At 50.4% G+C, this 57,671-nt stretch carries 49 protein-coding genes (2 of these 49 cut by a window edge); 39 read left to right on the top strand and 10 right to left on the bottom strand.

Annotated features, from left to right (window positions below):
- Positions 1 to 1,308 carry the 5' portion of a bifunctional aspartate kinase/homoserine dehydrogenase II gene (gene metL / locus LAT77_RS02040; protein WP_290562880.1) on the bottom strand. 1,140 nt of this gene lie to the left of the window's left edge, so only the first 1,308 of its 2,448 coding nucleotides appear in the window; its start codon is at positions 1,306 to 1,308; its stop codon lies beyond the left edge, outside the window.
- Between the two features lie 174 nt (positions 1,309 to 1,482).
- On the opposite strand from metL, the gene metJ reads away from it, so the two are divergent.
- Positions 1,483 to 1,830: a met regulon transcriptional regulator MetJ gene (gene metJ, locus LAT77_RS02045; RefSeq protein WP_290562881.1), complete on the top strand. Its 348-nt coding sequence runs from the start codon at positions 1,483 to 1,485 to the stop codon at positions 1,828 to 1,830.
- A gap of 52 nt (positions 1,831 to 1,882) precedes the next feature.
- Here the strand turns inward: metJ and LAT77_RS02050 are convergent, their stop codons facing one another.
- Together LAT77_RS02050 and LAT77_RS02055 are read right to left on the bottom strand one after the other, a co-directional pair.
- On the bottom strand, positions 1,883 to 2,320 hold the full coding sequence (locus LAT77_RS02050) for a hypothetical protein (protein ID WP_290562882.1): 438 nt from the start codon (positions 2,318 to 2,320) through the stop codon (positions 1,883 to 1,885).
- A 27-nt stretch (positions 2,321 to 2,347) separates the two neighbouring features.
- The gene (locus LAT77_RS02055) at positions 2,348 to 3,598 is read right to left on the bottom strand and encodes a malic enzyme-like NAD(P)-binding protein (RefSeq protein WP_290562883.1); all 1,251 of its coding nucleotides are present in this window, start codon (positions 3,596 to 3,598) and stop codon (positions 2,348 to 2,350) included.
- 236 nt (positions 3,599 to 3,834) lie between these two features.
- Between LAT77_RS02055 and LAT77_RS02060 the strand changes: the two genes are divergently transcribed.
- From LAT77_RS02060 to LAT77_RS02085, 6 genes are all read left to right on the top strand, one after another.
- Positions 3,835 to 4,824 (top strand): class I SAM-dependent methyltransferase, encoded by a 990-nt coding sequence (locus tag LAT77_RS02060; RefSeq protein WP_290562884.1) that lies wholly within the window; start codon positions 3,835 to 3,837, stop codon positions 4,822 to 4,824.
- Between the two features lie 196 nt (positions 4,825 to 5,020).
- On the top strand, positions 5,021 to 5,839 hold the full coding sequence (locus LAT77_RS02065; protein ID WP_290562885.1) for a DUF6689 family protein: 819 nt from the start codon (positions 5,021 to 5,023) through the stop codon (positions 5,837 to 5,839).
- Positions 5,840 to 5,843: 4 nt separating this feature from the next.
- A complete protein-coding gene (locus LAT77_RS02070; protein WP_290562886.1) occupies positions 5,844 to 6,677 on the top strand; it encodes an FHA domain-containing protein in 834 nt (277 codons plus the stop codon).
- A 109-nt stretch (positions 6,678 to 6,786) separates the two neighbouring features.
- Positions 6,787 to 10,065, top strand: coding sequence for a serine/threonine-protein kinase (locus tag LAT77_RS02075; RefSeq protein ID WP_290562887.1), 3,279 nt, complete (start codon positions 6,787 to 6,789; stop codon positions 10,063 to 10,065).
- Positions 10,001 to 10,627 carry a sensor histidine kinase gene (locus tag LAT77_RS02080; RefSeq protein WP_290562888.1) on the top strand — a complete coding sequence of 209 codons (627 nt, stop codon included), beginning with the start codon at positions 10,001 to 10,003 and terminating at the stop codon, positions 10,625 to 10,627. The genes LAT77_RS02075 and LAT77_RS02080 overlap by 65 nt, the downstream gene beginning before the upstream one ends.
- Positions 10,624 to 11,277: a response regulator transcription factor gene (locus tag LAT77_RS02085; RefSeq protein ID WP_290562889.1), complete on the top strand. Its 654-nt coding sequence runs from the start codon at positions 10,624 to 10,626 to the stop codon at positions 11,275 to 11,277. The genes LAT77_RS02080 and LAT77_RS02085 overlap by 4 nt, the downstream gene beginning before the upstream one ends.
- A 75-nt stretch (positions 11,278 to 11,352) precedes the next feature.
- On the opposite strand, the gene rpmE is transcribed toward LAT77_RS02085, so the two are convergent.
- Complete coding sequence (gene rpmE / locus LAT77_RS02090; RefSeq protein WP_126793585.1) at positions 11,353 to 11,565, bottom strand: 50S ribosomal protein L31; 213 nt, start codon at positions 11,563 to 11,565, stop codon at positions 11,353 to 11,355.
- A 235-nt stretch (positions 11,566 to 11,800) separates the two neighbouring features.
- On the opposite strand from rpmE, the gene priA reads away from it, so the two are divergent.
- From priA to hslU, 5 genes are all read left to right on the top strand, one after another.
- Positions 11,801 to 14,038 (top strand): primosomal protein N', encoded by a 2,238-nt coding sequence (gene priA, locus LAT77_RS02095; protein ID WP_290562890.1) that lies wholly within the window; start codon positions 11,801 to 11,803, stop codon positions 14,036 to 14,038.
- A gap of 163 nt (positions 14,039 to 14,201) precedes the next feature.
- On the top strand, positions 14,202 to 15,950 hold the full coding sequence (argS, locus tag LAT77_RS02100) for an arginine--tRNA ligase (protein WP_290562891.1): 1,749 nt from the start codon (positions 14,202 to 14,204) through the stop codon (positions 15,948 to 15,950).
- Positions 15,951 to 15,959: 9 nt separating this feature from the next.
- Entirely contained in the window at positions 15,960 to 16,574 is a 615-nt protein-coding gene (locus LAT77_RS02105; RefSeq protein ID WP_290562892.1) for an SPOR domain-containing protein, read from the top strand.
- A gap of 93 nt (positions 16,575 to 16,667) precedes the next feature.
- Positions 16,668 to 17,213 (top strand): ATP-dependent protease subunit HslV, encoded by a 546-nt coding sequence (gene hslV / locus LAT77_RS02110; RefSeq protein WP_290562893.1) that lies wholly within the window; start codon positions 16,668 to 16,670, stop codon positions 17,211 to 17,213.
- A gap of 2 nt (positions 17,214 to 17,215) precedes the next feature.
- Positions 17,216 to 18,550 carry an HslU--HslV peptidase ATPase subunit gene (gene hslU, locus LAT77_RS02115; protein WP_290562894.1) on the top strand — a complete coding sequence of 445 codons (1,335 nt, stop codon included), beginning with the start codon at positions 17,216 to 17,218 and terminating at the stop codon, positions 18,548 to 18,550.
- A gap of 59 nt (positions 18,551 to 18,609) precedes the next feature.
- On the opposite strand, the gene LAT77_RS02120 is transcribed toward hslU, so the two are convergent.
- Positions 18,610 to 20,595, bottom strand: a complete 1,986-nt coding sequence (locus tag LAT77_RS02120) for a GGDEF domain-containing protein (protein ID WP_290562895.1) — start codon at positions 20,593 to 20,595, stop codon at positions 18,610 to 18,612.
- A gap of 115 nt (positions 20,596 to 20,710) precedes the next feature.
- Between LAT77_RS02120 and rraA the strand changes: the two genes are divergently transcribed.
- The gene (rraA, locus tag LAT77_RS02125; protein ID WP_290562896.1) at positions 20,711 to 21,196 is read left to right on the top strand and encodes a ribonuclease E activity regulator RraA; all 486 of its coding nucleotides are present in this window, start codon (positions 20,711 to 20,713) and stop codon (positions 21,194 to 21,196) included.
- 13 nt (positions 21,197 to 21,209) lie between these two features.
- Positions 21,210 to 22,271, top strand: a complete 1,062-nt coding sequence (locus tag LAT77_RS02130; RefSeq protein ID WP_290562897.1) for a formimidoylglutamase — start codon at positions 21,210 to 21,212, stop codon at positions 22,269 to 22,271.
- On the opposite strand, the gene hutI is transcribed toward LAT77_RS02130, so the two are convergent.
- A complete protein-coding gene (gene hutI / locus LAT77_RS02135) occupies positions 22,233 to 23,444 on the bottom strand; it encodes an imidazolonepropionase (RefSeq protein WP_290562898.1) in 1,212 nt (403 codons plus the stop codon). The two genes, LAT77_RS02130 and hutI, sit on opposite strands and share 39 nt — an antisense overlap.
- A 161-nt stretch (positions 23,445 to 23,605) precedes the next feature.
- On the opposite strand from hutI, the gene hutC reads away from it, so the two are divergent.
- The 3 genes from hutC (at position 23,606) to hutH (ending at position 27,615) form a co-directional block, all read left to right on the top strand.
- Positions 23,606 to 24,328 (top strand): histidine utilization repressor, encoded by a 723-nt coding sequence (hutC, locus tag LAT77_RS02140; RefSeq protein ID WP_290562899.1) that lies wholly within the window; start codon positions 23,606 to 23,608, stop codon positions 24,326 to 24,328.
- A gap of 23 nt (positions 24,329 to 24,351) precedes the next feature.
- Positions 24,352 to 26,025 (top strand): urocanate hydratase, encoded by a 1,674-nt coding sequence (gene hutU / locus LAT77_RS02145; protein ID WP_290562900.1) that lies wholly within the window; start codon positions 24,352 to 24,354, stop codon positions 26,023 to 26,025.
- A 63-nt stretch (positions 26,026 to 26,088) separates the two neighbouring features.
- Positions 26,089 to 27,615, top strand: a complete 1,527-nt coding sequence (gene hutH, locus LAT77_RS02150) for a histidine ammonia-lyase (protein ID WP_290562901.1) — start codon at positions 26,089 to 26,091, stop codon at positions 27,613 to 27,615.
- Positions 27,616 to 27,665: 50 nt separating this feature from the next.
- Here the strand turns inward: hutH and LAT77_RS02155 are convergent, their stop codons facing one another.
- Positions 27,666 to 28,577 carry a bifunctional GNAT family N-acetyltransferase/hotdog fold thioesterase gene (locus tag LAT77_RS02155; RefSeq protein ID WP_290562902.1) on the bottom strand — a complete coding sequence of 304 codons (912 nt, stop codon included), beginning with the start codon at positions 28,575 to 28,577 and terminating at the stop codon, positions 27,666 to 27,668.
- Between the two features lie 149 nt (positions 28,578 to 28,726).
- Between LAT77_RS02155 and LAT77_RS02160 the strand changes: the two genes are divergently transcribed.
- The 10 genes from LAT77_RS02160 (at position 28,727) to LAT77_RS02205 (ending at position 39,072) form a co-directional block, all read left to right on the top strand.
- On the top strand, positions 28,727 to 29,653 hold the full coding sequence (locus LAT77_RS02160; protein WP_290562903.1) for a virulence factor BrkB family protein: 927 nt from the start codon (positions 28,727 to 28,729) through the stop codon (positions 29,651 to 29,653).
- Positions 29,654 to 29,665: 12 nt separating this feature from the next.
- Positions 29,666 to 30,103 (top strand): D-aminoacyl-tRNA deacylase, encoded by a 438-nt coding sequence (gene dtd / locus LAT77_RS02165; RefSeq protein WP_290562904.1) that lies wholly within the window; start codon positions 29,666 to 29,668, stop codon positions 30,101 to 30,103.
- 135 nt (positions 30,104 to 30,238) lie between these two features.
- Positions 30,239 to 30,454, top strand: coding sequence for a DUF2061 domain-containing protein (locus LAT77_RS02170; RefSeq protein WP_290562905.1), 216 nt, complete (start codon positions 30,239 to 30,241; stop codon positions 30,452 to 30,454).
- A gap of 24 nt (positions 30,455 to 30,478) precedes the next feature.
- Positions 30,479 to 31,282, top strand: a complete 804-nt coding sequence (locus tag LAT77_RS02175) for an SDR family NAD(P)-dependent oxidoreductase (protein ID WP_290562906.1) — start codon at positions 30,479 to 30,481, stop codon at positions 31,280 to 31,282.
- Between the two features lie 145 nt (positions 31,283 to 31,427).
- Positions 31,428 to 31,736, top strand: coding sequence for a YqaE/Pmp3 family membrane protein (locus tag LAT77_RS02180; RefSeq protein WP_290562907.1), 309 nt, complete (start codon positions 31,428 to 31,430; stop codon positions 31,734 to 31,736).
- Between the two features lie 120 nt (positions 31,737 to 31,856).
- Complete coding sequence (locus LAT77_RS02185; RefSeq protein WP_290562908.1) at positions 31,857 to 33,029, top strand: efflux RND transporter periplasmic adaptor subunit; 1,173 nt, start codon at positions 31,857 to 31,859, stop codon at positions 33,027 to 33,029.
- Entirely contained in the window at positions 33,026 to 36,163 is a 3,138-nt protein-coding gene (locus tag LAT77_RS02190; RefSeq protein ID WP_290562909.1) for an efflux RND transporter permease subunit, read from the top strand. The genes LAT77_RS02185 and LAT77_RS02190 overlap by 4 nt, the downstream gene beginning before the upstream one ends.
- Positions 36,164 to 36,270: 107 nt before the next feature.
- The gene (locus LAT77_RS02195; RefSeq protein WP_290562910.1) at positions 36,271 to 36,531 is read left to right on the top strand and encodes a DUF3081 family protein; all 261 of its coding nucleotides are present in this window, start codon (positions 36,271 to 36,273) and stop codon (positions 36,529 to 36,531) included.
- Between the two features lie 175 nt (positions 36,532 to 36,706).
- A complete protein-coding gene (locus tag LAT77_RS02200; protein ID WP_290562911.1) occupies positions 36,707 to 37,360 on the top strand; it encodes a hemolysin III family protein in 654 nt (217 codons plus the stop codon).
- A gap of 215 nt (positions 37,361 to 37,575) precedes the next feature.
- The gene (locus LAT77_RS02205) at positions 37,576 to 39,072 is read left to right on the top strand and encodes a diguanylate cyclase (RefSeq protein WP_290563123.1); all 1,497 of its coding nucleotides are present in this window, start codon (positions 37,576 to 37,578) and stop codon (positions 39,070 to 39,072) included.
- Positions 39,073 to 39,166: 94 nt separating this feature from the next.
- Here LAT77_RS02205 and typA read toward each other — a convergent pair whose 3' ends face one another.
- Together typA and LAT77_RS02215 are read right to left on the bottom strand one after the other, a co-directional pair.
- Complete coding sequence (gene typA, locus LAT77_RS02210; RefSeq protein ID WP_290562912.1) at positions 39,167 to 41,002, bottom strand: translational GTPase TypA; 1,836 nt, start codon at positions 41,000 to 41,002, stop codon at positions 39,167 to 39,169.
- A gap of 143 nt (positions 41,003 to 41,145) precedes the next feature.
- The gene (locus LAT77_RS02215; RefSeq protein ID WP_290562913.1) at positions 41,146 to 42,198 is read right to left on the bottom strand and encodes a sensor domain-containing diguanylate cyclase; all 1,053 of its coding nucleotides are present in this window, start codon (positions 42,196 to 42,198) and stop codon (positions 41,146 to 41,148) included.
- A gap of 147 nt (positions 42,199 to 42,345) precedes the next feature.
- Between LAT77_RS02215 and LAT77_RS02220 the strand changes: the two genes are divergently transcribed.
- The 7 genes from LAT77_RS02220 (at position 42,346) to LAT77_RS02250 (ending at position 50,611) form a co-directional block, all read left to right on the top strand.
- Complete coding sequence (locus LAT77_RS02220) at positions 42,346 to 43,014, top strand: DsbA family protein (RefSeq protein WP_290562914.1); 669 nt, start codon at positions 42,346 to 42,348, stop codon at positions 43,012 to 43,014.
- A gap of 249 nt (positions 43,015 to 43,263) precedes the next feature.
- Complete coding sequence (gene glnA / locus LAT77_RS02225) at positions 43,264 to 44,673, top strand: glutamate--ammonia ligase (protein ID WP_290562915.1); 1,410 nt, start codon at positions 43,264 to 43,266, stop codon at positions 44,671 to 44,673.
- A 158-nt stretch (positions 44,674 to 44,831) separates the two neighbouring features.
- Positions 44,832 to 45,914, top strand: coding sequence for a nitrogen regulation protein NR(II) (gene glnL / locus LAT77_RS02230; protein WP_290562916.1), 1,083 nt, complete (start codon positions 44,832 to 44,834; stop codon positions 45,912 to 45,914).
- Positions 45,911 to 47,311 (top strand): nitrogen regulation protein NR(I), encoded by a 1,401-nt coding sequence (ntrC, locus tag LAT77_RS02235; RefSeq protein WP_290562917.1) that lies wholly within the window; start codon positions 45,911 to 45,913, stop codon positions 47,309 to 47,311. The genes glnL and ntrC overlap by 4 nt, the downstream gene beginning before the upstream one ends.
- A gap of 91 nt (positions 47,312 to 47,402) precedes the next feature.
- Positions 47,403 to 48,098, top strand: a complete 696-nt coding sequence (locus LAT77_RS02240; RefSeq protein ID WP_290562918.1) for a response regulator transcription factor — start codon at positions 47,403 to 47,405, stop codon at positions 48,096 to 48,098.
- A 3-nt stretch (positions 48,099 to 48,101) separates the two neighbouring features.
- Positions 48,102 to 49,466: a HAMP domain-containing sensor histidine kinase gene (locus tag LAT77_RS02245; RefSeq protein WP_290562919.1), complete on the top strand. Its 1,365-nt coding sequence runs from the start codon at positions 48,102 to 48,104 to the stop codon at positions 49,464 to 49,466.
- Positions 49,467 to 49,576: 110 nt separating this feature from the next.
- On the top strand, positions 49,577 to 50,611 hold the full coding sequence (locus LAT77_RS02250) for an alpha/beta fold hydrolase (protein ID WP_290562920.1): 1,035 nt from the start codon (positions 49,577 to 49,579) through the stop codon (positions 50,609 to 50,611).
- Here LAT77_RS02250 and LAT77_RS02255 read toward each other — a convergent pair.
- On the bottom strand, positions 50,608 to 51,072 hold the full coding sequence (locus LAT77_RS02255; RefSeq protein ID WP_290562921.1) for a tRNA (cytidine(34)-2'-O)-methyltransferase: 465 nt from the start codon (positions 51,070 to 51,072) through the stop codon (positions 50,608 to 50,610). The genes LAT77_RS02250 and LAT77_RS02255 overlap by 4 nt on opposite strands.
- A gap of 269 nt (positions 51,073 to 51,341) precedes the next feature.
- Here LAT77_RS02255 and LAT77_RS02260 point away from each other — a divergent pair, with 269 nt between their 5' ends.
- From LAT77_RS02260 to LAT77_RS02280, 5 genes are all read left to right on the top strand, one after another.
- A complete protein-coding gene (locus tag LAT77_RS02260; protein WP_290562922.1) occupies positions 51,342 to 54,038 on the top strand; it encodes an EAL domain-containing protein in 2,697 nt (898 codons plus the stop codon).
- Between the two features lie 4 nt (positions 54,039 to 54,042).
- Entirely contained in the window at positions 54,043 to 55,731 is a 1,689-nt protein-coding gene (locus LAT77_RS02265; RefSeq protein ID WP_290562923.1) for a hypothetical protein, read from the top strand.
- A 201-nt stretch (positions 55,732 to 55,932) separates the two neighbouring features.
- Positions 55,933 to 56,844 (top strand): MipA/OmpV family protein, encoded by a 912-nt coding sequence (locus tag LAT77_RS02270; protein WP_290562924.1) that lies wholly within the window; start codon positions 55,933 to 55,935, stop codon positions 56,842 to 56,844.
- Positions 56,834 to 57,343: a DUF3019 domain-containing protein gene (locus LAT77_RS02275; RefSeq protein ID WP_290562925.1), complete on the top strand. Its 510-nt coding sequence runs from the start codon at positions 56,834 to 56,836 to the stop codon at positions 57,341 to 57,343. Before LAT77_RS02270 ends, LAT77_RS02275 begins: the two co-directional genes overlap by 11 nt.
- On the top strand, positions 57,343 to 57,671 hold the 5' end (the start) of the coding sequence (locus tag LAT77_RS02280) for a response regulator transcription factor (RefSeq protein ID WP_290562926.1). It continues 370 nt past the right edge of the window; only the first 329 of its 699 coding nucleotides appear in the window; its start codon is at positions 57,343 to 57,345; the stop codon falls past the right edge of the window. The genes LAT77_RS02275 and LAT77_RS02280 overlap by 1 nt, the downstream gene beginning before the upstream one ends.

Here is a 57,671-nt window from a genome sequence, read left to right on the forward strand (position 1 = left end):
TTGCCCCAAAATGGCGACAGCCGAAGTTTTATTGCCAGAGACAAGAAAACGGCGTAGTTGCTGCTCACCGACTTCACGACGTAATACCGCAAATTGTTTACTTTCTTGAATCCGAGCGCCCACGAGAGCGACCATACTATAGCCGCTAACTTCATGCACAGCATGCTCTGCGTCCTGCTTCGCCAACCAACCACGAACGAAGTCGAGGTGGTTTTGATGGAACGCATAGTATTTCTCACCGGTATCTTCTTCGATCCAGCTGACTAACGGTTCCAGTTGCGTGCCTTCAAAGCGCTCAATCACATCCGTGTGTTTCACAGCAATACTAAATAAGGCCACATCTGACAGCGAGGTCAGGACTTTGCCTTGGGCCTCCGTGTAGTCATATTGCCCAATTCTGGTTTGCTGATTCTCGACTTTTAAACTGGAGCGGACACTGATGATCATCCGTTCCCGATTGACGGGCTGGAATGTCCGTGGGTGCAAGACCGGGCTACCTAAACGCGCCAGTTCCTCGGCTTCGCTCCAGTCTAAAGTGGGTAAACTGACCACACGCTCAACTTTACGCGGATCCGCTGAATAGACACCGGCAACATCTTTCCAAATCGTAACTTGGCGGCTATCGATTAAGCTACCGATCAAAGTCGCTGAGTAATCGGAACCATTGCGACCGAGTAATAAGGTGCGGCCGGTTTTATTCTCTGCACAAATGAAGCCTGTCACGATAAATCGTGTGCCTGGATAAGGGCCAAGGCGAGTGAGTAAACGTTCACGTGATGGGCTCACGGCAATGACTGGCTCAGCGGCATCATCGGCGGAGAGAAAAGTACGTGCATCAATGTAGTCTGCCCGCGTGCCTTGTTTTTGCAACAAGGCTGCGAGTAGACGCGCCGACCATAACTCGCCGTAGGCGCAAAGCTCTGCACGTTCAATGACTTCGTCGCCGATAAGCCAGCGCTGCCAGCGTTCAAAATCCTGCTCCGATTGGCTGAGAACTTGCTCAAGTAAGCGCCCTGACAAGAGTTCTTCGATTAAACCTTGCTGATACCGTTTTAGCGAGGCGAATAAAGTGCCCGCATACTCTGGTTGCGACTCGCGAGCTTCGGCAATGGCGATAATCCGGTTGGTGGTGTCACCCGCGGCAGAAACGACGACTAAATCACTCACGCCCGCGTGTTCAGTGACAATCCGCGCAACCCGCCGGTAACAATAGGCGTCGGCGAGGCTACTGCCACCAAATTTGTGCAGATGAATTTCATCGGCAATTGCTTGAATGCGTTCTGGAGACGGGAGTGTGTTTTTGCTCATGCTGACTGCCTGCTAGCCTCGAATTGATAGGTGAATTGATCGCATCATAGCGAAACTTTAAGGCAAATAGAAGTTTAGATGGCTAAATAGATTAAAAAAGGGCATAATCAATAATACAAATTTATAATAACTGAAAATTCGCAAGCCCGCGTCAGATTTACCGGAGGTTTTCAAATGGATTGGGATGGCAAATACATTTATCCATATGCTGAGCACGGCAAGAAGAGCACACAGGTAAAAAAAATCACCGTATCGATTCCGGTGAATGTGCTGAAGGTGTTAACCGATGAACGGACACGCCGGCAGGTATTAAACCTCCGTCACGCGACCAATAGTGAATTGCTTTGCGAGGCGTTTCTGCATGCGTTCACCGGCCAGCCGTTGCCGAATGACGATGACTTGCGCAAAGAAAACCCGCATAAAATTCCTGCTGCTGTGCGTGACTATCTTGATGCCAACGGGATTGAATATAACGAAGAAGACTTAATCGAAGATCCGGAAGCGTTTCATTCAGCAAAATAGAAAAGGAGGCACAGCCTCCTTTTTATTATCAATAAAAAAATAGCACTATCGCTTAATGGTAAAGTAAGTGTCCCGCTTGAACTTGGGTGAACATACCGCTTCCTGCCAACGCCCGCGCGACTAAACGATGATCGACATCAGCGCCACGCGGTTCAATCCATAAACGATTACCCGATGTGCCAAAGCGCAGTGGATAATTGACTGCCCGGCGCAGTTGCCGCTCGGCTTCGACAAGTAGCTCTGGTAATTCAGCGCCGCGACCTGCGGCTGCGTATTCGCGGTGAGCTTTGGCCACTGCTTCGTCGTACCAAACGACATCGATGGGCCCGGAATGACGAAACTGGGCAATCCCAGGATCATCGCGAAACGCTTGCAAGAGCACAGGATTCAGCGTGATTTCCGGTCGCGGTTCTGCATCGGGCGAGCTGGCGCACCCACTTATTGTCAAACTTGCAGCGAGTACTAATGTATAAACGAATGTTTTCAGCATACGTTAATCCTCCTCAAAGGCCTGCGGTTATTGCCGGTCGGCCATATAGTTGGCCGGCGGCTCAATACGTGCAACTCCGGATGCAACTGCAGCATCAGCGACGGCACGAGCAACGCGGCCACATAAACGTGGATCCATGGGTTTCGGAATGATGTACTCCGTTCCAAATGCCAATGCATCGACCCCTGCAGCTTGGAGCACGGATTCAGGCACAGGTTCCTTCGCGAGCTGGCGAATTGCTTGCACAGCAGCTAACTTCATGTCGTCGTTAATGGCACTTGCGCGGACATCGAGTGCGCCCCGGAAAATAAACGGGAAACAGAGCACGTTATTCACTTGATTCGGATAGTCTGAACGGCCCGTCGCCATAATCAGGTCGTTACGAGTGGCTAGGGCAATGTCCGGGCGAATTTCAGGATCTGGATTCGAACAAGCGAACACAATAGGTTTCGCTGCCATCAATGCAAGGTCTTCGGCAGCTAATAAATTAGGTCCAGAGACCCCGACAAATACATCCGCTTCGGTAATGACGTCTTGGAGCGAACGCTTGTCGGTATTGTTGGCAAACAACTGTTTGTATTCATTCAGGTCGCTCCGGCGAGTGTGAATGACACCTTTCGAGTCGAGCATGTAAATGTGCTCACGCAAGGCGCCACATTTAATGAGCAGCTCCATACAAGCAATCGCGGCCGCCCCTGCGCCCATACAAACAATTTGCACCTTACTGATGTCTTTGCCTTGAATTTCCAGAGCATTCAGTAAACCGGCCGCGGTGACAATGGCGGTACCATGTTGGTCATCATGAAAAACTGGAATATCACAACGCTCGATTAAGGCTTGTTCAATTTCGAAACATTCCGGCGCTTTAATATCCTCAAGATTAATTCCGCCAAAGGTGCCCGCGATGTTGGCGACGGTATTGATAAAATCTTGTGTGGTGCGATGGGTCACTTCAATATCAATCGCGTCGAGTCCAGCGAAGCGCTTAAATAGCAACGCTTTGCCTTCCATGACCGGCTTTGATGCTGCCGGGCCTAAATTACCCAAACCTAGAATCGCGGTGCCATTACTGATGACAGCAACAAGATTACCCTTTGCCGTATAACGATAAACATCGTCAGGATTTTCTGCAATTTCGCGCACCGGCTCAGCAACACCCGGACTGTAGGCGAGCGCGAGATCTTTGGCACTGTTGGCGGGCTTTGTTAACTCAACACTAATTTTTCCCGGTGTTGGCAACGCATGGTAATCAAGTGCTTGCTGGCGAAAATCGGTCATATTGCTGTGGTATCCATTTGGCAAGATGCAGAAAATTGCAAAATTATCAATTCGACTTGAGTGTAACGCCTTTAATAGAATAAACAAATCTTACCTTTGAACCGCCTTTGACGCTTGCGAGCTAGGCACTTCAGCGGTAAGGTGAAGCATGTGTAAAGTGAGCGGCAAGCGTGTGACTACGGCAGCGAATACGCTCATTCATTGAACTATAACGACAAGAAGAGAAGAAGTAATTTATGAACCATTGGAGTCAGTACTGGAAAATATCGAAAGCGGTAAATAGTTTTGCAGAAGGAACATCGGCATCGGGATACCACGGTGACGTTGAAAAATTCTGGCAAACAGAACTCGCGGACTTAGCTGATGACGCGGTAATTGTTGATGTCGGTACTGGTAATGGTGCGTTAGCGATGTTGGCCAGTGAGTATGGCAAAGCGAACAATAAAAAGTGGCAAGTACATGGTGTCGATGCCGCGGAAATCGATCCGGTTAAAGCCCTTGAGTCGAAACCTGACGTCGCAGCAAAGTTGCAGGCGATTGAATTTCACGGTGGTGTCGACATGGCGATCTTGCCGTTTGCGGATCAGTCTGTGGACTGTGTGATCAGTCAGTTTGCTTTGGAATATGCGGATGGTCCAGCAGCGGTCAAAGAAGCATTACGTGTGCTCAAGCCAGGTGGCAAGCTTGTCGCCATGGTTCACCATAAAAAATCGGATTTGATTAAAGACTCAGGACGTGGTGTCGAAATCTTCAATCATATTTTGAATAAAACCCCGTTATTTATGCAAGCGGACCTATTATTGCGACTCGGTGCAATGCAAATGCAGAACATGGATTTCGCAACCTGGCAGAAAACACAGCCTTTCCTTGCCGCCACAAAAACCGTTGAGTGGATTATGCATGTGGTTGGTGAGGAGTTTAAAAGCGACGAAGACCGAGTGTGGTTAAATGACGCATTTGGTCGTGTGATTGATGTGATTAATACCGGTCGAGACGAAGAAACAGCGGCCCGTGCAGCAGAATGGCTCAATATGACCTATGATATGTTGCAAGGCCATCGCTTACGACTTGAAGACCAGCTGGCTGCAGCGCAAACTGAGGCGGGCGTGAAGAAGCTCATCAAAGCCGCAGGTAAGGCAGCAACTGAACAATCTTACAGTGACTTTAGTACCGAAAATGAACTGTTTGCATGGACGTTCAAGCTTGTAAAGGCAACTGATTCATAACGATTTTTCATAATCTACATGAATAATTAATGCGTCAGCCGATTTTTTGCGAAAAATCGGCTGTTTTATATAAATTAGGGGTAAACCCCTATATCCAGTTTCGTGTTCTGTTGCCATGATTGTCGGAATACCGTTTTAACCGGTTGATTTGAACTATGGTTCAAAGGAACTGAAATTACTGAATGAGGAACAAAAGATGCTTAAGTATCTCGCTCCAGCTTTAGTTGCGCTCACCTTAGCGGTAGCTGCTCCGGCGTGGGCAGCTGATGAAATTCGTTTTAGTGATAATCGCATTTCGGCGGACCTAACTGTTGAAGGTTATCACTTGCAATTTGCTGTTTCATTTGCCCAAGCAATAGGTCTAAATAAAAGCAACGTTGATGTTACGGTTCAGACAATTAGTGCGAACGACTATTCCGTCCTGAGCCGCTTACCTAACCGATACCAGACCAGCGTTCTCGAAAGCTTTCCTGTTATGCTTTCAATTAAGCCGAAACAAGACCGAGGTTTCGCTTTTTCAGGTGAAGCAGAAATAGAGTTTTACACGACAAGTATTGATTTCGATGAAAACATCCGCCTTTTCCGCTCTCATGATGGTGGTACCTTCGAGGACATCACCCATTTGATAGCGCCAGGTAGCATGCGTGCTCGCGGTTCGTCCGGCACCTTCTCAGACTTTATATTGTTGGTTGATAATCGTGATAGTCGCCAGGTTTCTCGAGAGAAGGCAGTCGAGTTAGCTTCATTCTTAAATGCTCACATCCATGAGTTTGAGTCTAGTTTTGCAGGTAACGTTGTCGCTTTGGCACGTAACGTCGAAAAACATGTCGTAAACGGGCGTCACCAAGCAGCATTGTCCAATTTGAATACGATGCTACGTAGTGTAGAAAACGCAAATGCCGACCAAGTACCGAACATTTGGCGTTCAAGTGACGACATAGCAAATATTCAAGGCGAGGCGCTCAGTAAAGGTCGTAGCTTGCGCTTTACACTCAATGAATTAATGCGGAAATAAGACTATGCCACTGCGCTTGCAGCTGCGGTACGCAGACAAACCAGCCGAAAGTCATGTTCTCTTCGAAGGTAAGGAATACTTGCTCGGTCGCGCGGATGATTGTGATATCGTGTTGGATCACCCTTCGGTATCTCGTTACCACGCTCGTCTTAGTGCAAGAAATGGTGTTTGGCAGCTGCAAGATCACAAAAGCCAAAATGGTTGTTATCAAGCGGGAGAGCGCGTAGAAACAGTCGCCCTCGCTCCTTACGCTGATGTGGTTTTGGGGCCGGTACAATGTCGGATGGAACGAGTGGAACATCGACAAATTACAGCAGAAAGTAGTTTCCATCAGTGGCGACAGCGATATCTGACCGCAGCGACAGGTCAGTTTTTGCAAGAAACTTCGTTAACTAATTTACTTCGTTCTGCAAGTGATACCTTGTCGACAATCTTGTCCAGTGATCGTGCCGCGGTGATATTTTTGGACGATCAAGGTGAGATATCAAATTGTACAGGTTACCCAGCTTGGCTCAATGAAGCTACGTTTAGTGGCAGTCGAACGGCAATCCGACAAGCAGTAGTAACCAGTCAACCGTTGGTTTTAGCAGCTGTTCAACAGAGTCCGGGTATTGCTCAGGCGCCTAGTATCATTAGGAATCACATCCAAGCACTTTTAGTTTTTCCGATTGTAGTCGACGAAACAGTCGTAGCTGTGCTTTATGCTGATAGCCAAGCAGAGCATCGAGCGTTTCTGGATACAGATCTAGTCATTGTTCGAGCGTTTGCGCGACAGCTCAGTATGGCATTACAAATACAAGACATTGAATCGCGAATTGAGAAACTACGAGTAAGTTAGTCCCTGCGGCAATTGTCACAAGAAATATTTCTAGATATTTTTGCATAAACCCGCGTTAGGGCTGTATCCTAGTTAAAGAATAATAACAGCCTTTAGCGGAGAATTTTTAGTGGCCACAAACGTGGAAGATCCGCAGTTATCACTCAGTCAGAATACAGCGGCTTTAACTTCTAAGCGGTTATCTGAAGGCACCGTTTTGGCTGGGCGTTTTCGGATTTTGACCCCTCTTGGGGCAGGTGGACAAGCTCATGTCTATCGCGCCCGTGATGAAGTATTGGGAACTGAAATAGCCGTTAAGCTCATTGCTCCTCAACATGCATTAGACCTCGAACAGGTTCAGCGTTTACGTCAAGAAGTCTTGGTCTCCCGTGAATTAAATCACCCTAATATCGTCCGTGTGTTTGAATTTTATCAAGATGGTAATTGGGCCTTTTATACTATGGGACTTATAGAAGGCCGATGCTTAGCAGAATATATCCATGAAGGTTTAAGTCGAATCCAAGTAGATTTGTGGAGTTGCCAACTATTACAAGCGCTTGAAGCATGTCATGAAATTGACATTACACATGCTGATGTTAAACCAGAGAATATTCTCATTGATGAGCGTGGAAATTTAATTTTACTAGATTTTGGTATTGGTCAAATTGGTCAGCCAGCGGAGCAAGATTTTGCCGGGAGTCAAGGATACAAAGCGCCAGAAGTGACTCAGCTAGGAAAGCGGAATGCTCTTACCGATAGCTATAGCAGTGGTTGTTTGATTTCAGAGTTGATTGCTGCGACTAAACTTAAACCTTGGAGTCTAGCCGATAAAATTTGGCATTTCCGCCGTATGCGATTGGCGCGAAAATTGAGTAAACCTTTCGCTCACCAACGGATTACGGTGAAACATGCCAAAATTGAACTAATGGCGAAACCAGCCATGAGTCTTGGGATTATAATATCGGCTGTCATTTTCCTCGTAGCATTGGTTTCTATCTTCACATTACCACCCAAAGTCTATGACCACCCAGAGGGTATTCCACAGCAGTCGATCACAAGAATAGCTGTGGTTTATGAGCCCGACAACTCACTTCTTGTTGGGGTTAGCGAGCTCTTACAGCTGAGTCTAATTACCCAAAACGGAATTGACCTTATCGAACAGGAGCGAGTTGACACTCTTGTTCGTAACCTGGGTTTACGACCTTTTCGTCAGCAAGAACACCGACTCCGCATTGCTCAATTGCTGAATGCAGATGTTCTTGTTTTACTGCAGAGCAGCGATGTTGGTGAAAGTGATAATGCCAGACTGCAAATGCTCCTTGCGGAAATGCCGGGCAACCGGCTCTTTGGTGCTTTTCAAGGGGCAGTTGGGTCAGCTGATATCGGTCAAACGGTAGAGCAATTATTTACTCACTTAAATACTCAGTTAGCGTTGCCCACACGAACAACTACTGTTCGAGCAGAAGAGTTACAGCGGGTCGAGCCCGTTCTTCAGGCTTTGCGACAGGGACGAGCTGCTGAAGCAAAGTCAGTTGTTATCTCTCTGCAAGAAGAGTGGCCCGATTTTGCAGGTGGGTGGCTGGCTGGGGCTCGGCTAGCCGCCAATACAGGTCAGTATGAACAAGCAAGAGTGCAACTTGAGCGTGTTTTTACTCTGTCTCAAGACGATGATTATTGGTACCTAGAGGGACGAGCTCTACAAGCGGAATTGAGTGGCGATATTCAGAACGCAATATTAGTCACCGAGCGGCTTCAAGAACTATTTCCGGGACGTCCTACATTAATGGATCGTCGTGCTGAACTTGCGCTTTGGCAAGATGATTTCGAAACTGCTATTGAGCAGTATCAACGTGCATTAACAATAGATCCAAGCTCAGGCCAGCGTTGGTTTGAACTTGCCCGATTGAGAATCATTCAAGGTGAAATTCAGCAAGCTTTAGAGAATGAATTAACTCAGGCCCTAATTCGGTATCGTCAACAAGAGGATTTGATTGGCCAAGGAACGGTGCTGAATGCTTTTGGAGTGGCCTATATTCGGCTTGCAGATTCAGAAAATGCCATACGATATTTACAGGATGCACTTCGTATTAGAACTCACCAGCAGGACCCTTCTGGTCGAGCGGTTTCATTGGCTAATTTGGCTAGCGTATTTGGTGTCCTCGGTCGCCATGAAGAGGCCGAGTCCGCTCTTGCAGAGGCTCGTGATATTTTTCAACTAGAGGAAAACCTTGCAGGAATCGCACAAGTAGAAAATGAGTGGGGCGTTTTATTGGAGGAGCAAGGTCGGTATCGGGAGGCTCTTGTGCACTATCGTAATGCACTCGACTTGCATTTGCAGACTGGGTCGACGATGCAACAGGCAGAGACAATAAGTAATGTGGCTTATATGCATTTTCTGATGGCGGACTTTAGTCAATCAGATGTATTTTGGAATCAAGCGCTTAATCTATTTAATCGTACAGGTGATGAGACTGGTATTTTGAGAACCAAGCTAAACCTTGCGCATTTAGCGTTAAGCCGAGGTGATCTCCCACAAGCGACTGCAAACTTGAGTGAAGTATTGCAACGTTCTGAGCAGAAGCGTCCGGCCGAAAACCTCATGGCGCAATATCTATTAAGTCGCAGAAACTTTTTGTTAGGTAGTTTTCCAACAGCAATGGAGAATAATGCTGAGGCAGCAAGGCTATCTAATGATATAGGTGATATGCGTGGCCAAATTGAAACGCGGATCTGGCAGGCAGAAATGTGTTTGTACACTGCACGGTTTAGCTGTATTCATGAGAAGCTTAATGAACTCGAACAGTTTCGAGATGTTCTTTCTTCAGAACATACAACCTTAATTGAGTGGCTAGTAATGGCTGCTGGTATTGCGGAACAAAATACTAGCTCGTCTGAGACTGCCGCTTTCTGGTCTCGGTTCCGCAAGCAACTACTGCCGGTACAAACGGAACTTAAGGTTTTATTGTCACTACTCGAACTGCAATTCCTGCCCGCTGATAGTTGGCAATGGCAGCGGGTAGATGAGCTTGTGAGGCCTGTCATGTACAAGGAGTTTATGCAGTCTCAGTATTTGAAAGCGCTACATTTTGGTTCGCTATCAGCGCGTGAGCAATTAGGTCGTCTCGTTCAGAATTATCCAGAACACTGGCGCAATCATCTTTATTATGCGATTTTAGAGGGCGAATCAGCGCAACAGCGAGCGCAAGAGTTGAAGGAGCAACTGTACGAGCATATGACCCCAGATCAACGTGAGGCTTATCGGCGAATTTATGAACGACACGAAACTCTCCATCGAGGAGGAGATTCGAGCACTCCGACGCAGTCAACTCGAGCTTCGGGAGCTCTTGCTCCAGGAGCAGGACACCCTGCGCGATCTCGCGCAACGATTATGGAGTCAGCAGGAGGCTGAGCGCGCCCGCCTTTCGCAAGATTTACATGATGGCTTAGGCCAACTGTTAACGGCTTTAACGCGGCGGATACAGGCTGCAACAGACGCTGGCGCAGTCGACTCTGATATCTTAAACATAGCGACACAAGCACTCGCTGACGTGCGTCAATTGTCGCGTTTAATGCGCCCAAGAATTTTAGATGACCTCGGACTTGCTGCTGCATTGAAGTGGTTGGTTCGGACCTTGTGTGAAAGTTCACCGATTCAAACCGCGGTGGAAATCGATTTAGAGCAGCAACCAGACTCAGCGACCGCAATTCTCGTCTTTCGAATTGCTCAAGAGGCGTTAACCAATGCAGTCCGTCACGGCAATCCATCCCTGATTAGTGTGTATGTTAGCCGAGTTGGAAAGGCACTGCGTCTCGATGTCATTGATGACGGCTGTGGTTTTAATTACGCCACTACTGAACAGGGCATGGGTTTAGCAAGTATGCGTGATCGTGCTGCGGCGTTCGCTGCAGAATTTGAAATTATAAGCCGACCTGGTGGCGGATGCCACGTCAGTGTCTTGGTACCCGTATGAATTTTTCAGAACAAAAAATACGTTTAGTTGTTGCCGATGACCACACGCTTGTGCGCCAAGGCATTGTGCAAATGCTCAAGCAACAAGATGATTTTGAAGTGGTGTCAGAATGTGAGGACGGTGTTGCACTGGTGCAAGCCGTGGTTCGCCAGAACCCCGATGTGGTGTTGATGGATATCTCCATGCCGAAAATGAATGGCCTCGTTGCTATCGATCGCGTCCTGCAACAACGGAAAGAGACCAATGTTTTGGTGCTCACCATGCATGACGAAATCGAGTATATGCATGCGTTGTATCGCGCTGGCGCAAAGGGCTACTTGTTGAAAGAATCGTCGACCGATCAGTTAGCGAAAGCGATACGGGCCATTCATCGCGGCAAAACGTATTTTCCTGACGCCCTGCTTGATTCACTGGAACAAAACGTCAGTGAGCCAGGCGACAATTCGAATGTCTTGGCAACACTCACCCGCCGTGAGCGGGAAGTCTTTTTTCTGGTGATTGCCGGCCATACGACCAAAGATATCGCTAACTTACTCGATATGTCGCATAAAACCGCCGAAAATCATCGCGGCAAGATCTTAAAGAAACTTGAGGTCGAAAATACCGCGGAGTTGATCCGGTTAGCGGCTCGAAAAGGTATTTTGGAGTAAGTGTTTACTTATGCTAAAGGCATTAAAAAAGCGCCGTTAGGCGCTTTTTTAATAATCATCAAAATTAAGCAGCGCTTATTTTGACTTGAGCGAACCGAAACGCTGTTTGAAGCGATCAACGCGTCCACCGGTGTCGAGTACTTTCTGCTTACCAGTGTAGAACGGGTGACACTCTGAACAAACGTCAATGTGAAAGTCTTCACACTTGGTTGAACGAGTTTCAAACACGTTACCGCAAGAGCAGCTAACTTTTACGGCTTTGTAATCTGGATGAATACCTTGTTTCATTAGGGGTTACCTCAGTTGAAGGCCGCATCGCCATCCGTGCTCTCCACGAACACCATGCGCTGTTTAAAAAATCTGCGCTTAATACAAAATTAAGGTCGCGAATTCTACCCCAGTCGTCGCGCGGGATCAAGCGTGATCGCAGGGCTTAACGCATTTTTTGGGGTCGCGACAATCGCTTCTAGCTTCTGCGCTGAGATTTGCTAGCATAGGTTGCATTCAAGTATGAGGGAATCGCGTGACCACGGCCGACCAAACGCAGCAACAACGACTCGACAGCGAAAACACGGCAGCTTATGTGCAAGTTGCGGTTCCGGTACCCATGCGTCGTGTATTCGATTATTTACCAGTGAGGAAAGCAGAACTCGCGATTGGTGCACGCGTGAAAGTGCCATTTGGCCATCGCCGAGTGATCGGTTATGTCGTCGGCCACAGCACCACAACGCAAGTTTCCGCGGAGCAACTGAAAGCGATCACGGCAGTCACCGACGCGCAGCCACTGTGGCCGGATTCGCTGTGGCGATTGTTGCTGTGGTCAGCGACCTATTACCAACACCCTCTCGGTGAGGTTTTGGCGCATGCAGCGCCCATCGCACTGCGTCAGGGCCAAGCGCCGGCTTATCAGCAAACCAAGCAATTAGAGCTCACGCCGGCTGGTGAGATTTGTGATCTTACTGAACTCAAAGGCGCACCGCAGCAACAACGTTTGCTGGCGCGGGTGAAGCGCGAGCCACTCGCGGTGAGTGCGTTAGCGGCCGAGGACTTGCGGCCCGCGGCAGTGAAAGCACTGAAAGACAAAGGCCTGATTCGTGAAACCCAGGTCATGCCAGAGTTCGCGGCGTGGACAGCATCCTTAGCGGAAGAGCCGCATCAGCTCAACCCGCAGCAAGCGGTTGCAGTTGCAGCCATCAATACCGGTTTAGCCGAGCAAAACGCACAAACCTGGCTTGTTGAAGGGGTTACCGGCAGTGGCAAAACGGAGGTGTATCTGCAGATCATGCACAAGGTCTTGCTGCGTGGTCAGCAAGTTTTGGTTATGGTCCCCGAAATCGGTTTAACGCCACAAACCGTGCAGCGTTTTCGCAATCGCTTCGATGTGCCCGTAATCGTGCTCCATTCCGGATTGAGTGACAATGAACGCCTGCTCGGGTGGTTGCAAGCACGGGACGGCCATGCAGCGATCGTGTTGGGTACACGTTCGGCGATTTTTACGCCGCTGGCGAACCCCGGCTTGATTATTATTGATGAAGAGCATGATGCGAGCTTTAAGCAGCAAGATGGTTTTCGCTACAACGCCCGCGACTTAGCCATCAAACGTGCTCACTTGGAAAACTTCGCGGTGGTTTTAGGCTCCGCGACGCCGTCACTAGAGTCCTTAGCGAATGTAAGGGCGGGTCGCTATCAACTGGTGCAGCTGGCGAATCGAGCGGGTCAAGGTCAACCGGTGAAAAATCTCTTGGTCGATCTGAAGCAACAACGTTTACAGCAAGGGCTGAGCGAAACATTAATCGCCTTGATGACGAAGCACCTGAGTGCCGGCAATCAAGTGTTGTTGTTTCTTAACCGGCGTGGTTATGCCAGTGCCTTGATCTGTCATGAATGTGGTTGGGTGAGTGAATGCCAGCGCTGTCATGCGAATATGACGGTGCATCAGCAAACCCATACCTTGCAGTGCCATCATTGTGGCGCACAGCGACGGCTTCCTCGGCAGTGCGGCGGTTGCGGCAGTACGCAATTAATTACCCGCGGACTAGGTACTGAGCAGCTTGAAGAAACCATGCAGCACCTATTTCCCGACTACAAAGCAATTCGTATCGATCGCGACAGTACACGTCGCAAGGGACAGTTAGAGGACTATTTAACCGCGGTCAATCGCGGTGAATATCAAATCTTGTTGGGAACGCAAATGCTGGCGAAAGGGCATCATTTTCCTGAGGTCACGTTGGTTGCTTTGCTTGATGTCGACGGCGCCTTGTATAGTAGTGACTTTCGTGCGCCTGAACGACTGGCGCAACTGTATATTCAAGTTGCCGGTCGGGCCGGAAGAGCAGCCAAGAAGGGCACGGTCGTTTTACAAACGCACCACCCTGAACACCCATTGATTCAAGAATTGATCAACAACGGGTACCAAAACTTTGCTCTTAGTGCTTTAGAAGAGCGCGCGCAGGCGATGTTGCCGCCCTATGCCGCCATGGCGTTATTGCGTGCTGAAGCGGATGACGCGGTAGCTGCTGAAGCCTTGTTAATGGCGATGGCCGACCGACTCCAACAACAAACCGACGTCGCCGTGATTGGACCCATGCCGGCAATTTTGGCGCGCCGAGCCGGCCGTTACCGCTTTCAGTTGTTGCTCCATGCGACCGAGCGCAAAGCGCTACATCGTGTCTTGCATCAATTTTTACCACAGTTTGAAACCTTACCTGAAGGTCGTAAAGCACGGTGGTCACTCGATATTGACCCGCAAGACTTTAGTTAGCCGCCCAAACGAGCGGAAAAATAGTAAGATAGGGGTATTCAGCTGTTTTTTTTACAGCGGCAAGCGATTAAACTAGCCGGTCGGAACAGCTTGGGCGCGATGCCCAGAGAATTGAAGCCACGAGTCACATCATCCAGCATAAACGGAAAGGTTAGCAAAGCGAATGAAGCAGCAGATTGAAGAGTTATTACAAAGCGCCGTTGACGCCTTAAAATCAGACGGTACCCTGCCCGCCGAGGTTGAACCCCGCGTGCAGCTTGATCGTCCGCGCGACAAAAGTCACGGTGATTTTGCAACCAATCTCGCGATGATGCTGGCTAAACCGGCGAAACAGAACCCGCGTGCGCTGGCGGAAGCGATTATTCAAGCCATCCCAGCAAACTCAGTGATCGCGAAAGCAGAAATTGCCGGTCCAGGTTTTATTAATTTTACTCTTAACCAAGCTCAGCTCATTGCTCAACTTGAGCAAGCCTGGGCTGATGAGCGTTGTGGCGTGATCGCTGCTGAGCAACCGCAAACCGTCGTTATTGATTATTCATCACCGAATCTCGCCAAAGAAATGCATGTGGGTCACTTACGTTCGACGATTATTGGCGATGCGGTGGCTCGAACCTTGAGCCTACAAGGGCATCGAGTGATTCGTCAAAACCACGTCGGTGACTGGGGCACGCAATTCGGCATGCTGTTGGCGCATATGGAAGACCAAATTCAAGACGGTGACAGTCCGGAATTTGCGTTATCGGATTTAGAAACCTTCTACAAAGCGGCGAAAAAGCGTTTTGACGACGAAGACGGTTTTGCCGATCGTGCACGTAGTCTTGTGGTCAAGCTGCAAGGTGGCGATGCGCATTGCCAAAAACTTTGGCAGCAATTTATTCATACCTCACTGGCGCATTGCCAAGAAGTCTATGACCGCTTGGGTGTGCAGTTAGTGCGTGACGATGTGATGGCCGAGTCCGCGTACAACGATGATCTTCACCAAGTTGTGGCTGACTTGCGTGAGAAAGGCTTATTGGTTGAAGACCAAGGCGCTCAGTGTGTCTTTTTAGACGAGTTCAAAGGCAAAGAAGACGAGCCTTTGCCGATTATTGTGCAAAAGAAAGATGGCGGCTTCTTGTATGCAACGACGGATCTTGCGGCGGTGCGGTATCGTACCGGGGCATTGCAAGCCGATCGCGTCATTTACGTCGTCGACGCGCGGCAATCGCTCCATTTCCAGCAAATTTTCACACTCAGCCGCAAAGCTGGCTATGCCGACGAGAGCGTCAGTCTCGAGCATTTAGGTTTTGGCATGGTACTTGGCAAAGACGGTCGGCCCTACAAGAGCCGTGATGGCGGTGTGACGAAACTGGCAGACTTACTCGATGAGTCAGAACGTCGTGCTGCTGAACTAATCGCAAGTAAAAACACCGATTTGAGTGCTGAAGACCAAGCGCGCGTTGCCGAAGTCGTTGGCATCTCGTCAGTGAAATATGCGGACCTTTCCAAGAACCGTACGTCAGACTATGTGTTTGATTGGGACACGATGCTGAGTTTTGAAGGCAACACGGCACCTTACTTATTGTATGCAAATACCCGGGTAAACAGTTTGTTCCAGAAAGCAGGTTTGGCGCCGAGTGACATTCAAGCCGAGTTCGTTTTAGCCACGGAGCAAGACGAAGCATTAGCGGGTAAACTTGCCCAGTTCCCAGAAATCATTGCGTCCGTCGGCAACAAAGGCATGCCACATTTCCTTTGTGGTTACTTGTTTGAACTTGCTGGTGCGTTTTCATCGTTCTACGAAGCTTGCCCAATTTTGAACAGTGAAGATGAAGCCTTAAAAATGAGTCGGTTAAAGCTGGCAGCATTAACTGCGCGCATTCTTGAAACGGGTTTAGGTTTGTTAGGTATTCCAACATTAGAGCGGATGTAAGAATCAGTTATGGCGGTTGATTACGCAAAGCGCGGCAATCCAAAGAACAAAAAACGCGGCAGTAAGCCGGGTGCACGCAAGCCAGCGAAGCGCGGTGGGGCGGTACGTAAAAGTGCCAGCCAACAACAACCAGCGCCGGTTAAAGTTGTCGTTTTAGTCGTGCTTGTCATCGCTGTGTTCACCGCCTTTTTATGGTTCTTGCGTAATGGTGGCGAGGAACGGATTCCTGCGGTTGAAGATGCAGTGACCAGCGAGATGCCCGCGCCGACAGTCACTGCGCCAGACCTTGATCCGCTGCCTGAAATTCCCGCTGAGCGTTGGGGTTACATCTCTGAACTTGAACAAAAGCAAGTCGAAGTTGAGGTTCCAGAAACCGCCGAATCCCGCCGTCGTTTGATGCAATGCGGGTCTTTCCGGCAGTTCTCCGATGCCGACAATTTACGCGCGCGCATTGCCATGCACGGATTTGAGTCACAAGTACGTGAGTCAACGGGGAGCAATGGCCGCTGGTATCGGGTAATTTTGGGGCCATTCGAAAATTTACGCGCAGCGCAACGGGTTAACAATCAATTGCAGCGTTCCGGTATTTACGGTTGTCAGATTTGGCTGTGGAACCTCGATTAACCTGCTAATTTTTTAGTGCTTCAGTACGTTTACACTTGAATTTCCGCCGTCTCATCCTCATCTAGCGTGTATAACCGATAGAGAGGATAGAATATGACCACAATCGTTTCAGTGCGTCGCGGCGACAAAGTCGCTATTGGCGGCGACGGTCAAGTTTCATTAGGTAACACCGTGATGAAGGGCAACGCCAAGAAAGTGCGGCACCTTTATCATGGCAAGGTTCTGGCTGGCTTTGCCGGTGGTACTGCCGACGCATTTACGCTGTTTGAGCGCTTTGAGTCCAAGCTGGAACAACATCAAGGTCACCTCACCAAGGCCGCCGTCGAACTTGCCAAAGACTGGCGTACCGACCGCATGCTACGCAAACTAGAAGCCTTACTGGCCGTTGCCGACAAAACAACGTCGCTGATCATTACCGGTAACGGTGATGTCGTGCAGCCGGAAAACGATTTAATAGCGATTGGCTCTGGTGGCGCATTTGCCCAAAGTGCCGCGCGCGCGCTGCTTGAAAATACCGACTTAGATGCCCCGACCATTGTTGAAAAAGCACTCACCATTGCCGGTGACATTTGTGTCTTTACCAACAGATTCCAAACGATTGAAGTGCTTGATGCCGAGCCTGCTGTAACCAAGGAGTAAGCATGTCTACTATGACCCCTCGGGAAATTGTCGACGAATTGAATCGTCATATTATTGGCCAACAAGATGCCAAACGTGCGGTTGCAGTGGCGCTTCGGAATCGCTGGCGGCGGATGCAGCTCGACGACGAATTACGTCAGGAAGTGACACCGAAAAATATCCTCATGATCGGTCCAACTGGTGTCGGTAAAACCGAAATTGCACGTCGTCTGGCCAAGCTTGCGAATGCGCCATTTATTAAAATTGAAGCGACTAAGTTCACCGAAGTGGGTTATGTCGGTAAAGAAGTTGACTCAATTATTCGTGATTTGACTGACACTGCATTCAAAATGATGCGTGAGCAAGAAATGGCGAGAATGCGCCATCGTGCGGAAGATGCTGCGGAAGAGCGGATTCTCGATACGCTGCTGCCGAAGCCGAAGCGGACATGGGGTGATGAACCACAGCAGGATGACGAATCGCAAACAACGCGTCAGGTCTTTCGGAAAAAGCTCCGCGAAGGAAAGTTAGACGATAAAGAGATCGAAATCGAAATTTCAATGCCAGCGATGGGTGTTGAAATTATGGCCCCCCCAGGTATGGAAGAAATGACGTCGCAGCTGCAGAACATGTTTCAGAACATGGGTAGTGGCAAAACGAAAAAGCGTAAGCTGAAAATCAAAGACGCGTTTAAGCAGCTAATTGAAGAAGAGGCTGCGAAAATGATTAATCCGGAAGAAATCAAAGAAAAGGCGATTCACTCGGTTGAACAGAACGGTATCGTCTTCCTCGATGAGATCGACAAAATTTGTAAGCGCGGCGAGAGCAGTGGACCAGATGTATCGCGTGAAGGCGTGCAACGTGATTTACTGCCGCTGGTCGAGGGCACGACCGTGAGCACGAAGCATGGCATGGTCAAAACCGATCATATCTTGTTTATTGCTTCGGGCGCGTTTCAGGTTGCTAAGCCGTCCGACTTGATTCCTGAATTGCAGGGTCGTTTGCCTATTCGGGTGAACCTGAAAGCGCTGACGACGGAAGACTTCGTACGTATTCTGACCGAACCTAGTGCGTCGTTAACCGTGCAGTATTCAGCATTAATGGCCACCGAAGGTGTTGAGGTGAGCTTTACCGAAAATGGTATTCGTCGTATTGCTGAAATTGCTTGGCAAGTGAATGAAAAAACCGAAAACATTGGCGCGCGTCGCTTGCATACGGTGCTTGAACGCTTGATGGAAGAAGTCTCATTCAAAGCTTCGGATATGGAAGGCTCACAGCTGACGATTGACCGTGATTACGTCAATGCGCACCTGAATGAACTCGCTGAAGACGAAGACTTGAGCCGATTCATTCTTTAAGCCAACTGTTCGTCTAAAAAGCAGCCATTTTGGCTGCTTGTTTATAGCCGTTAACGTTCTCAACGACACGCCTGATTACCACCGCCACGTTTTGCTTGGTACATCAGCTTGTCGACGCGATTTAAATTTTCATGGTCACTCAAGGTCACGTCGAGCAAGACAACACCAAAGCTGATGGTGAGGACACCTGAAGGCGAGCCAATGTGCTCGAGACTGAGGCTGGCGACGTTTTCACAGAGAAGACGCGCAAGCTTTTCAGCCTCGTGGATATCGGTAACCGGAATCAATATGGCAATCTCCTCGCCACCATAGCGATAAACGGTACCGGTACAATGGTCCGTTAGAATTTTGGCTACTTGGCGCAAGGCGTCATCGCCAGCGAGGTGGCCATACTGGTCGTTATACGCTTTAAATTGGTCGATATCACCGAGCAGAAGTGCATAGGTTATGGGTTCGTTTTGCTGCAAAGCGAGTTGCAAATCGCGGTCAAAGGCACGGCGATTCCACAGATTGGTCAAACCGTCTAAATGAGCGATTTGGTCGAGCTTTTTATTCGCCTGCGCGAGTTTACTATTGGTTTGTTCAAGCTGTTTCGTGCGCTCTTCAACCAGTCCTTCCAAATTATTCTGGTTTTCTAACAGGCGCTGCGCCATAGCTCGAAAGGCACGAATGAGCTGGCCGATCTCGCTGCGAATGTCTTCATGTAACAAGCGACTTTGAATGACCTTTTCATATTGCTTCGCACCAATGAGTTCGGACAGTTTAGCGAGTCGCTGAATCGGATCAGCGACGTAGCGGCTAACGAAAACGTAAACGATGAAAAGAATCACTAACAGCAAGATAATGGCTGAAAAACTGACCTGTAATGGTGTGAGTAACGCTGCGCGTTGAATTTCTGCATACGGATAAAGGGTGACATGCCACCAGTCGGCAACCTCTAAAGGTTGAGCGATTAGGAGCTGCCCCTCAATCGCATTCGGCAGCACGACTGGTGCGCGTTCAGCAAACACAGGCGCTAATTGCTGATAGATTTCAGCGTAGATAGGGTTGGTGAGTTTATGAATGTCGAGAATGCCAGCATCTTGATAGTTGTCGCTTAGCGACTCTTCGGACGCAACTAACTGGCCTTCTTCGTTAAAGACAAAATACTGACTTTCCGGATGTTCTGAGCGGACGAGTCCCGATACCAAGGTATTCAACGGAATGTCATGGCTGGCATTGGCTAAATGGCGGCCATCGAAGTCAATGGGTAACTGATAGGTAATGGTCCAGTAATCGGCCGATAAGTCATAGTAGAGACCGGTCCAAATCGCTTGCCGTTGCGGGTTAAATTCTTGTAGCGTCGACTTGACCACATTGTAATCGGTGATCACCAAGTCAGCAGCGGCTAATAATCCCCAAGCAAATTCCGAGGAATAGCTCGAAATAATATTTTCCGGCATGGAAAAATGGCTATTCGCCCAAACACCGTCCCATGCTGGGCCTAAATCATTCAAAACTTGCTGACTAATGACAATCCGTGCTTTTAATTCGTCAGGAATAGGCCGCTCACCGGGGCCGACGAAGGTGTTCACATGTTGATAATAGGTCTGATCGACCAATATCCCTTCAAAAAAATCCTGATGCAGGCGGAATACACCGGGCTCTGTTTCCACGTACCATTGGTCAAAATGAGCAGCAAGCTCACTGTAGTCACTAAACAGTTGATAGCGTGTCAAAAATGCCTGACGAAGCTTTTCAGCCGTGTCGACGGCCAGACGGATTTTGTCAGTCTCATGCTCAATTTGAAAGCGAACCTGATTAATGAGAAGGGACTTTTGGCTTGCCTTCTCCTGTTCATAAGCAATGTAAAAACCGACGGTTGCAACAATCACGACCACTGCGAGCGACCATAAAGCAATTCGCGCCAGCAACCGGGTGGAGAGGCGGCGATTTAATGGTGCCCTGCGGTCAAAGTAGCGGTACTTGCCTGACATGATGGCGACATCCGTGGTTATTTTTTTCCAGTATGCGGTAAATAATTGTTTCGCTTCAAGTCTTTTCATCGCTCAATCCTATTTGCACTGAATTGAGCGTTAACCTTTCTCACCGTAGCGGAAAGGTTTATACTCTAGGCTTATTCGTGCTTTATTCATTCCAAATTGCGCAGGAGCAAGAGTCATGGAATATAACACCTCGGAACTATGCGATTTATATGCCGATCAGGTCGATGTGGTTGAACCCATGTTCGTCAATTATGGCGGCCGCACGTCGTTTGGAGGCCAGGTGGTGACCGTGAAGTGCCACGAAGACAAGGGCTTAATTGAACAAGCGCTTGAGCAACCAGGGGCGGGCAAAGTCTTATTGGTTGACGGTGGCGGCTCATTACGTCGCGCGCTGATTGACATCGGCATCGCTGAATTAGCGTTTGAGAATGATTGGGAAGGTATAATTTGTTACGGCTGTGTCCGTGACGTTGACGCGCTCGAAGACCTAGATATCGGTGTTCAAGCTATCGCGTCTATCCCGGTCGGTGCGCCTGCTGAAGGTATCGGAGAAGTGGATATCGCGGTGAATTTTGGTGGCGTGACCTTCTTGCCGGAAGATCATATTTATGCGGACAGTACCGGTGTGATTTTGTCACCGGAGCCGCTCGACATCGAATAAACGAAGTACGTCTATGCGGCATTTGAATCAACATTGGCAACCTCTTGAGGTTGCCAATTTTTTACAAAAACGTCGGGGCGAAACACGAATAGGTGAAACCATTCGGGTGTTGTCGTCTTTGGCTGAGTCTGAATTGCTTGAAATACAGCAAGCTTATGCAGAGACTGAGTCGGCTGTGCGCCCGATCGCGATTCTCGGTGTACCAGAATCGATTGGCCCACGGGCAAATCTGGGACGCGGTGGCGCCGAGTTAGGTTGGCAAGCCTTTCTGCAGCAATTCTTAAACCTACAAGACTCTGGGCGTTTACCGCTCGAACATTTGTTCTTAGCCGGATCGGTTGCGTGTAGTGACTTACAAATGCGCAGTGAATCATTAGACCCGCAGCAGTCTGAAGATCTGCAACACTTGCGTGATCTCTGTGCCGAACTTGACTCGCGAGTTGCCTCAGCGGTGACGACATTGATTGCGGCGGGCTTTGAAGTCATCTTGATAGGCGGTGGCCATAATAATGCTTTACCACTGTTACAGAGTTTAGCCGCAACGCAGGAAGAGGCGGTAGCTGCGGTCAATCTTGATCCGCATTCGGACTTTCGTCCACTTGAAGGTCGCCATAGTGGGAATGGTTTTAGTTACGCCCATGAACAAGGGGTGTTAGCGCATTATCATGTGGTTGGCTTGCATGAAGCGAAAAACTCCAAAACGACTCTCGACCAACTGCAGCAAGCGGGTTTCAACTATATCCGCGCGCAACAAGTGCAGCAGCTGAGTATGCGTAAGGTGATGCCCTCCGTCGTCCGTGACGTGGTTGAATGGGGAATACCATTCGGGATAGAGCTCGATGTTGATGTCATCATGCAAGCACCGGCAAGTGCGCTGAACTTTACTGGCATTGGCTTTGACGATGCCTGCACCTTCGTTCGTGAACTGGCAGCGCTGCCACAAGTTCGCTACTTACACCTTGCTGAAGCAGCGCCGTCGTGTCATCCCGCAGGCCTTGAAGCAGGAACTCGCGCAACCGGTCAGATTCTTAGTGAATTAGTGCTCACTTACCTGCTTTCCCGCAACCCACAGTGATTGTAGAGGGTTGCCACCAAACTGGTAAGTGATTTCTTCGGGCGCAGTTAAATTCCACAGGGCGAGATCCGCACGCTGACCGATGGCGAGTGTGCCTTGGTCGTGATCGCCAAGCGCGCGTGCGGCATTACGGGTGACGCCCAACCATGCTTCTTCGGGTGTGAGCTGCCACAAGGTGCAGGCAAAGTGCATCATCAGTGGTAATTGAACAAAGGGTGACGAGCCCGGATTTGCGTCGGTTGCGATGGCAATCGGAACGCCGGCGTCACGTAACGCCTGAATCGGTGGTAATTTAGTTTCCCGTAAAAAGTAGAAGGCACCGGGTAACAACACCGCCACCGAACCCGCTGCGGCCATGGCGTCGATTCCGCTTGTTGACAAGTACTCGAGGTGGTCCGCTGACAGGCCATCATAGGCTGCAACTAATGCGGCTCCGTCTTGATCACTGAGTTGTTCGGCATGTAGTTTAACGGGTAAGCCATGGTGTTTGGCGGCTTGAAAGACACGCTCAGTTTGTGCACGAGAAAAACCGATGTTTTCACAAAACACATCCACGGCATCGACTAAATCTTCGGCGACCGCCGCTGGCAGGATAGCGTTAATAATGTGATCGATATAACCGTCCGCATTGTCTTTAAATTCGGGGGGTAATGCATGCGCAGCTAACAATGTGGTGCTCACTTTTAACGGCAGTTGCTGGCCAATTTCCCGCGCAACGCGCAGTTGCTTCAGCTCATCGTCCAGACTCAGGCCATAGCCGGATTTAATCTCAATGTGCGCAACACCTTGTGCCATGAGTGTTTGTGCGCGCGGCAGGCTTAATGCCAAAAGAGTGTCCGCCGAAGCAGCACGGGTCGCTTTGACGGTACTCAGAATGCCACCGCCTTGCGCGGCTATTTCAGCATAGCTGGCGCCGTGCAGGCGCTGACGAAACTCACCCGCACGCGATCCCGCCCAAACCAAGTGCGTATGGCAATCTGTCAGTGCAGGTGTAAGCAAACGACCACCGCCGTCGATGTGCTCTGCCTCGGCATATTCGCTGGGTAACGATTGCGTTGGCCCGACCCATTGAATACGACCGTTGGCGAACACGACAGCAGCGTCTGCGATCAGGCCTAGATCTGCGCTGGTCATGCAAGCAGCCTGCACGGAATGAATAACGGTAGCGGTCATAGGTTTACCCTTTTAGGTACAGACAGAAAGCGAAAAAGATTGCTTTTTGAAAGTAAGCTTTGCTAATGTATATACAACATATCATAGCAAGCTTTTAAAATTACTCAAGGTATTACCACGGTATTACCAAGGTATAACCAAGGTGCAAACAAGGTAAGACGATGGCTAAATTTGCCCACATCAAAGAGTTTATCTACCGCAAAATTGAGTCCGGGGAATGGCCTGAATATCACCCGGTCAGCTCGGAGAACGTGCTTGCGCAGCAATTCAACGTGAGTCGCATGACTGCGCGTCGGGCTTTGCAAGAACTCTCGGACGAAGGCTTGGTCACGCGCAACCGCGGTTCGGGTACCTTCGTCGCCCCGTTGAAGTCACAATCGGCATTGCTCACTATCCGTAATATTCGTGACGAGATCGAACTGCGTGGTCACCGCCATCATGCGGTTGTCCAAGTGCTTGAGCGAGTCCCCGCTTCAGCAGCGTTAGCGACCGCGTTACAGGTTCCTGCCGACACTGAATTATTGCGCTCGGTGATTACCCATTATGAAAATGGCCAAGCCGTACAAGTTGAAGATCGCCACGTCAATCCATTGTTGGTTCCGGATTATCTGGATCAAGACTTTACCAGTTTGACCCCGCATGAATATTTGTGTGAAGTCACGCCATTGACCGAAGCGAGCCATTTGATCGAAGCGGTTATGCCAACTCGTGAGCAAATCGAGTGGTTGGGTCAGGCTGAGCCGGAACCGTGTCTGCAAATTCAACGCCGTACCAGCTGCCGTGACGGTGTCGTTAGTCAAGCGACATTGACGCACCCAGGCAGTCGTTTCCGCCTTGGCGGGCACATGACGTTCAAAACCACACGTCGCCACGATCACGATTAATATCCAGGATTGGAGAGATCATCATGAGTTTTACCCGTATTGACGAAAGTCGAGTCGTTCGTGCAGCGACCGGTAGTGAGAAAACAGCAAAAAGCTGGCAAACCGAAGCCGCCAAACGAATGCTAATGAATAATTTAGACCCTGACGTGGCGGAGCACCCGCAAGGGTTAGTGGTCTATGGCGGTATTGGCCGCGCCGCACGCAGTTGGGAATGCTTTGACAAAATTGTTGAGGTGCTGGACCGCCTCGAAGACAACCAAACCTTACTCGTCCAAAGTGGTAAGCCGGTTGGTGTCTTTCCGACCCACGCCGATGCACCACGCGTCTTGATTGCAAATTCCAATTTAGTGCCCGAGTGGGCGAACTGGGAGCACTTTAACGAGCTCGATAAAAAAGGCTTGATGATGTATGGCCAAATGACCGCTGGGTCTTGGATTTACATTGGCTCGCAAGGCATCGTGCAGGGAACCTACGAAACTTTCGGCGCCGTTGCCCGTCAACACTTTGGCGGTGACGCTAGTGGTAAATGGGTCTTAACCGGTGGTCTTGGTGGTATGGGTGGTGCACAACCGTTGGCTGCGACCATGGCCGGCTTCAGTATGCTGGCCTGTGAGGTCGATGAAAGTCGTATCGATTTCCGCTTACGCACCCGTTACGTGGACGAGAAAGCAACCGATTTAGACGACGCTTTGGCGCGTCTTGAGCGCGCCAAACAAGAAGGCCGAGCGGTGTCGGTAGGGCTATTAGCCAATGCCGCCGATGTCTATGCAGAACTCGTGCAACGTGGCGTCACCCCCGATGTGGTCACTGACCAAACCTCGGCACATGATCCGCTCAATGGTTACTTGCCACAAGGCTGGACCATGGCGGAAGCTGCGGCTAAGCGGGAAAGTGCACCACATGAAGTGGTGGAGGCCGCGAAGCAGTCGATGGCGGTGCAAGTGCAGGCCATGCTTGAATTCCAGAATCGTGGTGCAGCGGTGCTCGACTACGGCAATAACATCCGGCAGATGGCAAAGGACGTGGGTGTCACCAATGCCTTCGATTTTCCGGGGTTCGTTCCAGCGTATATTCGCCCATTGTTCTGCCAGGGGATTGGTCCGTTTCGCTGGGTAGCCTTGTCCGGCGATCCAGAGGATATCTACAAAACCGATCAAAAAGTAAAAGAGCTCATTCCCGACGACCCGCATTTACATAATTGGCTCGACATGGCACGCGAGCGTATCGCCTTTCAAGGCTTACCGGCGCGAATTTGTTGGGTCGGCCTGAAAGACCGCCATCGTTTGGGTTTAGCATTTAATGAAATGGTTAAAAATGGCGAACTCAAAGCACCGATCGTGATTGGTCGCGATCATTTGGACTCAGGTTCAGTCGCAAGTCCGAACCGAGAAACAGAATCCATGCTTGATGGTTCCGATGCGGTTTCGGACTGGCCGTTGTTAAATGCCCTGCTGAATACCGCAGGTGGCGCTACCTGGGTGTCGTTGCATCATGGTGGCGGCGTTGGCATGGGCTATTCACAGCATTCAGGTGTGGTGATTGTCGCCGATGGTACGGACGAAGCAGCACAACGACTCGGTCGGGTGCTCTGGAACGATCCGGGCACGGGCGTCATGCGTCATGCGGATGCAGGGTATGACATTGCCCAACAAGCGGCGGCCGAGAGTCAACTCGATTTGCCCATGTTGGCACGATAAATTCAATCGGCGCTGGTGATTTCAGCGTTTTATTGCAAGCGAAGCATTTAGGAATTATCCATTATGGCATTTCAATTAGAACTGCAACCGGGCCAACTGAGTTTGGCGCAAATCCGTCGCATCGACCGTGAAGCAGTGCAACTGTCGTTACCAAAATCTGCGTATGACGATGTCGCACGAGCCGCAAAAACAGTCGCGGACGTGCTCGCCGAAGGTCGAGTGGTGTATGGTATCAACACCGGTTTCGGACTGTTAGCGAGTACTCGAATTGCACCCGAGCAATTAGCCGACTTGCAACGCCGAATCGTGCTTTCGCATGCTGCTGGCGTGGGCAAAATGATGAGCGACAATATCGTTCGCCTCATGTTGGTCTTGAAAATTAACTCCTTGGCGCGCGGATTTTCTGGTGTGCGACCGGAGGTGATCAAGTTCTTAATCGCGTTGGTCAACCATGAAGCTTATCCGTGTGTTCCGGAGAAGGGCTCGGTGGGTGCCTGTGGTGATTTGGCGCCGCTGGCGCATATGGTGTTGCCATTGCTGGGCGAAGGCGAAGTGAGCCTCAAAGGTCAGCGTATGCCCTCACGCGAAGCCTTGGCAACCCTGGGGTTGGAGCCGATTGAACTGGCGCCGAAAGAAGGCCTGGCGTTACTCAATGGTACCCAAGCGTCGACGGCATTAGCACTGCATGGACTGCTCGCGATTGAAGATGTGTTTGCTGCAGCGACATTAGCGGGAGCGATGACGGTGGAAGCGGCGCTTGGTTCGCGGACGCCATTTGACGCCCGTATTCACGCGGTTCGTGGTCAGCCGGGGCAAGAAAAAGTCGCGGCAGAATTGCGGCGTGTCTTGCAGGATACGAGTGAAATTGGTGACTCGCATACGAACTGTGGCAAGGTACAAGACCCGTACAGTTTGCGTTGCCAGCCGCAAGTCATGGGCGCAATTTGGGACCAAATCGGCTATGCCAGTGAGGTGTTAGCGCGAGAAGCCAATGGCGTCACCGACAATCCATTAGTTTTCCCTGACGACAACGATATTCTCTCGGGCGGTAACTTCCACGCTGAGCCGGTGGCGATGGCGGCGGATGTCTTGGCGATTGCGGTTTCTGAAGTCGGCTCCTTATCCGAGCGTCGCATTGCTTTATTGGTCGATAAACATTTGAGTAACTTGCCACCGTTCTTGGTCGACAATGGCGGTGTAAACTCAGGCTTTATGTTAGCTCAGGTGACGGCCGCAGCACTTGCTTCCGAGAATAAGACGTTAGCGCATCCGGCGTCGATCGACAGCTTGCCAACGTCGGCAAACCAAGAAGATCATGTGTCGATGGCTACGTTTGCCGCACGTCGATTGCAGGATATCGCTGAAAACGTCGCCAACATCATTGCCATTGAACTACTCGGTGCTGCTCAAGGGGTCGATTTCCGTCGGCCGTTAAAGTCGTCGACGTTGCTCGAGCAAGTGCATGGTTTGGTGCGGGAGCGAGTTGCCTTTTATGACGAAGACCGTTATTTCGCGCCAGATATTGCAGCGATTTATGGCTTAATTCGTGAAGCTAAATTGACCGAACTGACTGAATTACGGGTGAGCTAACGCGCGCCCTGTGCCGCACATAGGGAACTTTACCGCAAAAAGGGAAGCCATTAAGTCGCTTCCCTTTTTGCCAGTATGACGTAGCGCCCATTGAATACGGCACCTAACTCGTCACCGTCGAGAACCTGAACTTCCAGCGACAAATGAGCGTTTTTGCCTTGCTCTAACGGGGCAAAGGTGCCACTGACGTCTTTCATGGCCACTTGCGCGCGTGGTTCGTGCAAAATCGGTTTTAAATACTGAATACTACCTTCGGCCAAGACAATACTGCCGCTGACATCACGTTCGCGCTGTTGTAACTGAATCAAACCCCAACCACACAAGGTTGCCAGCGTGTAGATACTGCCCGCAAACATCGTACCGTGTACATTAATATTCCGCGCTAACGGCGCCCGTAACTCGATACTACGGCCGGTGTATTGGAAGATTTGAATCGCCATGGCTTTCGACACCGGGATTTCGTTGTGCCAAGTTTTTTGTAGTTCCTGACACCAACTTGGTCGGTACACAATGTGATTAACAGGGTTTAATGGTTTCACCAATTGGTGCTCAGCCATTGGATTATCGACTGTGTTGGCTTCTTCTTTGATTTCATAGCCGCATTTCAAATAAAAGCCTAAGGTGGTGTCGCGTGAACGAATAATCATTCGCGTTGCACCTTGTTTGCGCGCCAATAACTCAAGATCATGAACCAAGGTGACACCATGCCCTTCCGCTTGATAGTCTGGGTGGACGACCATGAAACGAATTTGGGCTTCTTCGGCACTATTAAAATGGAGACGACCAACACCAATTAAATGCCCGCTGTCGTCGACCAGCATCCGATGTTCAGCAACTTGGTCATAGGCATCCTTTTCTGAGCCACGGGGACGATGAAACGGCTTACGCAAGACTTCCCAGCGTAAATTGTAATACGCTTCCCATTGTTGCTCAGTTGCGGGCGTGATGACCTGATAGCTCATAGTGTCCATTCAGTTAATGACAAGACCAACGAGGTTAAATCAGCAAGCGCGGAGAAGCAAGTGACGACCATGTGACATCCTGTACGACTTGTCGTAATCTGTGACTACTGCCACAATGGCTGAATGAAAAGTGAATCGGTCAGGAGCTTATGAAACCACTCGCAGCGTTTAAAAACATTGATTGGCACGGCATCAAGCAACGTCTGCCTGGGCAGCTTCAATGCGCCGTCAAGTTTCTCAAGCACTTTATCCAACGCTGCGCTCAAGACCGAATCAACATCATGGCCGGTCATTTGACCTACGTCAGTTTATTGTCTCTCGTACCCTTGGTGGCGGTTATTTTTGCCATGTTTGCTGCGTTTCCCATGTTCGAAGAGATGCGTCGAAGTGTTGAAGAAGCCATTTTGGCCAATCTCATTCCGACCAGTGGCGAGGCTATTCAAGAATACTTAAATCGTTTCGTTGGTAACGCAAATCAAATGACTGCGATTGGTGCCGTGTTCCTGTTTGTCGTCGCCATCATGATGATCAATGCGATCGACAAGGCCATGAATACGATATGGCGAACGCACAACAAGCGGCGCCTGATCATCAGCTTAGCCATCTATTGGATGGTGATTACTCTTGGCCCACTGTTAGTCGGCTCCGGTATTGGTCTAAGTTCCTATTTACTCTCAGTTACCGCGTTTGCCGACGAATATGTGGGTGGTATCCGCAATACCATGTTAGCCATGTTTCCGTTTTTCATGAGCTTGATGGCGTTCATGCTGCTGTACGTTATGGTTCCGAATAAGGTCGTGCGCTTTCGCCACGCAATTTGGGGCGCCGCCGTAGCGGCTTTATTGTTCGAGTTAGCGAAACGTGGCTTCGCTCTGTATCTCCAGTATTTCCCATCGTACGAGCTTATATATGGCGCGATGGCGACCATCCCAATTTTAATTGTGTGGATTTATCTGTCGTGGAACATCATTCTGATTGGCGCTGAGTTGAGCGTGTCGATTGAAGAGTTCTTTGACAATGAATCGGAAGAAATTCCACCGGAAGAACTCGAGAAAGACGTCAAAGTAAATTCATAAATAGGTTTTAACATGATAGGTCTAATTCAGCGGGTGCGTTCCGCCCGCGTTGAGGTGACTGGCGAAACCGTTGGTGCCATAGAACAGGGTATTTTGGTCTTGCTTGGGGTCGAGCGCGACGACAACGAAGGGAAAGCCCAACAACTCGCCAAACGGATTGCGAGCTATCGGATTTTTGCCGACAGCGAGGATAAAATGAACCTCGATGTGCGCGACGTGGCCGGCTCGGTGTTGGTGGTGTCGCAATTCACGTTAGCCGCAGATACGCGCAAAGGCCGTCGGCCGAGCTTTTCCTCTGCAGGCACGCCCGCACTTGCTGAACATCTTTACGAAGTATTTTGCCAAGCGTTAGTGGCAGAGGGCGTGCCGGTGGCGACCGGCCGCTTTGCTGCGGACATGCAAGTGCACCTTGTTAATGACGGCCCCGTCACCTTCAGTTTGCAGGTTTAACTGCATAGCTCAATTTTCGAACACTCCGTTTGCCGCAATCGATTTTCCTCGCTGGCAAGTTTAGTTGAGAATCATTATCGTTTATTCAACTGCGAACGCGCTTGTAGTGCAGAAACTCGCTGAGGAGAGAACGAAATGAAAAAGACATTTACTTTCGCTGTTGTGCATTTTGCCGTGGCCTTCACGGTCACTTATTTGCTGACAGGAAGCTGGGTGCTGGGTGGACTGATCGCTTTAATTGAGCCGGCCGTAAATACCGTTGCATACTTCTTCCACGAGAAGGCTTGGGACTATTTCGGTGCGAAAAAGTCGTCTGCTGCAGATTCAACTGACCAAGTGCTGAGCGTGTGATATGTCCTTAGAGTGGTTATTTGAATGGGTAATGGAGCGGTCGCGCAACAAAAAACGAGAAGACATCTGGTTGCCGTTTTTGGTGCCGGAGGAGGACTCGGTCGAGCCTTAATTCGCGAGTTGCTGCGCCGCGATCCGGCGCTGGAAGTGCTGGCGGTGAGCCGGCAGTCGAGGCCTGAGGTCGGCTCGGCAAGCGACATCGACGAGCGCGTTCATTGGTATACGCTCGCCCATGCAGAGAATGATGCGAGTACCCTCAGCGCCTATCAGCAAGTGTGTGCCGATTGGCAGCAACAAGGCTTGGCTTTGACGGGCGTTATTTCCACCATCGGCTGGCTGCATCGCCACACCGCCGACGGCCAAGACTGGCAGCCCGAACGCCGCATTGAACAACTTTCCGCTGAACAACTACAAGCCTATTTTTTTACCAACGCAACGTTACCCGCCATGTTGCTACAATACGTGAAACCACTGTGGGCGAAACAAACAGCCACGTATTTTGTTCAGCTCGGTGCCAAAGTGGGCAGCATCAGCGACAACCACCTCGGCGGCTGGTACGGGTACCGGGCGTCGAAAGCGGCCTTGAATATGCTCTTCAAGACTGCCGCCATCGAATTTAAGCGTACCCATAAACAGCTCACACTGGCCGTGATTCATCCCGGCACCACAGATACAGAACTATCCAAGCCGTTCCAACAACGACTGCCTGCAGACAAGCTTTACAGCGCAGAGCTGTCCGCGACCCGCATCCTTGATGTCGTAGCTAACCTCAGCCCGGAACACAGCGGCGCCTTTTACTTCTGGGATGGAAATACAATACCCTATTAATATCAATAGTTTATAATTCCGGCTCGGAGCCGCAATTGTTTTGCATTCTGGCTCGGAGCCGGAATGCAGCAGTTCTTGCCAGCGCGGCAATCTTGCGCCATGCTTATGCCTGACCCGAAAAATCAAACAACAAGTGGGAATTTTTATGCCTTACCTATTAGCGGTGGTGCTGCCACCGGTCGCGGTTTTCCTTTCTGGTGCCCGCAAACAAATGTACCTAAGTCTGTTATTGTTCTTGGTCGCTTTGTATTTACTAAAAGTCGCGGGAACAGGAAATTATCCAGGCGCATACGCGGCTGGGCCGGTTTTATGGGTGGCGGCGATTATCCATGCGTTCATTTTAACGCACCGCAAATTCCAGCAACAATCGGGGATGCGTCATCCTCATCGCGGTTCGTGGAGTCAGTCGCAAGGGAAAGAACGCACTGAGGACGACGAGAATCCAAAAGTCTAAACTTGTCATTGGGCCCCTAACTCCTCCTTTCAGTGCAGTAAAGTAAATGTAAATGCACCTGCCGATGGGAAAATAACCAAGTACTCTTTACAATCGTAAAGATACACATGCGGAGGCCCTATGCGCATACAACCGATTCATATTGCGAAGCACAACGTGAAAGCATTGCTCGCACCGGCCACGGTGTTGGCTGCAGCAATGCTGTTAAGCGCGTGCTCGGATTCCAACGCGGCACTGGATGAGAATGCCCCAGAGGGACCGCGTCATCGCGTGCTCGTGACTGAGGTCACAGCGCAAACCATTCAACTTGAACGTTCGTTCGGCGCACGTACCGAAGGCTCCATGGTTGCCGAAGTTCGCGCCCGAGTGGGCGGTGTGCTTGAGCAGCGTCACTTTAACGAAGGCCAGTTTCTCGAGAAAGGCACGGTCATGTTCTCTATCGAACGTGCTCCGTATGAAGTGGAGCTGCAAAAAGCGCAGGCCGAAGTGACCAGTGCCGAAGCCATTTATAATGAAGCGCGCCGGGACTGGGCGCGAGTCGAAAACCTTTTTGTTGACGGTGCGATTAGTGCGCGTGAACGTGACCAAACGCAATCTCGCCTCGAGTCTGCAGAAGCGGATGTGGTGTCAGCGAAAGCAACCCTGGAAGAAATGAAGTTGCGCATGAGCTACACCGAAATTAAAGCGCCGATTAGTGGCGTGGCCAGTCGTGAGTCGATTTCTGCGGGTAACTTAATTCGTGAAAACGATGCGTTGGCAACCATCGTCGGTCTTGACCCGATTTATGTTCATTTCAACGTTAATGAGAGCGACATCGCCGCTCGTTACTTACTTCAACAAGTCGCCGTGACCACTCCGGAAGCGGGCGCTGAACAGGGACCTGAAGCAAGCTTGCGTTTTTCCGATGGTCGTGAGCATCCAGTTGCCGGCTATATTGATTATGTCAGTCGGATTGTCGATCGCGAAAGCGGCAGCATTGAAGCGCGTGCGGTGATTCCAAATCCGGACATGACGTTGTTACCCGGCCAGTGGGTGCGCGTGCAGTTACCCAATATCGAAGTGCCGTATGCGATTACCGTGCCGCAACGGGCGATTATCCAGTCCGGACGTCAATCGATTGTTTATATCGTCGATAACCAGAATATCGTGCAGGTTCGAGAAGTCACACTTGGGGTTCGGGTCGGTAATGAGCAGCTGATTGAGCAAGGTCTCGCCAGTGGCGATCGTGTGATTGTCGAGGGTTTGTCAATGTTACAGCCAGGAACCCAGGTTAACGTGGAGATTACTGAATGATTGCACGGACGTTTATCGAACGGCCAGTGCTCGCATCAGTGTTATCCATTCTGATTGTGATCGCGGGCCTGATGTCATTACGGATGTTGCCCATCCAGCAGTATCCACAAATCGTGCCACCGCAAGTGGTGATCAGCGCCAGTTACTCGGGTGCTACGGCGGAAGCCGCTTCGCAGGCCGTTGCTGCGCCGTTAGAGCTGTACATTAATGGTGTTGAAAACATGCTCTACATGACGTCGTCGGCAGATGACAGCGGCGGCGTTAGCATTACTGTGGTCTTTGACGTCGGTACCGATGTCGACCAAGCCGCGATTGACGTCGAAGCGCAAGTTCAGCGCGCGTATTCACGTTTGCCAGAAGAAGTGCAACGCAATGGCGTGCAGATTCGTAAACAGTCCAGTGCGATTCTAAAAATCGTTTCGTTAAGCTCACCCGACGGCAGTCGCGATTCGTTATTCCTGAACAACTACGCAACCTTGACCGTACAAGATGAATTGAGCCGGATTAATGGCGTGGCGCAAGTTACTTTCTTTGGTTCGAAAACTTATTCGATGCGGATTTGGTTGCGTCCTGATCAACTGGCAGATTATGGCCTTACACCGGCGGATGTGAGCAGCGCGGTACGTGAACAAAACGCCATGTTTGCCGCAGGACGTTTTGGTGACGCACCTAACCCGAATAACCCGCAAGAGCTGACCTTACCGATTGGAACTGAAGGTCGCTTTTCTAGTGTTGAGCAGTTTGAAGAGATTATTCTGCGCAGCGATCCAGGTGGCTCAGTCGTGCGCTTGCGCGATGTGGCGCGGGTTGAGCTCGGTGCCAGTAACTATGACTTTGACGCCGTGCAAAATGGCGAAACCGTGGTGCCGATGGGGATTTTCTTACGCCCCGGCGCGAATGCCTTAGAAGTTTCCGAAGAAGTTGACCGCGTTATGGCGCGGATGAGTCAAAGCTTCCCGACTGGCGTGGATTACTCGATTTCGTTTGACACCACCGACTTTGTCAAAGTGTCAATTCAACAGGTGGTTTTCACCCTGTTCCAAGCACTGATCTTAGTCATGGCGGTGATTTACTTATTCTTACAGCGCTGGCGGGCCGCATTAATCCCACTGCTGTCGATTCCGGTGGCATTAATCGGTGCTTTTGCCGGTATGTTTGTTTTCGGCTTCTCTGTTAACTTACTGACCCTGTTAGCCATGGTCCTGGCCATCGGTATCGTCGTTGATGATGCCATTGTCGTTTTGGAAAATGTGGAGCGACTCATCAAAGAACGTGGTTTAACGGCGAAAGAGGCCGCCATTGAAGCCATGAAAGAGGTTTCGACACCGATTGTCACCATGGTCTTGGTCTTGGCTGCCGTGTTTATTCCGGTCGCGTTCTTGGGTGGTTTAGCCGGTGTGATGTACCAGCAGTTTGCCTTGACCATTGCGGTGTCGGTCATTTTGTCTGGTTTTGTCGCACTCACCTTGTCGCCGGCTTTGTGCGCGCAGATTCTGCAAGAGAAACCCGCAAAGCCGCCACTGTTGCTGCAAAAATTTAATGTGTTCTTCGACCGCATGACGCAACGTTATACCGATGGTGTGCGTTTTATGTTGAAACGCACCGCCATGGCGAGCGCAGTGTTTGTCGCCATCGTGTTGTCAGCGTGGGGCGCATTCTCAATCCTTCCAGGTGGGTTAGTACCCGATGAAGACCAAGGTTATGTGTTGGTCTCACATCGTTTACCGGAAGGCGCGTCGCTCGATCGGACAAGCGAATTTTCTTTAGATTGGAATGCTGAGTTGCGCGACATGACCGGTGTGGCTAATACCCTGACCTTTATGGGCTACGACATGGTCAATGGCGGTCGCAAACCTAATGTTGGTGCAAGTTTCGTCACCTTGGACCATTGGGACGACCGCAACCTGCGTCGCAATAGTGCGCAAGCGTTCGCGACTCAGGTCAATGAAGCCGGTCAAGCGCATGCGCAAGCAAATATCAGTGCGTTTAATCCACCACCCATTTCTGGGATTTCGACCACAGGTGGTTTGGAAGCCTATCTCGTCGCAATCATGGACGGCGACACGGAAAACTTAGTCGCACGTCTGACCACGGTGATTGATAAAGCGAACGAGCGTCCTGAATTACAGAACGTACGCACCACCTTGAATCTCGACATTCCCCGTTATACGGCCTATGTGGATCGTGAGCGGGCGAAATCGATCGGTGTACCCATCGACCAGATCTTCGCGGCAATGCGTGCAACCTTTGGTCGCCAGAATATTAATGACTTTAATTACCTTGGGCGGGCATGGCGAGTGTATATGATGGCGGAGTCCTCTTATCGTGAGGGGCCGCATAATCTCGCCGATGTGTTCGTCCGTGCTGGCAGCGGCGACATGATCCCGTTGAATGCAGTGGTTCGCGTTGAACGCACCACCGGGCCTGACGAAGTGCATCGCTATAATAACCGCCCAGCGGCGCGACTGCTGGCCGACCCTGCACCGGGTTATTCCAGTGGCCAAGCCATGCTGGCGTTTGAAGCAGTGGTCAATGAACTCGTAAGTGCCGACCAAGACTATCAACTGTTCTGGACCGGTGCGTCACAGCAGGAGCGCTCCTCCGGCAATGCCGCTGGGCTCGCGTTTGGCTTCGCTATTCTGATGGTCTTCCTGTTGCTAGCCGCGCAATACGAACGTTGGACCTTGCCGATCGCGGTGCTGACAGCAATTCCATTTGCCGTGTTTGGTGCCGTAGCCGCGACTTGGCTTACCGGCTTACAGAACAATATCTACTTCCAAGTTGGCTTACTGGTATTAATTGGCTTGTCGGCGAAGAACGCGATTCTCATTGTTGAGTTCGCTGTGATCAATCGAAAGCGTGGCATGAGTGTGGTGGCCTCCACACTAACCGCGTGCCGTCAGCGCTTCCGGCCCATTCTGATGACGTCCCTAGCGTTTATTTTGGGGGCGTTACCCTTAGTGTTTACGTCCGGTGCTGGCGCCGCAGCACGACAAGCCGTCGGCGTCACCGTGGTCGGTGGTATGCTGGTGGCGACGTTTGTGTCCATTTTCTTTGTCCCTGTGTTTTATCAATGGATAGAGAAGCGCGCTTTAGCGCGGACCGTGAAGAAACGCCGGAATCGGCCTGTTTAAGGACAGCAAGGAAAACCAACGCCAGCAAATATAGCTGGCGTTTTTCTTGCGAAACTAACAACTTAGTGCCATAACTGAAGACACTCGCAGTACATTGAGGAGGCGCTATGAAAAATGAATTAAGCATTCGCACCGTACTTTCGGTGTATGAGAAAATTATCGATCACGGTGAAGTGGTGGATGAGCGTCACGTGCTGGAAGGGATAACGGCCTACACCGATCATGATGGTTATACCGTCTATTTAGAAGGCCAGCGCGTGAAACTGTGGACTGGGTTTCATAACACTTATCATCTGGATTATGAGTCTGAGCGTGATGCTGAAAACTTTATGAAAAAACTGAATTACATCGACAACAACTACGATTAACGTTAAACAAGAGCCGTCTGAACTCGTCGGCTCTTGTCTTGTCGCAAGAATAGAGCTTTCTACTCGAAGAAAATCAAGCCGCATCAAATCTGTAGCAAAAACTTGATATTTAAGCGTACACATGTACGCTGAGATATGTTTTAATGATTCCAAGTAACTGGTCAGAGGTGTTTTTATGAGTTCAACGAAAGCAAAATACTCACTTGGAGAAGAAATAGCCCACTCAGTCAGCCACGGTATTGGCGCGGTTCTTGGCGTTGTCGGCTTGATCGTGATGCTCTGGCTTGCCTTCGAGTACGGCGACGTTTGGCATGTGGTCAGCGTGTCGATTTACGGCGCCTCAATGATACTCCTTTATTCCGCCTCGACGCTCTATCACGCAATTACAAACCCGCGGGCGAAACGGTTTTTCCAACTCATGGATCACGCCGCTATCTTCTTGCTTATCGCCGGTACCTATACGCCGTTTCTATTGGTGAACTTGCGCGGGCCATGGGGCTGGACGCTATTCATTATCATTTGGAGTATCGCACTTGGCGGTGTGCTATTAGAAATTCTCAAAAAAGAGCGAATCAAGTGGTTATCCCTCTCTTTGTATTTAGGTCTCGGCTGGATGGCTCTCGTGGCGATTAAACCCATGCTGGAACTGGTCAACACCACGGGCTTACTACTTTTACTTGCCGGCGGCTTATTGTATTCGCTGGGGGTGATTTTTTATGTGCGTAAGCAAATGGTGTATCACCATGCAATTTGGCATGTGTTTGTCTTAGCGGCCAGCATTGCGCACTATTTTGCCGTGATTTATGGCGTAATCCTACCCAGCAATTAAGTTGGGTAAGTCGCTTTCAAGCACTTTTCCGTAATTAACTCTGTAATTTCATTTCCTCGGTGCCTACAATAAGCAGTTGTTAATATATGATATTTACTGGGTGATCTTTGTTCAAGTTGGTTTATAACGAAATCCAGCCAACCCGCTGGTTACCGGTAGCGGTAGCTAGCGCGGTAATTTTCGCTGTTTTATCGGCCAGTTTCCTGTACACCGTGGTGCGTGAAACCGAGCACTTTGCTCGGCATCAGCACGATCACTATGAGCAAAGTTTTACATCCCATATTCAAGCAACAGCAACTTTGTCGGATACAGTATTTCATTCCCTTATTAACCAGCCCATCATTTATCAATTGATGCGCCAAGCTAATAGTGAAGATAGTGCTACGCAAAACGCTGCTCGACAAGAATTACACAGCACACTTGGGCCAGCTTACCAAGCACTAAAAGCAGCAGATATTCAGCAGTTACATTTTCACTTACCTAATAACCACAGCTTTTTGCGCTTTCATCGACCTGAATTGTTTGGTGATGATTTAACCCCGGTAAGGCCTTCAGTTGTTTATGCTAACAATAGATTAAAGCCATTTCATGGGTTTGAAGAGGGGCGTATTTTTAATGGCTATCGCCATGTTTACCCATTGCTTGATAATGGTGAACATCTTGGCAGTGTAGAAATATCTAATTCATTATTAAGCTTTAAGCGGGTCTTTCAACGCAACATGGAAAGTGAAGTCGATTTTTTGCTGTATGAGAACGTGGTGGCAAACACGGTTTTTGCTCAAGAGCAGGGTAATTATGCAACTCATCCACTCCACCCAAACTTAGTGATACAGAATGAACTTGCAAATTACAGTGGCGAATTTCAGCGCGTAACGCCAACAGAAAAAGCAATAATTATTGAGAAACTGAGTAAACGAGCATCAGTGGTTAATGCTATAGAGCGGCAACAATCCTTTTTTACAGTGATTCGGCTGGGGCTAATGAGCTATTCAGTGCAACTATCTCCGCTCCTTAGCGAGTCATCTGAGAAACCCGTGGGCGTGGTATTGAAGATAAGCCCATACCGTTTTTTCAGCGAAGCTTGGCCGCGATACTTAATTCAGTTGGTATTATTTTTTATTGTAGCCGCGGTGTTCGCGGCGGTACTAATGCGTCAACGTCGCCTCTATAAAGAAGCTAAATTTTGGGCGCAGCATGATAGCTTAACAGGTTTATTTAACCGCTCATATTTCAGCGTGCTAGCCAAAAAACGGCTGCAGGAAAATACCGAGGCTCGGGTAAAAATTACCGAAAAGCGCAACTCACCCAGCTGGCATACACGAGACTACACCCTGTTAATGCTTGATATCGACCGATTTAAGGCAGTCAACGATCAGTATGGTCATGATACTGGTGATGTCGCTTTGGAGCTCGTGGCTGAGTGTCTGCGTGACTCGCTCAGTTCAGGAGAGTTATATTGCCGCTGGGGCGGTGAAGAATTTATGATATTGGTACGAGGCGATTCTGAGCAGGCGCAAGCAAAGGCGAACGCATTGCGCTTACATATTCAGGAGGAGAGCGACCAAAGCAGCAAAGTGCCAAAAATTACGGTAAGTATTGGGTTAGCCGCGGTACAGTTTTTATCGGATTGGGAAGGGGCGTTAAAGCGCGCCGATGTAGCGTTATATAAAGCCAAGGCTAATGGGCGCAACCAAGTGGTCATTAGCGAGTAAATGCTGTTGCTCAGCTAATAGCCATCTGTTCTGCCAATTTTGGCAACAAAAAAGCCCTACTTCACAGTAGGGCTTTTGCGTGAGAGGCGGAGTATTACTCAGCGCTTTCAGACTCACGAGAAGCGCGCTTACGCTCGTTCTCGGTCAAAAGTTTCTTCCGCACACGAATGGACTTCGGAGTGACTTCAACCAGCTCATCGTTATCAATGAACTCAAGCGCACGCTCAAGACTCATCTTAATTGGCGGGGTCAAGGTTAACGCTTCGTCAGTACCTGCCGCACGGATGTTGGTCAGCTGCTTACCTTTCAAGCAGTTTACCGTCAAGTCGTTAGCTCGGTTGTGAATACCGATAATCTGACCTTCGTAGACTTCATCTGCGTGTGATGCGAACAAACGACCACGCTCTTGGAGGTTAAACAAGGCATAGGCCAATGCTTTACCTTGCGCATTGGAAATCAGTACGCCGTTAATTCGCTGACCGATTTTACCGCCTTTGTGTGGGCCGTAATGATCAAACGCGTGATACACCAAACCCGTACCTGAAGTGAGCGTCATAAACTCCGTTTGGAAACCGATTAAGCCACGGCTAGGCACCATGAAGTCGATACGCACGCGGCCTTTGCCGTCTGGTGACATGTCCGTCATTTCGGCTTTACGTAAACCTAAAGCTTCCATGACAGAGCCTTGATGCTGCTCTTCGATGTCGACGGTTAAGGTTTCGTACGGTTCCATTTTCTGGCCGTCTTCGTACTTAATGATAACTTCTGGGCGTGATACAGCTAACTCGAAGCCTTCACGACGCATGTTTTCAATCAGAACGCCTAAGTGCAGTTCACCACGTCCAGACACCCGGAACTTGTCTGGATCTGGCATTTCTTCAACGCGTAAGGCAACGTTGTGCACCAGTTCTTGCTGCAAACGCTCAAGAATTTGACGTGAGGTGACGTACTTACCTTCTTTACCAGCAAATGGTGAGGTGTTGACTTGGAAAGTCATCGTCACGGTTGGTTCATCAACGCTCAATGGCGGTAAAGCTTCATTGTGGCCAACCGCACAGATGGTGTCAGAAATTTTCAGCTCACCTAAACCGGTAATCGCGCAAATGTCGCCAGCGTGTGAAGAGTCAACTTCCATCCGGTCTAAGCCAAGGTAACCGAAGACCACGCCGATTTTACCGTTACGAGTTTTGCCGTCGGCTCCAACTACAGTGACTTGCTGGTTCGGCTTCACGGTGCCGCGACGAATGCGACCAATACCGATAACACCTAAGTAGCTTGAATAGTCTAATTGCGAAATCTGAAGCTGAAGTGGGCCGTCGATTTCAGCAACCGGTGGTGCAACTTCACGCACGATGGTTTCGAACAATGGCGTCATGTCGGTGCCATGAACTTCAGAATCCAACGACGCAAAACCGTTTAACGCCGACGCGTAAACGATTGGGAAATCGAGCTGTTTGTCGGTGGCACCAAGGTTGTCGAATAAATCAAAAACTTGGTCGACAACCCAGTCAACCCGCGCGCCAGGGCGGTCAACTTTGTTCACGACAAGAATCGGGTTCAAACCGTGAGCAAATGCTTTTTGCGTCACAAAACGCGTTTGTGGCATTGGACCGTCAACCGCGTCAACCAGCAACAATACAGAGTCTGCCATGGAAAGAACGCGCTCCACTTCGCCACCAAAGTCAGCGTGGCCAGGGGTATCAAGGATATTGATGTGGTAATCACCCCAGTTGATCGCTGTGTTTTTGGCAAGAATGGTAATACCGCGCTCGCGCTCAAGATCGTTAGAGTCCATGATACGCTCTTGCTGCTCGCCGCGGCTTTCAAGGGTGCCGCTTTGCTGCAGAAGCTTATCAACCAAGGTGGTTTTACCGTGGTCAACGTGGGCGATAATTGCGATATTGCGAATTTTCTCAATAGCTTTAGACATAAACCGTATTTGTAACCTGTAATGTAGGGCCGATTCGGCCATAGGGGGGCGGATTGTACGTGGTTTTTGGTGAATAAAAAAGCACCTCTTGTACAGCAGGTGCTAAATTTAACGATTCTGTAACCTTTAGTAAGGGCTCTAGCCTAGTTCGCTGCGCAAATAATCTGGTCACGTCCTTCGGTTTTGGCTTGGTAGAGTAAGTCATCCAGCTTTTTGAACGTCGATTTTGGTGACGTGGATGTATTTAATTCGATTAAGCCGGCGCTGAACGACAATTGAATGCGAGCTTTGGTAAACGATTTAGTCTTCAATTTTTCTTGGAAGCGTGTCACCACTTTTTGTGCCACAGCGATATCACTGCCGGGGAGAATAAACACGAACTCTTCGCCACCCCAACGTCCAATGAGGTCAGAGCTACGAAATTCGTGATTACAAAAGGCTGCAAACTCTTTTAACACTTCGTCGCCGACCAAGTGGCCGTGTTGGTCATTGACCGCTTTAAAAAAGTCCAAGTCGAGGAGTAATGCCGAGCTGGGTCGACGCATGCTTTGCATTAGGCTTAACTCATGCTGAAGCGCATGGGTGATTGCACGGCGATTGGCCAATTGCGTGAGCTCATCGGTGCTGGCTTCAATTTCGAGGAGTTTATGCGAGCGCTCTAAGTCTTTTAAGGTTTCCCGTTGTTCGGCGTTGATTTTCATCAACTCGAGCTGGTTCATCACTTGCCGTGCCAGTGTTTTCAGCGCTTTCTGTTGTTGTGCAGTTAGCTCTCGTGGCTGATAGTCGAGCACGCAAAAGGTCCCTAAAGGGAAGCCGTCAGAGCTTTCCAGCAAGGCACCGGCATAAAATCGCAAGTGCGGCTCGCCGGTGACAAGATCATAGTTCGCGAAACGTTCATCTTTCGTCATGTCTGGAACGACGAACAAACCGGGCTGCAAAATGGCATGTTTACACACGGAAACATCGAGCGCTGTTTCGCGGACGCCTAAACCAATTTCAGACTTAAACCACTGCCGATCCTTGTCGACAAAGTTAATCACAGCGATGGGCATCTCACAAATATAAGCACCCAGTTCCGCTAAGTCATCAAAGCATGGGTCGAAGTCGGTATCAAGAATATTGTAGCGATAGAGTGCCTCTAAGCGTTTCTCATCACTGACATCATAGCTTTTTACGGATGCAGTCTCGTCTCTCACGGGCGCCACCTTTTAAACTCTTCCTTGAACACATGCGTAGTTTCTATCACTATAGCAGTACTTAGTGAGAAAAGTGGTGACGAAACTGTACCTTTTTTTCACTTTTAATTTTTCTATTCGTTCGCGTTCGCTTTAAGGAATTCATTTATGTTGCTCATCCGCAACCTCAGCAAATTTACATTTATAGCGTTCATGTCGTTATTTCTAGCGGCGTGCTCCGAGGCACCGGTGCCGAGTGCAGAAAGCCCTGCAACGGGTTCGGTCGCTCCTGCGTATGCGGAAGGCACCTACTACCGTGTTCTCGCAGAGCCTGTTCAGCAAGACCAGCAAGAGCCGTTCATCGTCGAATATTTATGGGTGGGCTGTCCTGCGTGTCAAAACTTCGAGTCGATTATGCAGGGCGTGAAAGCTGCGCTCCCAGACGTGACTGTGGTGCGCCGTCATGGTGCATTTAATCAACGTTGGGCCTTCGATGGTGCCTTGTTTCATGCCATTCAGTCACTGACCGACCGTGATATAGCGACCGAAATGCTGGCGTTTTATGCAAGCCAAAATAATCAGCTGCCAGACCTCGACCAATTAACCGGGTTTATGGCGCGCCTTGGCTTAGACCCGAATGACGTGTTTGCGCAAGCCGACTCTGACGAGGTCGAGCAGATCTTACGCCAGACGCTGTCCGAGATGTCCACGAACGAAATTCAAGGTGTGCCGGCGGTGGTTGTGAATGGGCGTTATTTATTAGCGTCACCATTACCCAATGACATTCGTACGCAAGACGATTATAACGCGCTGATTGAATACTTATTGTCGCTTTAACCAGAACAACGAAAACGCACCATTGTGGTGCGTTTTCTTTTGCCAACGCACCAAAATAGTGCAGAATGCGCCAGATGTTTGTCCATAGCCACGCCAAATTGATGAAGATTAGATAAAAATAGCTACTTATCAAATAGTTACCTTTCTTGGCATGGGTATTGCTATTTCATAACCAGCAAATCTTAATTTTTGCGCCAGACTTAACGTCAGCGCACACTATGTTTACCGACAGCTACCGTGGAGGCACCCATGTCGATTCAGGCAATTATGGAACTTATCGAAGAAAATGAAGTTCGTTTTGTTGATCTCCGTTTTACCGATACCAAAGGTAAAGAGCAGCACGTGACCATTCCAGTTTCTCAGATCGACGAAGACTTCTTCGAAGACGGCAAAATGTTTGATGGCTCGTCCATCGCCGGTTGGAAAGGTATCAACGAGTCGGACATGGTGTTGCAACCTGACCTGAATACAGCGGTTATGGATCCGTTTTCAGAAATTCCAACGCTGATCATCCGTTGTTCCATTCTTGAGCCAGATTCACGCATGGGCTATGACCGTGACCCACGCTCGATTGCCCAGCGTGCCGAAGAATACCTCGCGTCAACGGGTCTTGCAGACACCGTATTGATGGGCCCAGAGCCAGAATTCTTTATGTTTGATGACGTTCGTTTCCATACCGATATGAGCGGCTCGTTCTATAAAATCGATGATATCGAAGCGAAATGGAACTCGGGTAAGAGCTACGAAGGCGGTAACAAAGGTCATCGCCCAGGCGTGAAAGGTGGTTACTTCCCAGTGCCGCCAGTTGACTCGTCACATGACATCCGCAGCGAAATGTGTGAAGTCATGGAAGAGATGGGTTTAGTCGTCGAAGCGCATCACCATGAGGTTGCGACTGCGGGTCAGAACGAAGTGGCGTGTAAATACAACACCCTGACCAACAAAGCCGACGAAATCCAGATTTTCAAATACGTGGTGCACAACGTTGCGCATGCCTATGGCAAGACCGCAACATTTATGCCGAAGCCACTGGTCGGTGATAACGGCTCTGGGATGCACGTACACATGTCACTGGCCAAAGACGGTAAGAACCTGTTTGCCGGCGACAAATACGGCGGCTTGTCTGAAACCGCACTCTACTACATTGGCGGTATTATTAAGCACGCACGTGCATTGAACGCATTTACCAACCCAGGAACAAACTCGTATAAACGTTTGGTGCCAGGCTTTGAAGCGCCGGTCATGTTGGCTTACTCAGCACGGAACCGTTCAGCGTCGATTCGGATTCCATTGGTTTCCAACCCGAAAGGTCGCCGCATTGAAGCGCGCTTCCCGGATCCACTCGCGAACCCTTACCTTGCGTTTACCGCATTGTTAATGGCTGGCTTGGACGGTATTCAGAATAAAATCCACCCTGGCGATGCCATGGACAAGGATTTGTACGACTTGCCACCGGAAGAAGCAAAAGAAATTCCAACCGTGGCAAGCTCACTCGACATGGCTTTAGACGCACTTGAAAAAGACCATGACTTCTTGACGGTTGGCGGTGTCATGAGCAAAGACATGATCGATGCTTATATCGCACTGAAACGCAAAGAAGTTGAGCGTTTAGCCATGACCGTGCACCCGATTGAGTTTGATATGTACTACTCAAGCTAAGTTTGGATAGCCCGGCCTCTCCCCGAGGCCGGGCTATTTCGGTGCAACAATTGCCATTTGCACCAAATTGGTGCAAACTACTGCAATCGGCAGACTGCACCCATTTGTAAGTATTCCACCCTGCCGTCGTAGTTCTCGATTCACCCAGAGGATGAGCCATGGCCCCAGCAATGTCCCCACAACTGACCGAAGCACTCGCTGATCAGCTCGTGACGGCGATTTTAGTACTCGATGGCCAACTCATAGTACGTTACGCGAATGCCGCGGCGGACGCGATTTTTGCCGCCAGTGCACGGCGCCTCGAAGGCACGCCGATCGATAGCCATCTGCGCTACAGCAGTTTTGATCTGGCCTTATTGCCTGGGGTGTTGCAGTCGCAGCAAACACTGTCCGACAGCGATGTGACTTGGGTTTTTCACGACGGTAAAAGCGTCAACGTCGAACTCACGGCCTCAGTGGCCGAAGTTCCGAGTCAGGGTTTATCGATTCTGCTGGAAATGCGCCAAATCGATTTAATTCGCCGCATTAATCAAGAACAAACACAACAACATCAACTCGCGGCTGCGCAGCAACTGGTGCGCGGTTTGGCTCATGAGATTAAAAACCCACTCGGTGGATTGCGCGGCGCGGCACAATTACTCGACGCCGAGCTACCAGAGTCACAACGCGAATTTACGCAATTGATCATGGCGCAGGCCGATCGTTTGCGAAACCTCGTTGACCGTTTGCTCGGGCCGAACCGGCCGAGTGAGCGGCGCCAGACCAACATTCATGAGGTGTTGGCACGTGTGCTTGATTTGATTCAACTTGAATGTCCGGCCAGTGTTCGCATTCGCAAAGACTACGACCCGAGCGTGCCGCCATTGTGGATTAGCCCAGAGCAAATCGAACAGGTCTTACTGAATTTGGTGAAGAACGCGCTGGAAGCAGTCGGAAGTGCGGGTGAAATCGTCGTGCGCACGCGGGTCAGTCACCAAGAAACCATTTACGGCACGCGATACCGACAATGCCTGTTGATTACCGTGCACGATGACGGTCCCGGGGTGCCCGCTGAGTTGCGTGACACCTTGTTTTATCCCCTAGTGACTGGCCGCGAGAATGGTTCAGGCCTCGGGCTTTCCATTGCCCAGTCGTTGGTGCATCAACATGCAGGTAAGATTGAAGTGAGTAGCCGTCCACAGTTGACCGAGTTCACCGTGTATTTACCCTATCAAGGTCCGGAAGTGGAGGAAACGTCATGAGCACCTATCAGGTCTGGATCGTTGACGATGACAGCTCTATTCGCTGGGTGCTAGAGCGCGCATTTAATGCCGCGAACGATTGGCAGCCGCGCGTGTTTTCGGACCCTGCGGCGTTTCTTGCAGCTTTGCAACCGGCATGTGCCGAACGTGCGCCAGACTTAGTGATTACCGACGTAAAAATGCCTGGCATCGACGGCATGCAGGTTTTGCAGCAATTACAGGAACGCTGGCCGGACTTACCAGTGATTGTCATGACTGCGCACTCGGATCTCGACAGTGCCGTGAAAGCCTTTAAGGGCGGGGCGTTCGAATATATTCCTAAGCCTTTCGACCTCAATGAAGTCCTTGCCATCGCTGGTCGGGCGGTCAAACTGAAACAGCAAGCGACCCAACCCGAGCCGATAGAACGTGGAAAAGACACTGGCATGATTGGCGAGTCGCCAGCCATGCAGGAAGTGTTCCGTGCCATTGGCCGCCTTTCCCGTTCATCCGTGACGGTTTTAATTACCGGTCAAACCGGCACTGGTAAAGAGCTTGTCGCGCGCGCTTTACACGATCATAGTCCGCGTGCGGAACAACCGTTTGTTGCGTTAAATATGGCAGCCATTCCGGGTGAGCTGATTGAGTCCGAGTTGTTTGGGCACGAAAAAGGTGCATTTACCGGTGCGCAAGCACGCCGACCGGGGCGTTTTCAACAAGCTAATGGTGGGACACTCTTTCTCGATGAAATTGGTGATATGCCGTTAGCGGTGCAAACGCGTTTGTTACGCGCATTGGCGGAAGGCCAGTTCTATCCGGTTGGCAGTCATCAGTTGGTGAGCGTCGACGTGCGCGTGATTGCAGCGACCCATATCGATTTGCGCAAAGCCATTGCTGAAGGCACGTTTCGTGAAGACTTGTATCACCGTCTCAACGTCATTCATTTGCGTTTGCCAACGTTGGCCGAGCGGCGCAGTGATATTGCCGCCTTGACGGAACATTTTTTAGCAAGCGCTGCCGAAGAATTGCAGATGTCACCCAAGCGGTTAACCGCAGACGCCTTGGCTCGACTTGAACAGGCGCAATGGCCAGGTAACGTGCGCCAACTTGAAAACGTGTGTCGCTGGCTGACGGTAATGGCCAGTGGCGATGTGGTCGATACGGATGAGTTGCCCGCCTTAACTTTTGCTGCCGACGACGAGCCGGTCACCGAGTGGCGTGACGGGCTTCGCCATGAATTACAGCAGGTCTTTGCCACCGATGCGGATTACGCTGAATTTGCGCAAGAGCTGGAACAGATCGCCATCGACGAGGCCCTCAAGATCACGTCAGGGCACCGCCAGCAAGCGGCGGCGAAGCTGGGTTGGGGGCGCAATACGCTGACCCGAAAGCTGGCTCGCAACAGCACCAAGGACTAGTCTTTACAATTGTAAAGAAGGTGCAAATGCACTCGCGCTGGAATGTAAAGACGCTAGATTGTTTGTACGACAACAGAAAAGGATACATCCCGTGGTACATATCTTACTCATTGATGACGATCGTGATTTGGGCAGCATGTTGACCGACGTGTTTTTACGCGAAGGTATTAAAGTGACCCATGTCGAAGACGGTAAAGCAGGGCTTGCGCGCGCAAGTTCCGAATCGTTTGCGCTCATCTTGCTGGATATTATGCTGCCGGAGATTGACGGTTTACAGGTACTCAAGCAACTCCGTCAGAGCGGGGTTGAGACCCCAGTTTTAATGTTGACCGCTCGCGGTGATGACGTTGACCGCGTCGTCGGTTTGGAGTTAGGTGCGGATGATTATCTGCCGAAACCTTTCTATCCGCGGGAGTTGATTGCCCGTGTCAAAGCACTGTTGCGTCGCAGCAAGAGCCAAGACAGTAAACCTGTGGTGGAGAAGCTTCGCTTTGCCGGCTTTGAGCTCGACGTCACCAATGCAACGGCGACCTGTGACGACGCCGAACTGACCTTAACACCGACGGAATTTGAGGTGCTGCGCCAATTGGTCATGCACCATGGTCAGCTCGTCACCAAAGAAATGCTGTCTGCGCAAGTGCTAGGCCGTCAACTGGGGCCGTTTGATCGCTCGCTAGACGTTCATATTAGTAATATCCGGAAGAAATTACCCACCCATCCAGACCGCATCCAAACCGTGCGTGGTCGCGGGTATCGCGTCATGGAACCTGAGCTGTTGGAATCGTAAATTATGGTTGAACGCCGCACGCGGTGGTATCAGTCGCTGACCTTTCGGCTCCTGACCGTCTTTTGGTTTTTAATTACCTTGACCGCAGCGGCGGCGTTTGCGGCCATTCTCTATTTAGCCCGACCGCCCGGCCCAGAGCCGATGAGCGCCGAATTTGATCGAGCGCTCACGCCTATTTTAACCCACCCATCCAGTGCTGGACTGCTGCAACCAGGTCGGTTGCTGGTTGGTCAATATCGTTTAATCGCAATTAGCCGAGGCGACCTTGAGTTTGTACCAGGGATGTCGCAAATGGAATTAGCCGCGGCCATGCAGGTGTATGAGAGCCCCGAGCCGGTGCAGATGGTGGTCGGTGACAGCGTCTATGCGGGACCGCTAGCAAGTAACGAAGGCTTTGTGGTGATTAGTCGCCCAGCGACAGCCGCCGAGCTGCAGGCGATTCAGGAAAGTCAGGAAGACCGTGATTTCTTGCCTCGGCTGGCGCTGTTTTCAGTGATTGCATCGTTCTTAGGTGCTTTGATTCTCGGTTGGTGGTTCGTGCGGCCACTCAAGCAACTGCGCAATGCCACGCGCGAAGTTGCTGCTGGTGCCGCAGAGCCCGACTTAAAACGTTTGCCCCGTCGTCGCGATGAGCTTGGCGAGCTGGCGCGTACGTTGAAGCGTACCGCGCTCGATTTAGCCACCTCAAGAGACGCCCAGCGCCGTTTGTTGAGTGACGTCTCCCACGAACTGCGCTCGCCAGTTGGACGCTTGCAAGTGGCGCTCGATTTATTGGAAACGCCAGAGCTGCGCCAAAACCGTAACTTCAAACAATTGCACAAAGACATCTATCGTTTGGGTACCATTATTGACTCCATTTTATGGCTGTCACGCTTGGAAAATGGCCTCGAGAAGTTAGTGAAAGACGAAGTCGATGTGGTGAAGCTTTTAAAGGAGCTGAAAGACGACCTCGATTACTTCTATATTGCCCAACTTGGCGATGACCAATGGCACGGGCAAATTGTTTTGCCAACCAACGAGCTACCGACGGTTGCTACCGACCCGGTGCTGTTGCGTATGATCGTTGAGAATCTCGTGCGCAATGCATTCCAATATGGCCCGCAAGACGGCGTCGTCGAGATTTCGGCTACGGCAAGAGGAGAAGATTTTGCTTTAACGATTCGTGATCACGGACCGGGCGCACCAGAAGAAAAGCTGGCGAAACTATTCGAACCCTTCTATCGCGCCGACACATCACGCCACCACGGCACCGGCGTCGGCCTTGGACTAGCCCTTTGTCAGCGCGCAGTCGCTATCCTTGATGGCGACATTCACGCCCGCAACCACCCCGAAGGCGGCCTCGAAATCACCGTCAGCTTCCCCCGCTAATCTTGTCATCGCCCCGCATTCACGTACAATCGCAAAAACATTCTGGCTCGGAGCCGCAATAGGTTTTGCGGCTCCGAGCCAGAACGGTAAGTTACTGAAAAGGAAGGGTTATGGATTTGCGTCAATTAGCAGGTGAGGTTTTGGCTGAACGGCCGTTGGATACGGATCCGGCGTGGTCGCAGTGGTCTTTGTCCAGTCTTACGCGCTTCTATCGGCACATTGAGCACGGCGAATTTATCAGCCGTGACGGTAAGGAAATCCATTATGGCTTGTGCCGCCCGAACGAGGCGAATGCTTGGGTTGTTATTTCTCCAGGCAGGGTCGAATCCTACATAAAATATCAGGAAGTGGCGCTTGAACTCGTTGCCGCCGGTTATGCAGTGGCGATGATCGACCATCGTGGTCAAGGCCATTCCAGTCGCTTAACCACAAACCCGCAGCAAGGTCATGTCGGTCAATTTATTGATTATGCCGAGGACTTTGCGGAGTGGCTTGACCATCTCCGTGGCCATTTTCAAGCGCAACCGGTATTCCTCTTGGCGCATTCGATGGGTGGCGCTATTAGCATGCTTTACCTGCAGCAAGTGGCCGGCCGCAAAGGTTACCAACCCTCACCATTTAGCAAAGCAGCGCTCAGCGCACCGATGATGGGGATTAACACCGCACCGTGGCCGTTATGGCTGGCAAAACCTATGACTCGGTCACTCGCTGCACTGAATCAGCTCTTGTCACCGAAACGCTATTGGTATGCCCCCGGTACTGGCGACTACGCAACCGAACCCTTTGCGATTAACCGCCTGTCCCACAGCGAAGCGCGATACCATTGGTTTTCACAAATGTACACGGACTTACCGGCAATTAAAGTTGGTGGGCCGACCAATCATTGGGTCGCCGAAGGTGTCGCTGCGGCCGACGAAGTGGTGCGCCTCGCCCATCGAGTCGAGATACCTGTGCTGTTACTCCAAGGCGATCAAGACATCATCGTTGCCGCCGAGCCACAGAAGCGCTTTATTGATCAATTACCGAACCCGCAAAGCCGTTTAGAACCGGTCGCGGGTGCGAAACATGAAATTTTAATGGAAACCGATGCCATTCGAGCTCCGGCCATCGCAGCCGTTATGACTTTCTTTCAGGACGACGCCTAAAGCCCGCCAGCGAAACCAAGCTGGCGCCAAGCTTCATAACTGACCAAAGCTACCGTGTTGGACAGGTTCAGTGAACGATTATTCGGCATCATCGGCACACGCAAGCGCTGCTGCGGTGCGATTTGTTCCATGACCTCCGGCGGCAAGCCACTGGTCTCTGAGCCAAACAGCAAAACATCACCGGCTTGAAACGGTGCGTCGGTGTAATTCACCGAGCCTTTGGTGGTGATGGCAAAAATGCGATGACCGGAAAATTTAGCGGCAAACGCGGCGAAATTAGGATAGCGCTCAACCCGACTTAAATCATGATAATCCAGACCCGCCCGGCGTAATTTCTTCTCTTCAAAGTCAAAGCCCAACGGTTCAATTAAATGCAACGTACAGCCGTTATTCGCCACCAGACGAATAACATTGCCAGTGTTCGCCGGCATGACGGGCGTATGCAGAACAATGTGAAACATTTTTTTCTCCGTGATGAAAGGCGGGCTCGCCGATACTGAAAAAATAAATCAGTCCGTCGCAGAAGTACTTAGCGAAAACACAGGCAGATTATAGCCCGAATTCACGGAATGGCGGTGAAGTTTTGTGGTTGGCAGCCGATAAAATCAGTAAGAACAATAACGTTCGTTAAGTTTTGTAAATCAAAGGTTGTCTAGTGCACTTTTTTCATGTTGAATAGCAAGAAAGTGACACAAATTGTCGCAACCGGATGAAGGAAGTTGTACTTACTGTGACGTATAATTCTCGAACTGCTGCCAGTGCTGCGTATTACTTTGCTGCGTTAACCGCAGTGCTGCTCGGTCTTATCGGTTCGTTTTTCCACTTCAGTGTCTCTCAGCAAACGCTCATCGACATTATTCCGATGCGCACAACTGCGGCTGTATTGGTCACAGGACTAGCCTTCTTAATTGCAGCCCGTCGTCATTCAATTATTCTAATTGTGCTTGGTGTTGGCTTTATGGCCTTAGCGGCCATATCGCTCTACGTCAATCTGACGAGTGGCCGTCTAGATGTTCGCGAATACTTTGCTTGGGTCATTGTTGCCGTTGCGATTCACCTCTTCCTACTCGGTCTTTCCTTTGCATTAAGCTTAAAATGGCGTTGGGTTAGACAGCTTTGGAAGTTTACCGGTTGGCTTTCATTGGCAATAGCCATCGCCATTATAGTCTACAGCTGGATTCCCAATACGACCCACTCGTACGCACCGGGCTCGGTCATTTTCATTGCCGTCGCGTTGATGATGTTGCTGACGTGCATCATGATGCTGATTCGCGCCCATTGGTACCGCGAGCCCCTGTTCTTTGACCGAAAATTATTAACACCTTCGGTGGTTGTCAGCTTAATCACCTTACTCGTTTGGTTTTCACTCTCTGCCGCAGCAGTGCGTGATGTCAATGAACGCGGGCAAATCCTACAAGGGCAAATAGCCAGTCAAATTGATAGTCAACTGATTGAGTTACGGGACGCCTTAAAACGCGTCGCTAGTTTTAAGAACGCGGAAGATCTCGAAGTTTTTCGTCATGATTCCGAGCTGTTATTACGCGACTTCCCTGCCGCGCTAGGAATTAGTGTGCACTCGGGGTCGGGTGATTTTGTTTATTTAGTTCATGCGCAAAATCGAGCCTGTGAAGTCGATTTGCGGGTGCTTGCGATACCGCCGACCAATTGGCTCCGAAGTCAAATGGGGCAAGAGGCTTACTCAATGTCGGCAACGTCCGTGATGGCGGAGCGACCGGTACTGTTTTTCACCGCTCCAATTATCAGTCCAAACGTCGAGCAAAATCAGCAGGCGACCATGGCGGTCGATCTACGCGCCTTGTTAGATTTTGAAACGGTCGAATTCCTCAAGGCGTTTTCGGTCTATACAGAAATTGCCCCGAATATTATTTTGCCTGCGAATACGGTTCCGTTTCATGTCATTACCAATGACCACTTTCACCAAATGCACCCGTTCTCGATCGAACATGCGTATCAAATTCTGGATGCACCGCTCAACTTTTACGTGACCTTGCATGATACTGACGAGTTGTGGCGCAGCGCCCGGGTCAATAAGCTCGTGTTTCTGATTGGCGGCCTGGTCTCATTCTTATTAGTGATTGTCATCGACGCCAATAATCGTTTGCGCCAAGAAGAAGTGAAACTTAAACAACTCGCGACCTTTGATGGGGTCACCAATTTGATTCGTCGCGATGTTTTTGAACAAGAGCTTGCTCTGCAGTACAGCATCAGTGAAGACATTGCGACAACCTACGTCCTGTTCATCGACCTTGATGGCTTTAAAACCGTCAACGATACGCTCGGGTTGAAGGCCGGCAATCATATTCTCCATGAGACCGGGAACCGAATCAAAGCCTTGTTACCGACCGAAGCGATTGTTTCACGCTTCAGTAGCGACGAATTCGTGGTCATGGTGAAACATACCAATAAAGCATTGATCACCAAGTTGGCCGGCGCTTTTCAACGTGAACTAAGACGCCCCTACGTCATTGATGACGTCGAAGTTGTCATTTCAGCAAGCATTGGCGTTGCGCAAGCGAGTGTGCGCAACGACAGCGCCGATGAGCTCATTCAGCGTGCAGATATCGCCATGACTGAGGCGAAAACCGCGGGCGGGAACACAACAACCTGGTTCCGTAAAGACATGTTGGCGAGCTATAACGAACGCTTGCGCCTGCGCACACGGATTCAGCAGGGTTTGAACAATGATGAATTCCGCGTCCATTATCAGCCTATCGTCAGCACCAAATCTGGGGAAATCTCAGGTTTCGAAGCACTTGCACGTTGGCCGCAAAACGACGGCAGCATGATTTCGCCCGGTGTTTTTATTCCCGTCACTGAACAAACCGGCCAAATCGTCGAACTCACCGAACAAATATTGGCCATGGTCAGTGCCGATATTCCACGCCTTGCCGCTATAGGGGGCGAAGAGCGCACCTATGTATCGGTGAATATTTCACCGCTCTGTTTTACTCGCGGTATCGTTATTGAATTGCTTAAAGAGATTCACCTGCAAGCGAAAGAATCCAATGTGGTGCTGCAAATCGAAGTGACAGAAAGTTTGTTCCTCGATGACAAAATTACCGCCAAAGCCACCCTTGAAGCGTTACGCGACTCCGGTATTCAAGTCGCCATCGACGACTTTGGTACCGGTTATTCCAGTTTAAGTTTGCTTTATAAGCTGCCTGTTGATGTAATTAAGATCGATCGCGCCTTCATTAGTGACCTGACACCGGGCTCCGATGCGTTTAAAGTGGCGGATGCCGCCATTACACTTGCATTGAACCTCAACAAGGTGGTCGTGGTCGAAGGTATAGAAACAGAAGAGCAACTGAAATTCTGTCGCGAGAAACAATGCCATGCCATGCAAGGGTTTTATTTTTATAAGCCCGAGCCGCTGGCGGTCTTAATGAACATGCAACACAGGTAACCGAATGATGAGTAGTTTTTGGTCCCGTCTCTGGAAAGTGTCCCTTTCCGGTGCTTTTGCTGTCTCTGCGCTGAGTGTGTCAGCAGTTGCCGCGGTTAACGATCCTTCGGGTAGTGACCCGCAATGGAACGTCATGCTGACCGGCAGTGAGTTACGCTTGTGTTCCAGCATGAACTCAGACTATTGCGCCAACACCGATTGGATTAATGCCAATGACATGCGCACCGCACGCTTATTTCAATTGACCGACGTGCGTCGCCGCGAAGCGTTGCGCCGTGCCGTGTGGCCGCGTGAGCGTGATGAAGTACGTGATGAATTGGCCGTCGCACTTGAAGAAATGGTCGACTATTTTGCGCGTGGCGTGGTGCCAGAATATCGCCTCGTTGAGCGCTTCCGCTCGCGCGCCTACTTAGACTTACTCATGCGTTTGTCAGAAGCAGAATATGATCGGGTGCTCGATAACCTTGAAATGCCGCGCTTAGAAGGCTTAAACGAGCATGTTAATTTGGCGGAGAATGCCGATTATAGTGCCGAATTTGTTACTCGTTTCGTTGCTATGGCTGAAGACCAGCTCAAGCGCAATGACGGTGACGGTAAGCCACTTATTTTAGTCGTCACCGCCGGTGAACGCGATACCTTCCGCTCAATTGAAGCTCACGTTGAAGCCTTCAAACAAGCCGGTGCGGAAGCGCGCTGGTTGCCCGCTGACGTCGCAGTTCGCGCCGCGCGCGAGGCGAATGAGTGCCGTGCACTGGAAAGTTATCGGCGGCAACTGAGCGGTAACTATGATCGCGACCGCGTCGAGCCAAGCCGCCACCAAGAACAACTCGCTTATTGTGCGAATAGCGCCGCTGGCCAAGCGCTGATTGAACAAGCCAGTGCCGTGTTTTTTACTGGCGGCAGCGCCCAGCGTTTGTTTCGCGCGTTGCAAGCAAGTGACGACTTAACCGTGCTGCGCGAACGGTTTGAACAAGGCCGCATCGCGGTGGGCGGCGCCGGAGCGGGCGCCCAAGCATTAGTGGCAAGCAATATGCTGACCAACGGCCATAGTCGCGAAGCCATTCGTAACGGTGCGTTTGCAGCAACAGCGCCAACGCCAGGGTGTGATCTCGATAACACTTGCCCACGCGGACTCAACCCAAATAGCTTGACCTATGAGCCACTCGGCGGTTTTGGCATGTTGCGTAATGTCATCGTTGATACCGATGTGTCTCATCGTGGCCGCCAAGGTCGCTTGTTACGCGCAGCTGCAACGAGTAATAGCCCGCTTGCCATCGGACTCGACCGCGACACGGCTATGCTGGTGAATACCCGTAGCGGCGCGTTCGAGCTCATCGGTCGTGACGGCGCGTTATTCCTAGAAGGCGCGCAAGGTAACGAGGCGATGCTCGCAGCAACCTTCCATTACTTGCGCAGTGGCAGCATGGGGCGCTTAGAAGCAGGTCGCCTGCATACCGCTGTATTAGCGCCGCAACAGCCACAGCGTTTAGAGTCGATTACCACGCGCTTCTTGGGCGACACCGGCGTGTATGACAATATCGACAATGTCTGTCGCGGTAGCCAACAATTGCGGTTGCTCCAGGACACGTTTGTCCTGCAAATGCTGGCGAGCGAAGACAGCGAGATTGAGCGCACAGCGGGACGTTGCCAAGTAACCAATGGCGTTATCGGTATCGCGATTCAAGCGCCCTAAAAGACGTTGAAAATTGTCACAATTTGTCAGTTATAGCAGTTGTGAGCCCGCTTATTTGCTAATCTATGCGGACACTATTGACGCACCGACTCAATGGGCTCAGAACTGCAAGTGCTGCGGCTTTCTTAGTCGCTTAATACTGGGCAGCAACATACTGAGTAGCAAAACATTGAGTCGCAGACTTGACGAGCGAGAGAAAACTTGAGCGCCATTCATGCCATGCCGACAGTCTATCGAACACTAAGCGCAGTCGCACTCGCGACCTGTCTCTGTTTGCCTGTCAAAGCGGACGAAGCAGACACCAGCTTCGTTGAAGATTTTAATGAACAGCTGAAAGTCTTCATTAATGAACTCAATATCCGCGTCGCCATGGGCTATGGTGAACGCTCGTCGATCGTGCGCGGTACTGATCCGCTGTCGTTCTACGTCCTACCCGACGTGAGTTACTATGGCGAGCGCTTCTTTTTCGACAACGGCATGGTCGGCTACAGCTTGAAACAAGGACGCCGCCATGAAGTGTCGTTATTTACCAAGCTCAATACAGAATTCAGCTTTTTTACCGACAGCATCACCGGTTATTGGTTTGGTGATGCTTATAGCGGGGTGAGCTCGTTTCGCAATCCGTCACCGAGCGGTGGCTGGGAAGACGAGCCGCCGAGTGTCGACAACATCGCCAAACGTAGCTGGGCCATCGACGCCGGCATCCGCGGTGACTATTACCCAGCCGACTACACCCACATTGGTGTGATCCTCAGCCAAGATATCCGCAACAAACATCGCGGCCAATGGGCCAGCGTCATGGTCAGTCAAGGTGTGCCTACGGCACTCGGCAACTTTAACTTCAAAGGTGAGTTGACCTACAAAAGCCAAGACTTAGTCGACTATTATTATGGGGTGTCGAGCCGCGATAATGTCGCACCAAACTACTATTACCGCGGCCGTTCCGTGGTGCAGCCAGCGCTGTCGGTACATTGGCAGTATCCGCTAAGTGATCGTTTAAGTATCGTTGGCTCTGGTCGATATATGTGGCTGGGTGATGGCGTGGCCGACAGTCCGCTCATTACTAAAGACACAACCACAACCTTTTTCTTGGGGGTGAGTTATGCGTTATAGCTTGATCACCATCCTTGCGGCGGCAACACTCATTGCCTCAAATGCGCTAGCGAAGCAACAAGACGTACCGTTACCCCATCCGCAAGTGGATGAATTACTTGAATGTACCGAGCCCCTTTGTTTATGGGTGCAGCCACAAATTTGTGTCACTGACAACGCACCTGCCGTGTGCAAAGAAACCGTGTCAGTGAACTGGCGCAGTGAAGAGCCACTGAACACGTGTTTAGCCTTTGACGAACAAGTATTGGCCTGCTGGCGCAGAGAATCCTCGGGCAGCTGGCTGGGTGAGCTGACTTGGTTTGGTGACGAAATCTTAGTGTTATTTACAGTGGACGAGTCGGATTTAACCGCCGAAGGTGAATGGCGCGAACGACCACGCCGCACCAGTCGCCAGCAGTTTTTGAGTTCACTTGATGTGCTCGCCAGCACCGAAATGCAAATTCAAAGCCTGTTCCCGAAAGCGCGTCGCCGCCTTGGTAGCCCATGGAGTGTGTTTTAATGAGTACGCGTATTCTGATTGCCGAAGACGACACCCGTTTGGCAAACCTGATTAAGGACTACTTGACCCAGCAGGGGTATCACGTGTTTTGGGAAGCGAACGGCAGTAAAGTTGTGGCGGCCGTGAAAAACGTCAACCCTGATCTGATTATTCTCGATGTGATGCTGCCCGGTCGCGACGGTTTTGAATTGTGCCGCCAATTGCGGCCGCAATACCCCGGACCTATTCTCATGTTCACCGCGCGCAAGCACGACGTTGACCAAATTACCGGTCTGAGTATTGGCGCTGATGACTATGTGGTGAAACCGGTGGAGCCCCAAGTGCTGGT

This window comes from Aliidiomarina sp. (assembly GCF_022565475.1).
Classification (GTDB): Bacteria; Pseudomonadota; Gammaproteobacteria; order Enterobacterales; family Alteromonadaceae; genus Aliidiomarina.

Excerpts from the sequence above, each read along its gene's own strand:
- hutH (WP_290562901.1), top strand. The coding sequence starts at position 26,089 with ATGGCATTTCAATTAGAACTGCAACCGGGCCAACTGAGTTTGGCGCAA.
- typA (WP_290562912.1), bottom strand. The coding sequence starts at position 41,002 with ATGTCTAAAGCTATTGAGAAAATTCGCAATATCGCAATTATCGCCCAC.
- argS (WP_290562891.1), top strand. The coding sequence starts at position 14,202 with ATGAAGCAGCAGATTGAAGAGTTATTACAAAGCGCCGTTGACGCCTTA.
- LAT77_RS02130 (WP_290562897.1), top strand. The coding sequence starts at position 21,210 with ATGCGGCATTTGAATCAACATTGGCAACCTCTTGAGGTTGCCAATTTT.
- LAT77_RS02120 (WP_290562895.1), bottom strand. The coding sequence starts at position 20,595 with ATGAAAAGACTTGAAGCGAAACAATTATTTACCGCATACTGGAAAAAA.
- LAT77_RS02085 (WP_290562889.1), top strand. The coding sequence starts at position 10,624 with ATGAATTTTTCAGAACAAAAAATACGTTTAGTTGTTGCCGATGACCAC.
- LAT77_RS02185 (WP_290562908.1), top strand. The coding sequence starts at position 31,857 with ATGCGCATACAACCGATTCATATTGCGAAGCACAACGTGAAAGCATTG.
- LAT77_RS02065 (WP_290562885.1), top strand. The coding sequence starts at position 5,021 with ATGCTTAAGTATCTCGCTCCAGCTTTAGTTGCGCTCACCTTAGCGGTA.
- ntrC (WP_290562917.1), top strand. The coding sequence starts at position 45,911 with ATGAGCACCTATCAGGTCTGGATCGTTGACGATGACAGCTCTATTCGC.
- LAT77_RS02200 (WP_290562911.1), top strand. The coding sequence starts at position 36,707 with ATGAGTTCAACGAAAGCAAAATACTCACTTGGAGAAGAAATAGCCCAC.
- LAT77_RS02255 (WP_290562921.1), bottom strand. The coding sequence starts at position 51,072 with ATGTTTCACATTGTTCTGCATACGCCCGTCATGCCGGCGAACACTGGC.
- rpmE (WP_126793585.1), bottom strand. The coding sequence starts at position 11,565 with ATGAAACAAGGTATTCATCCAGATTACAAAGCCGTAAAAGTTAGCTGC.
- LAT77_RS02265 (WP_290562923.1), top strand. The coding sequence starts at position 54,043 with ATGATGAGTAGTTTTTGGTCCCGTCTCTGGAAAGTGTCCCTTTCCGGT.
- LAT77_RS02180 (WP_290562907.1), top strand. The coding sequence starts at position 31,428 with ATGCCTTACCTATTAGCGGTGGTGCTGCCACCGGTCGCGGTTTTCCTT.
- LAT77_RS02195 (WP_290562910.1), top strand. The coding sequence starts at position 36,271 with ATGAAAAATGAATTAAGCATTCGCACCGTACTTTCGGTGTATGAGAAA.
- glnA (WP_290562915.1), top strand. The coding sequence starts at position 43,264 with ATGTCGATTCAGGCAATTATGGAACTTATCGAAGAAAATGAAGTTCGT.
- hslV (WP_290562893.1), top strand. The coding sequence starts at position 16,668 with ATGACCACAATCGTTTCAGTGCGTCGCGGCGACAAAGTCGCTATTGGC.
- LAT77_RS02060 (WP_290562884.1), top strand. The coding sequence starts at position 3,835 with ATGAACCATTGGAGTCAGTACTGGAAAATATCGAAAGCGGTAAATAGT.
- metJ (WP_290562881.1), top strand. The coding sequence starts at position 1,483 with ATGGATTGGGATGGCAAATACATTTATCCATATGCTGAGCACGGCAAG.
- glnL (WP_290562916.1), top strand. The coding sequence starts at position 44,832 with ATGGCCCCAGCAATGTCCCCACAACTGACCGAAGCACTCGCTGATCAG.
- dtd (WP_290562904.1), top strand. The coding sequence starts at position 29,666 with ATGATAGGTCTAATTCAGCGGGTGCGTTCCGCCCGCGTTGAGGTGACT.
- LAT77_RS02250 (WP_290562920.1), top strand. The coding sequence starts at position 49,577 with ATGGATTTGCGTCAATTAGCAGGTGAGGTTTTGGCTGAACGGCCGTTG.
- LAT77_RS02160 (WP_290562903.1), top strand. The coding sequence starts at position 28,727 with ATGAAACCACTCGCAGCGTTTAAAAACATTGATTGGCACGGCATCAAG.
- LAT77_RS02245 (WP_290562919.1), top strand. The coding sequence starts at position 48,102 with ATGGTTGAACGCCGCACGCGGTGGTATCAGTCGCTGACCTTTCGGCTC.
- hutC (WP_290562899.1), top strand. The coding sequence starts at position 23,606 with ATGGCTAAATTTGCCCACATCAAAGAGTTTATCTACCGCAAAATTGAG.
- LAT77_RS02275 (WP_290562925.1), top strand. The coding sequence starts at position 56,834 with ATGCGTTATAGCTTGATCACCATCCTTGCGGCGGCAACACTCATTGCC.
- rraA (WP_290562896.1), top strand. The coding sequence starts at position 20,711 with ATGGAATATAACACCTCGGAACTATGCGATTTATATGCCGATCAGGTC.
- LAT77_RS02155 (WP_290562902.1), bottom strand. The coding sequence starts at position 28,577 with ATGAGCTATCAGGTCATCACGCCCGCAACTGAGCAACAATGGGAAGCG.
- LAT77_RS02170 (WP_290562905.1), top strand. The coding sequence starts at position 30,239 with ATGAAAAAGACATTTACTTTCGCTGTTGTGCATTTTGCCGTGGCCTTC.
- hutI (WP_290562898.1), bottom strand. The coding sequence starts at position 23,444 with ATGACCGCTACCGTTATTCATTCCGTGCAGGCTGCTTGCATGACCAGC.
- LAT77_RS02175 (WP_290562906.1), top strand. The coding sequence starts at position 30,479 with ATGGGTAATGGAGCGGTCGCGCAACAAAAAACGAGAAGACATCTGGTT.
- hutU (WP_290562900.1), top strand. The coding sequence starts at position 24,352 with ATGAGTTTTACCCGTATTGACGAAAGTCGAGTCGTTCGTGCAGCGACC.
- LAT77_RS02050 (WP_290562882.1), bottom strand. The coding sequence starts at position 2,320 with ATGCTGAAAACATTCGTTTATACATTAGTACTCGCTGCAAGTTTGACA.
- LAT77_RS02070 (WP_290562886.1), top strand. The coding sequence starts at position 5,844 with ATGCCACTGCGCTTGCAGCTGCGGTACGCAGACAAACCAGCCGAAAGT.
- LAT77_RS02055 (WP_290562883.1), bottom strand. The coding sequence starts at position 3,598 with ATGACCGATTTTCGCCAGCAAGCACTTGATTACCATGCGTTGCCAACA.
- LAT77_RS02190 (WP_290562909.1), top strand. The coding sequence starts at position 33,026 with ATGATTGCACGGACGTTTATCGAACGGCCAGTGCTCGCATCAGTGTTA.
- LAT77_RS02105 (WP_290562892.1), top strand. The coding sequence starts at position 15,960 with ATGGCGGTTGATTACGCAAAGCGCGGCAATCCAAAGAACAAAAAACGC.
- hslU (WP_290562894.1), top strand. The coding sequence starts at position 17,216 with ATGTCTACTATGACCCCTCGGGAAATTGTCGACGAATTGAATCGTCAT.
- LAT77_RS02220 (WP_290562914.1), top strand. The coding sequence starts at position 42,346 with ATGTTGCTCATCCGCAACCTCAGCAAATTTACATTTATAGCGTTCATG.